This is a genomic window from Psychrobacter sp. R86515 (assembly GCF_042466315.1).
Lineage (GTDB): Bacteria > Pseudomonadota > Gammaproteobacteria > Pseudomonadales > Moraxellaceae > Psychrobacter.
In genome coordinates this window covers 576,715-634,385 of record NZ_JAXHCC010000001.1, presented here as the reverse complement: position 1 = coordinate 634,385, position 57,671 = coordinate 576,715, and the positions used below count along the sequence as shown (strand labels likewise).

At 43.6% G+C, this 57,671-nt stretch carries 47 protein-coding genes (1 of these 47 running past the window's edge); 21 read left to right on the top strand and 26 right to left on the bottom strand.

The genetic code is table 11. From position 1 onward, the window contains the following. Positions 1-129 precede the first annotated feature (129 nt). The 6 genes from lgt to urtA form a co-directional block, all read right to left on the bottom strand. A complete protein-coding gene (gene lgt / locus SJY28_RS02650) occupies positions 130-1,014 on the bottom strand; it encodes a prolipoprotein diacylglyceryl transferase (protein ID WP_379543338.1) in 885 nt (294 codons plus the stop codon). A gap of 305 nt (positions 1,015-1,319) precedes the next feature. Further along, positions 1,320-2,018 (bottom strand): urea ABC transporter ATP-binding subunit UrtE, encoded by a 699-nt coding sequence (gene urtE, locus SJY28_RS02645; RefSeq protein WP_101204888.1) that lies wholly within the window; start codon positions 2,016-2,018, stop codon positions 1,320-1,322. A gap of 78 nt (positions 2,019-2,096) precedes the next feature. Beyond that, positions 2,097-2,906, bottom strand: coding sequence for an urea ABC transporter ATP-binding protein UrtD (gene urtD / locus SJY28_RS02640; RefSeq protein ID WP_379544903.1), 810 nt, complete (start codon positions 2,904-2,906; stop codon positions 2,097-2,099). Positions 2,907-2,950: 44 nt separating this feature from the next. Then, the gene (urtC, locus tag SJY28_RS02635; RefSeq protein WP_379543336.1) at positions 2,951-4,021 is read right to left on the bottom strand and encodes an urea ABC transporter permease subunit UrtC; all 1,071 of its coding nucleotides are present in this window, start codon (positions 4,019-4,021) and stop codon (positions 2,951-2,953) included. Positions 4,022-4,031: 10 nt separating this feature from the next. Continuing rightward, positions 4,032-5,858 (bottom strand): urea ABC transporter permease subunit UrtB, encoded by a 1,827-nt coding sequence (urtB, locus tag SJY28_RS02630; protein WP_379543335.1) that lies wholly within the window; start codon positions 5,856-5,858, stop codon positions 4,032-4,034. A gap of 244 nt (positions 5,859-6,102) precedes the next feature. Beyond that, the gene (gene urtA / locus SJY28_RS02625; RefSeq protein WP_379543334.1) at positions 6,103-7,455 is read right to left on the bottom strand and encodes an urea ABC transporter substrate-binding protein; all 1,353 of its coding nucleotides are present in this window, start codon (positions 7,453-7,455) and stop codon (positions 6,103-6,105) included. A gap of 412 nt (positions 7,456-7,867) precedes the next feature. Here urtA and SJY28_RS02620 point away from each other — a divergent pair, with 412 nt between their 5' ends. Together SJY28_RS02620 and SJY28_RS02615 are read left to right on the top strand one after the other, a co-directional pair. Further along, the gene (locus tag SJY28_RS02620) at positions 7,868-9,520 is read left to right on the top strand and encodes a DUF4139 domain-containing protein (RefSeq protein WP_379543332.1); all 1,653 of its coding nucleotides are present in this window, start codon (positions 7,868-7,870) and stop codon (positions 9,518-9,520) included. A gap of 106 nt (positions 9,521-9,626) precedes the next feature. Beyond that, complete coding sequence (locus SJY28_RS02615) at positions 9,627-10,448, top strand: NRDE family protein (protein ID WP_379543331.1); 822 nt, start codon at positions 9,627-9,629, stop codon at positions 10,446-10,448. Between the two features lie 109 nt (positions 10,449-10,557). On the opposite strand, the gene SJY28_RS02610 is transcribed toward SJY28_RS02615, so the two are convergent. Then, positions 10,558-11,076: an RNA pyrophosphohydrolase gene (locus tag SJY28_RS02610; RefSeq protein WP_057761956.1), complete on the bottom strand. Its 519-nt coding sequence runs from the start codon at positions 11,074-11,076 to the stop codon at positions 10,558-10,560. Between the two features lie 475 nt (positions 11,077-11,551). Here SJY28_RS02610 and SJY28_RS02605 point away from each other — a divergent pair, with 475 nt between their 5' ends. Further along, positions 11,552-11,965: an OsmC family protein gene (locus tag SJY28_RS02605; RefSeq protein ID WP_379543330.1), complete on the top strand. Its 414-nt coding sequence runs from the start codon at positions 11,552-11,554 to the stop codon at positions 11,963-11,965. An 11-nt stretch (positions 11,966-11,976) separates the two neighbouring features. Further along, positions 11,977-12,405, top strand: coding sequence for an MAPEG family protein (locus SJY28_RS02600; RefSeq protein WP_371548080.1), 429 nt, complete (start codon positions 11,977-11,979; stop codon positions 12,403-12,405). A 217-nt stretch (positions 12,406-12,622) separates the two neighbouring features. On the opposite strand, the gene SJY28_RS02595 is transcribed toward SJY28_RS02600, so the two are convergent. The 7 genes from SJY28_RS02595 to SJY28_RS02565 form a co-directional block, all read right to left on the bottom strand. Further along, complete coding sequence (locus SJY28_RS02595; protein ID WP_379543329.1) at positions 12,623-13,657, bottom strand: tRNA dihydrouridine synthase; 1,035 nt, start codon at positions 13,655-13,657, stop codon at positions 12,623-12,625. Between the two features lie 75 nt (positions 13,658-13,732). Further along, positions 13,733-15,232 carry a UvrD-helicase domain-containing protein gene (locus tag SJY28_RS02590; RefSeq protein WP_057761950.1) on the bottom strand — a complete coding sequence of 500 codons (1,500 nt, stop codon included), beginning with the start codon at positions 15,230-15,232 and terminating at the stop codon, positions 13,733-13,735. Between the two features lie 213 nt (positions 15,233-15,445). Beyond that, entirely contained in the window at positions 15,446-16,183 is a 738-nt protein-coding gene (tatC, locus tag SJY28_RS02585; RefSeq protein WP_379544901.1) for a twin-arginine translocase subunit TatC, read from the bottom strand. 194 nt (positions 16,184-16,377) lie between these two features. Then, positions 16,378-17,088 carry a Sec-independent protein translocase protein TatB gene (gene tatB / locus SJY28_RS02580; RefSeq protein WP_379543328.1) on the bottom strand — a complete coding sequence of 237 codons (711 nt, stop codon included), beginning with the start codon at positions 17,086-17,088 and terminating at the stop codon, positions 16,378-16,380. A gap of 26 nt (positions 17,089-17,114) precedes the next feature. Then, positions 17,115-17,354 (bottom strand): Sec-independent protein translocase subunit TatA, encoded by a 240-nt coding sequence (tatA, locus tag SJY28_RS02575; RefSeq protein ID WP_057761945.1) that lies wholly within the window; start codon positions 17,352-17,354, stop codon positions 17,115-17,117. Between the two features lie 205 nt (positions 17,355-17,559). After that, entirely contained in the window at positions 17,560-18,417 is an 858-nt protein-coding gene (hisI, locus tag SJY28_RS02570) for a phosphoribosyl-AMP cyclohydrolase (RefSeq protein ID WP_379543327.1), read from the bottom strand. A 188-nt stretch (positions 18,418-18,605) separates the two neighbouring features. Beyond that, entirely contained in the window at positions 18,606-19,049 is a 444-nt protein-coding gene (locus SJY28_RS02565; RefSeq protein ID WP_102093896.1) for a thioesterase family protein, read from the bottom strand. 435 nt (positions 19,050-19,484) lie between these two features. On the opposite strand from SJY28_RS02565, the gene rpmI reads away from it, so the two are divergent. The 5 genes from rpmI to SJY28_RS02540 all read left to right on the top strand — a co-directional run bounded on the left by rpmI (position 19,485) and on the right by SJY28_RS02540 (position 24,656). Further along, positions 19,485-19,682, top strand: a complete 198-nt coding sequence (gene rpmI, locus SJY28_RS02560; RefSeq protein ID WP_057761939.1) for a 50S ribosomal protein L35 — start codon at positions 19,485-19,487, stop codon at positions 19,680-19,682. A 119-nt stretch (positions 19,683-19,801) separates the two neighbouring features. Further along, entirely contained in the window at positions 19,802-20,158 is a 357-nt protein-coding gene (rplT, locus tag SJY28_RS02555) for a 50S ribosomal protein L20 (RefSeq protein ID WP_011281252.1), read from the top strand. 327 nt (positions 20,159-20,485) lie between these two features. Continuing rightward, positions 20,486-21,541 (top strand): phenylalanine--tRNA ligase subunit alpha, encoded by a 1,056-nt coding sequence (gene pheS / locus SJY28_RS02550; protein WP_379543325.1) that lies wholly within the window; start codon positions 20,486-20,488, stop codon positions 21,539-21,541. A gap of 188 nt (positions 21,542-21,729) precedes the next feature. After that, positions 21,730-24,141 (top strand): phenylalanine--tRNA ligase subunit beta, encoded by a 2,412-nt coding sequence (gene pheT, locus SJY28_RS02545; protein WP_379543324.1) that lies wholly within the window; start codon positions 21,730-21,732, stop codon positions 24,139-24,141. Between the two features lie 215 nt (positions 24,142-24,356). Further along, entirely contained in the window at positions 24,357-24,656 is a 300-nt protein-coding gene (locus tag SJY28_RS02540) for an integration host factor subunit alpha (protein ID WP_057761935.1), read from the top strand. A 246-nt stretch (positions 24,657-24,902) separates the two neighbouring features. Here the strand turns inward: SJY28_RS02540 and SJY28_RS02535 are convergent, their stop codons facing one another. Continuing rightward, entirely contained in the window at positions 24,903-25,259 is a 357-nt protein-coding gene (locus tag SJY28_RS02535; RefSeq protein WP_165598186.1) for a hypothetical protein, read from the bottom strand. A 544-nt stretch (positions 25,260-25,803) separates the two neighbouring features. Between SJY28_RS02535 and SJY28_RS02530 the strand changes: the two genes are divergently transcribed. After that, positions 25,804-26,691, top strand: a complete 888-nt coding sequence (locus SJY28_RS02530) for a neutral zinc metallopeptidase (protein WP_379543323.1) — start codon at positions 25,804-25,806, stop codon at positions 26,689-26,691. 196 nt (positions 26,692-26,887) lie between these two features. Here SJY28_RS02530 and SJY28_RS02525 read toward each other — a convergent pair whose 3' ends face one another. The 3 genes from SJY28_RS02525 to trxA form a co-directional block, all read right to left on the bottom strand. Continuing rightward, entirely contained in the window at positions 26,888-27,115 is a 228-nt protein-coding gene (locus tag SJY28_RS02525; protein WP_057761930.1) for a hypothetical protein, read from the bottom strand. Between the two features lie 317 nt (positions 27,116-27,432). Then, a complete protein-coding gene (rho, locus tag SJY28_RS02520) occupies positions 27,433-28,701 on the bottom strand; it encodes a transcription termination factor Rho (RefSeq protein WP_055125334.1) in 1,269 nt (422 codons plus the stop codon). Positions 28,702-29,226: 525 nt separating this feature from the next. Then, positions 29,227-29,553, bottom strand: a complete 327-nt coding sequence (trxA, locus tag SJY28_RS02515) for a thioredoxin (protein ID WP_057761928.1) — start codon at positions 29,551-29,553, stop codon at positions 29,227-29,229. 494 nt (positions 29,554-30,047) lie between these two features. On the opposite strand from trxA, the gene SJY28_RS02510 reads away from it, so the two are divergent. Beyond that, entirely contained in the window at positions 30,048-30,761 is a 714-nt protein-coding gene (locus tag SJY28_RS02510; RefSeq protein WP_379543322.1) for an RluA family pseudouridine synthase, read from the top strand. A 219-nt stretch (positions 30,762-30,980) separates the two neighbouring features. Continuing rightward, complete coding sequence (locus tag SJY28_RS02505; protein ID WP_379544899.1) at positions 30,981-32,483, top strand: flavin-containing monooxygenase; 1,503 nt, start codon at positions 30,981-30,983, stop codon at positions 32,481-32,483. 11 nt (positions 32,484-32,494) lie between these two features. Here the strand turns inward: SJY28_RS02505 and SJY28_RS02500 are convergent, their stop codons facing one another. The 3 genes from SJY28_RS02500 to SJY28_RS02490 form a co-directional block, all read right to left on the bottom strand. After that, positions 32,495-33,442 (bottom strand): NAD(P)-dependent oxidoreductase, encoded by a 948-nt coding sequence (locus SJY28_RS02500; RefSeq protein ID WP_379543321.1) that lies wholly within the window; start codon positions 33,440-33,442, stop codon positions 32,495-32,497. Between the two features lie 310 nt (positions 33,443-33,752). Further along, entirely contained in the window at positions 33,753-34,709 is a 957-nt protein-coding gene (locus SJY28_RS02495) for a response regulator (protein WP_341610299.1), read from the bottom strand. A 105-nt stretch (positions 34,710-34,814) separates the two neighbouring features. Further along, positions 34,815-37,127 carry an ATP-binding protein gene (locus tag SJY28_RS02490; RefSeq protein WP_379543320.1) on the bottom strand — a complete coding sequence of 771 codons (2,313 nt, stop codon included), beginning with the start codon at positions 37,125-37,127 and terminating at the stop codon, positions 34,815-34,817. A 670-nt stretch (positions 37,128-37,797) separates the two neighbouring features. Between SJY28_RS02490 and rapA the strand changes: the two genes are divergently transcribed. Together rapA and SJY28_RS02480 are read left to right on the top strand one after the other, a co-directional pair. After that, on the top strand, positions 37,798-40,686 hold the full coding sequence (gene rapA, locus SJY28_RS02485; protein WP_379543319.1) for an RNA polymerase-associated protein RapA: 2,889 nt from the start codon (positions 37,798-37,800) through the stop codon (positions 40,684-40,686). 360 nt (positions 40,687-41,046) lie between these two features. Then, positions 41,047-41,949 carry an acyl-CoA thioesterase II gene (locus SJY28_RS02480; protein WP_057761915.1) on the top strand — a complete coding sequence of 301 codons (903 nt, stop codon included), beginning with the start codon at positions 41,047-41,049 and terminating at the stop codon, positions 41,947-41,949. An 87-nt stretch (positions 41,950-42,036) separates the two neighbouring features. Here the strand turns inward: SJY28_RS02480 and mutY are convergent, their stop codons facing one another. Continuing rightward, on the bottom strand, positions 42,037-43,281 hold the full coding sequence (mutY, locus tag SJY28_RS02475) for an A/G-specific adenine glycosylase (RefSeq protein ID WP_379543317.1): 1,245 nt from the start codon (positions 43,279-43,281) through the stop codon (positions 42,037-42,039). 191 nt (positions 43,282-43,472) lie between these two features. On the opposite strand from mutY, the gene SJY28_RS02470 reads away from it, so the two are divergent. Together SJY28_RS02470 and SJY28_RS02465 are read left to right on the top strand one after the other, a co-directional pair. Beyond that, on the top strand, positions 43,473-44,597 hold the full coding sequence (locus SJY28_RS02470; protein WP_379543316.1) for a hypothetical protein: 1,125 nt from the start codon (positions 43,473-43,475) through the stop codon (positions 44,595-44,597). A gap of 6 nt (positions 44,598-44,603) precedes the next feature. Further along, positions 44,604-44,999, top strand: coding sequence for a hypothetical protein (locus SJY28_RS02465; RefSeq protein ID WP_379543315.1), 396 nt, complete (start codon positions 44,604-44,606; stop codon positions 44,997-44,999). A 21-nt stretch (positions 45,000-45,020) separates the two neighbouring features. Here SJY28_RS02465 and ylqF read toward each other — a convergent pair whose 3' ends face one another. From ylqF to SJY28_RS02450, 3 genes are all read right to left on the bottom strand, one after another. Beyond that, positions 45,021-45,977 (bottom strand): ribosome biogenesis GTPase YlqF, encoded by a 957-nt coding sequence (gene ylqF, locus SJY28_RS02460; RefSeq protein WP_057761911.1) that lies wholly within the window; start codon positions 45,975-45,977, stop codon positions 45,021-45,023. Positions 45,978-46,102: 125 nt separating this feature from the next. Continuing rightward, positions 46,103-49,294 carry a DUF2339 domain-containing protein gene (locus SJY28_RS02455; RefSeq protein WP_379543314.1) on the bottom strand — a complete coding sequence of 1,064 codons (3,192 nt, stop codon included), beginning with the start codon at positions 49,292-49,294 and terminating at the stop codon, positions 46,103-46,105. A gap of 172 nt (positions 49,295-49,466) precedes the next feature. Beyond that, on the bottom strand, positions 49,467-50,204 hold the full coding sequence (locus SJY28_RS02450; protein WP_379543313.1) for a dienelactone hydrolase family protein: 738 nt from the start codon (positions 50,202-50,204) through the stop codon (positions 49,467-49,469). Positions 50,205-50,439: 235 nt separating this feature from the next. On the opposite strand from SJY28_RS02450, the gene SJY28_RS02445 reads away from it, so the two are divergent. Further along, the gene (locus SJY28_RS02445; protein WP_379544897.1) at positions 50,440-50,979 is read left to right on the top strand and encodes a YcgN family cysteine cluster protein; all 540 of its coding nucleotides are present in this window, start codon (positions 50,440-50,442) and stop codon (positions 50,977-50,979) included. A 7-nt stretch (positions 50,980-50,986) separates the two neighbouring features. Here SJY28_RS02445 and SJY28_RS02440 read toward each other — a convergent pair whose 3' ends face one another. After that, positions 50,987-52,321: a DUF4105 domain-containing protein gene (locus SJY28_RS02440; protein ID WP_379543312.1), complete on the bottom strand. Its 1,335-nt coding sequence runs from the start codon at positions 52,319-52,321 to the stop codon at positions 50,987-50,989. A 288-nt stretch (positions 52,322-52,609) separates the two neighbouring features. Between SJY28_RS02440 and SJY28_RS02435 the strand changes: the two genes are divergently transcribed. The 4 genes from SJY28_RS02435 to SJY28_RS02420 form a co-directional block, all read left to right on the top strand. Further along, complete coding sequence (locus SJY28_RS02435; protein ID WP_057761902.1) at positions 52,610-53,509, top strand: CBS domain-containing protein; 900 nt, start codon at positions 52,610-52,612, stop codon at positions 53,507-53,509. A 276-nt stretch (positions 53,510-53,785) separates the two neighbouring features. Next, positions 53,786-55,360, top strand: coding sequence for an apolipoprotein N-acyltransferase (gene lnt, locus SJY28_RS02430; protein WP_379543311.1), 1,575 nt, complete (start codon positions 53,786-53,788; stop codon positions 55,358-55,360). A 192-nt stretch (positions 55,361-55,552) separates the two neighbouring features. Then, the gene (locus tag SJY28_RS02425) at positions 55,553-56,017 is read left to right on the top strand and encodes a hypothetical protein (RefSeq protein ID WP_379543310.1); all 465 of its coding nucleotides are present in this window, start codon (positions 55,553-55,555) and stop codon (positions 56,015-56,017) included. 299 nt (positions 56,018-56,316) lie between these two features. Next, a protein-coding gene (locus SJY28_RS02420) for a peptide MFS transporter (RefSeq protein WP_238068590.1) crosses the window boundary here: on the top strand, positions 56,317-57,671 show its 5' portion. 214 nt of this gene lie beyond the right edge of the window; the window shows 1,355 of its 1,569 coding nt (coding positions 1-1,355); the start codon lies at positions 56,317-56,319; its stop codon lies beyond the right edge, outside the window.

Below are 57,671 nucleotides of genomic sequence, written 5' to 3'. Positions count from 1 at the left end.
GCTGACAGTACATACAGGCTAGATGGATAGTCGATATATACACTGTCATTATTGAAAGTATTGCTAGGATAAGCGTTTTGACAGCTTACCCTATTTTAAGTCATCAACCTTTATCACAAAAGGGTAGGCTTAATAAGCAGCTTGCTTACCCCAGTCGTAGATGCCGCGTTTGTAAGCGTAACCGATCAAGAACAGACCGATAATTATCATTGGGGCGCTTAGTATCTGACCTTTGGTCATCCAACCTAGCAAGATGAATCCTTGGTCGATGTCTGGCTGGCGGAAAAACTCAATGATGAAACGGCTAAAGCCATAACCAAGCATAAAGACACCAGTCACTGCCATACGAGGACGGGGCTTTGATGAGTACCACCACAAGAATAGAAACAACAGCAGACCTTCTGCAAGGGCTTCATACAGTTGCGACGGGTGACGAGGCAACAGGTACTGACCATTGACTTCAGTCATAAGGTCTTGCAGCGTAGGATTGGCTTGTAGCTGCTGCATATCAACGCTAGCGGCCTGCGGGAAGTAGGTCAACCAGTTGTAGCCACCGTCAGAGACGCGGCCCCATAGCTCGGCATTGATATAGTTACCAATACGTCCGAACAATAAACCAGTTGGTACACAGGGAACGACAAAATCGAGCACTTGGAAAGGTGTCTTTTTATATTTGCGGGCAAAATACAGCATACCCAACATGACACCAATCAGGCCACCATGGAATGACATACCGCCTTCCCAGACTTTGAACAGATAGGCAGGGTTTTGGAGCAGTTCACCGAACTGATAAAACAATACATAGCCGACACGGCCACCTAATATCACACCAAGTGCGCCAAAGAACACTAGGTCGGAGACCATATCTGTCGTCCAGCCTTCACGCTTGGTACTGCGATACCACGCCAGTCCGTAGGCGGCGGCAAATGCCAACAAATACATCAGCCCATACCAATGGACTTCGACAGGTCCAACTGCTAATGCTACAGGATCGTACTGAGGATGAATCATCATAAGGGCATCATAATATTGATAATAAAATGCTGACTATAATAGCAAATTTCGTTCGCTGAGCATACATAATTGCTCTGGTGCTAATCAGAGTGTATGAGTAATTTGAGTTTTTGAGATGGTACAGAATGTATAGGCTAAGAAGCAAAAAAGATAAGACGTGAGGTGAAAAAAGTGACTTTAATTAAGGAGTGTTTTCGTGATGATATGTAATCTTGGTAGCTAGCAGCTTGGGATAAAAATGCCATTTTTAGCATTATCGAGCGTTCACTACCAATTTGTATTATTACATCTATTATTAAAAGAAATTAGATGGCGACCAGATCTTGTACGTTATTTTCGACCATTGTGTCGCCTGCACCTTGTGAGACTACTTTACCACGTGATAGTACCGTGTAATTGTCAGCTAGCTCTTCGGCAAATTCATAGAATTGCTCAACCAGCACAATGGCCATGTCACCTTTATCTGCTAGGTCTCGAAGGACACGGCCAATATCTTTTATAATAGAGGGTTGGATACCTTCAGTTGGCTCGTCTAAAATCAACACAGTCGGCTCGGAGGCTAAGGCGCGTGCAATGGCAAGCTGCTGCTGCTGACCACCAGACAAATCACCGCCACGACGATGTTTCATCTCATCGAGTACGGGGAAAATATCGTATAAATGCTTAGGTACATGTTTGGCCTTACTGCGTGAAAACTTTGCCATACCAATTAATATGTTCTCTTCTACCGTCAGTGTCGAAAAAATATCGCGGCCTTGTGGTACATAAGCTAAACCTGCTCGGACACGTTGCTCTGGAGACATCTTGCTGATGTCTTTATCATTGAGCAAAATCTCTCCTGATTTAATCGGTAGTATCCCCATCAGGCACTTAAGTAGCGTGGTTTTGCCCACGCCATTACGTCCAAGTACCACGCTGCATGCGCCTACAGGTGCTGTAAACGAGACATCTCGTAAAATATGACTGCCGCCGTAATACTGGTTGATATCGTTCACTTGTAACATGGCTGTCTCCTAAACTCTAAAACTTTTCTAATATTTCAAAGGGAATATTCGTTTGGCTCGTCTAGATGATTCGTTCGTCTATCGACCTAAGTAGGACTCAATCACTGCTTCATTGGCTTGCACTTCAGCTAACGTACCTTCGGCCAAAATCGCCCCTTGTGCCAATACTGTGACTTTTTCACTGATGGCATTGATAAAGGTCATGTCATGTTCGACTACTACTAATGTATGGTTCTTTTTGAGCCGTAGACACAGCTCAGCGGTATGTTCTGTTTCGGCATCGGTCATGCCTGCTACAGGCTCATCAAGCAAAATTAGCTTGGGGCTTTGCATTAACAGCATGCCAATCTCTAACCATTGTTTTTGCCCATGTGAAAGCAAACCAGCAGGTTTGTTAATTTTATCAGTCAAACGAATCTGCTGTAGGGTCGCGTCGAGGGTATCGCGAGTATCGGCATTGAGTTTGTTAAATAAGCTTTTAACCACACGTTTGTCTTTTGGCGCGGCAAGTAACAGATTATCCATTACCGTAAAGTTTTCAAAGACAGTAGGTTTTTGAAACTTACGGCCGATACCCGCTTCGGCGATTTGTTCGGTAGATAAGCTGGCAAGGTTATGAGTCTGACCAAAAAACACGCTGCCTTCGGTAGGGCGGGTTTTACCTGTAATGACATCCATGAGCGTGGTTTTACCAGCGCCATTTGGGCCGATGATACAGCGTAGCTCGCCTTCTTCGATATAGAGCGACAGATTATTAAGTGCGCGAAACGAATCAAACCAAACGCTCACATCTTCTAAATACAGAGCAATACCATGGCTAAAGTCGACGCCTGATTTTTTGGGATGACTGAGACCGTCACGTCCATCAGTATGATCATATTCAGACAGCGCCTTAGTCGATTGTTCGGTCGATGGTGATTTATCATTTAGCATTATTGTTTCTCCTTTTTGAATCGATCGAACAAGCCCATAATTCCATTGGGTAAAAACAACGTCACGACGACGAATAGTCCGCCTAATATCAATAGCCAAAACTCAGGGTAGGCGACCGTAAAGTAGGTTTTCACAGCGTTCACTACACCAGTTCCTAAAATCGCGCCAATTAAGCTTCCTCTACCACCAGTCGCTACCCAGACAGCTATTTCAATTGAGTTAACAGGGTTCATCTCACTGGGATTGATAATTCCGACTTGTGGCACGTATAGTGCACCAGCGATACCAGCGATGACTGCGGACAGCACCCAAGCGGATAACTTGTACCACAGAGTACGGTAGCCCAGATATTGCAGGCGGTTTTCGCTGTCACGAATGGCACCGAGTACTCGCCCATAAGGTTGGTTCATTAAATGACGCAAACCCATATAAGAGACTAACAATGCTACGGCAGTGACAAAGCACAGCATTGAACGAGTAGAGGCAGCGGTAATGTCATAGCCGAGTAAGGTAGTAAAACCAGTAAAGCCATTATTACCACCAAAGCCTGTCTCATTACGGAAGAACAGCAAGGCTGCTGCATAGACCATAGCTTGAGTGATGATAGAAAAATAAACGCCTTTGATTTTGGAGCGGAAAGCAAAGAAACCAAAGATAAATGCAACCAAGCCAGGCACTAATATAACCAGTGCGACTGCCCACCAAAAATGCTGCGTGCCAGCCCAATACCATGGCATCTCAGTCCAGCTCAAAAATCGCATAAAATCAGGAAGCGCGTCCCCTGCTGTCTCACGTGTTAGGTACATGCCAAACGCATAACCACCCAAAGCAAAGTACAAGCCATGTCCCAAGCTCAAAATACCGGCATAGCCCCAGACGAGATCTAGCGCCAAAGCCACCATCGCTAGTGCCATGATCTTGCCAATCAGGGTAATCCAGTAGGCTGAAAGGTGAAAAGCTGAAGTCTCCGGTATAAGATGTAGCCAAGGCAATATCAGTAGTACGGCAAAACATAAGCCAATTAAAACAGCACTACGCGGCGTATCAGACAGTAATTTGGTCAGTATCATAGCAGTCTCCTTATTCGACAAAGCGGCCTTTGAGTGCAAATAAACCTTGTGGCCGTTTCTGAATAAACAGAATCACAAGAACCAACAACACAATCTTAGCCAATACTGCACCGATACCAATCTCAAGTACCGTACCACTCACACCAAGTCCCAAGGCGGCCAATACTGCGCCCCATACTTGTCCGACCCCGCCGACGACGACAACTAAAAACGTATCAATGATATAGGTTTGACCCAGATCAGGACCTACGTTGCCGACTTGGGCAAGGGCGCAGCCAGCCATACCAGCCAGCCCAGAGCCCAGACCAAATGCCATCATATCGATACGTGCAGAAGGAATACCAACAGCACGTGCCATTTGGCGATTTTGGGTGACAGCTCGTATAAACAAGCCAAAGCGGGTTTTGTTGAGTAAGTACACCAAGAGTGCCACGACGATGACGGTAAAGCCAATAATGGCAATACGGTTGTAAGGCAGTACGAGGCTTGATGACACTTGGTACGCGCCGCTTAACCATGCCACGTTACTGACTTCAACGTTCTGCGCACCAAAAATCATCCGTACCAACTGCATCAATATTAAGCTTACGCCAAAGGTCGCTAATAAAGTCTCTAGCTCACGACCATATAATGGGCGAATGACAATGCGCTCAATAATCATACCGATAACAGCGCTGACTAAAAACGCAGCTGGAATAGCAGCAAGCAAATACCAACCTGCCATATCTGGCATATAAGCTTGAAAGAGGTTTTGAACCATATAGGTGGTATACGCGCCGATCATAATTAGCTCACCGTGCGCCATATTAATCACGCCAAGCAGACCAAAGGTAATGGCGAGACCAAGCGCCGCAAGCAGTAAAATACTGGCGGTACTCATACCGGTGAAGATATGACCCGTCCATGTGCTTATTTCAATACGGCGTGACACGCTAGATTCAGCATCGATAAGTGCAGCTTTGAGCGAGGCATCTAAGCCATCAGCTGCGAGGGCAGATTCAATATCGACCAATACTTGTGGGTTATCACTATCTGCGAGTAGATTGACCGCTGCAATCTGAGTGGATAGGTCGCCGTTTTTGAAATCAATACGAGCTTGTAGTGCCGTTAGTGCTTTTTGAACTTTAGCATTGTCCTCATTTGCAGCAGCAGAGGTGATGAGAGTTGTATCTACTTGGTTAATATTATCGGCCAAAATCTCTACAGCTTGTAGGCGCTGTGCTGGTTTGTCAGATTTTAGCTTTACCTTGGCTTGACCAAAGATGAGCGCTGAGCGAAGGGCATTGGTCAGGGTGATTTGTGATAAATCACTTGGCCAATCGTCAGTCTCTTTTTTATCAGGATAAGTAAACAGCTGATCATCTTTATTCAATAAATACGTTTGTCCACCATTACCTTGATATAGCTCATCATTGGCAATGAATTCAACCAAACTATCTAAACTCTCAACGGATCCTGGCCAATCACTTAGCATGGCTTGGCGCTTACTAAAATCGCCGGCCACGAATTGTTGAATGGCATCACCTGAGTTTGTAGTTGCTGTTGAAATATTTGAGGTGCTGGCTTGAGTGGAAGTGGCTACGTTGATAGGTGTGACCAAAGATTGCTCGCTATGAGCGGTATCCGCATCGTGGTCATGTACCTGACCATCATGATCGGCATACGCCGTGGTGGTAAAAGTTGTTATGCATAATGCCATCAATACAAGTAATCGCAGAGGCGCATAAATTGAAAAACGAGCCGCATACTGCATGACTTCACTGGCTGATGCTTGTGGGTTATTACCATTTTTGGACGATGTTTGCCCTGCAAACGGGCGTAAAGTATGGTGCTGCATGTGCGGCTCCCTGTTTTTCACAGACAACAAACCCTTAGCCACTACTACTTAACGGATTAAGCAATAGAAGAGTTGATAAGGTTTGGTGTTATTTAAAAGGTAAGAATAAGTGTTGAAAATAAATGTGAAAAGTAGGCGTTAGGATTGTTATTAGTGTCATTTATCCATCCGCCTACTATTCAGTTACTATCCACGTGCTTTTCAGTACTGACTTATTTAGGGAATAGCCTATTTAGGGAATAGCCTATTTAGGAATGTACTCGCTCCATGGCTGGGCTTGAATGACTTCTGGCGTTTTGAAAATCGTATCAAACTGTCCATCGGCACGAATTTGACCAATCATGACAGGCTTCCATAGATGATGGTTTTCTTCATCCATTTTTAGCGTGTAGCCAGAAGGTGCATCGAACGTTTGTCCCGCCATGCTAATACGTACTTTATCAACATCAGTCGTACCTGCTTTTTCGACAGCTTGCTTCCACATATTGATACCGACATAAGTAGCTTCCATCGGATCATTGGTCACGACTTTTTCAGCATTTGGTAGTTTTTGGTCCAATGCATACTGCTTATAGCGTTTGGTGAATGCACTGTTGGTTGGGTTTTTGATCGACATAAAGTAGTTCCACGCCGCCAAATGCCCTTGTAGCAGACTGGTATCGATACCGCGTAGCTCTTCTTCACCGACTGAGAATGCCATGACAGGAATATCTGACGCTTTGATACCTTGGTTCGCTAGTTCACGATAGAACGGAACGTTTGAGTCGCCATTGATGGTCGAGATAACCGCGGTCTTTTTGCCCGTTGAGAATTTTTTGACGTTAGATACGATGGTTTGATAATTGCTGAAACCGAATGGGGTGTATTCTTCCATGATGTCTGCATCAGCCACGCCTTTTGATTTCAAAAATGCCTTCAAAATCTGGTTGGTGGTGCGGGGATAGACGTAATCAGTACCTAACAATACAAAGCGCTCTGCACCGCCACCTTCTTCACTCATCAAGTACTCTACTGCCGGAATAGCTTGCTGGTTTGGTGCCGCACCAGTGTAAAAAATGTTTTCTGATTGCTCTTGTCCTTCGTACTGTACTGGATAGAACATCAATCCGTTTAACTCTTCAACTACAGGTAATAAGGATTTGCGTGATACCGATGTCCAACCGCCAAAGATAACATCTACTTTGTCTTGAGTGAGTAGCTGACGTGCTTTTTCAGCGAATAATGGCCAATCAGAAGCAGGATCGACGACGACTGGCTCTAGTTGCTTACCAAGCACGCCGCCATTGGCATTGATTTCATCAATCGTCATCAACGCGGTATCTTTTAGAGAGGTTTCAGAGATGGCCATGGTGCCAGACAGCGAATGTAGTATGCCGACTTTGATAGTGTCGCCATCAGCAGCAGGCTCGGTGGTCGTTTCTGTGCTAGTTTCAGCGGTTGTCTCTGTTGAAGCTGCAGTTTCAGCAGGTTTTTGACAACCAATAAGACTTAAACTGCCAACGACGGCTACCGCTAGTAACGAAAAACGTGATTTGATTTTTCCGTGTGATTGAGGGTCTACTACTTGAGTGTTGGCTAAAATTGGTAACGAAAACATGGACATCTCCTAATAAATACAAAAGGTAAAATAATGTTCCTGAACACCTATTAAGAGTTCAAGTTCCGTGCCAAGTTAAAAAAGCCAATAATCGAGTAATAATTGAGCAATAATTAAGTTCTGATTAATATATTCATTAATTTAGTGCAGGATGGTTAATAAATTGCACCATAAAGGGGAGATGAACAAAAAAATGGTGCAATATTAATAACCAAATTGTTAAAACTGAAGAGCTACCATATGAAGAGATTTATCGATAAAGGCGCTGTTTACTAAAAATGCTGTCTGCCAAAAGCATTTATTGCCAAAGACCTGCAAAACGGCTACGGTAATATCTCTAAGATAGTTACTATTTTGCGCGTTGAGCCAATGCGTGGCTGCCATGATGGATTTTACTGCTAAGGAATGATGTATGAACGCACAACTAACGGATTCGCCTGTCTCAACAGGCCATGGCAGCGTATTACTGCCGCTTAATCAAATAACTAAATTTGCTATCCTTCCATTTGTACTTGGTAGTAGTGCCATTTTGGGATTGTCTTCGGCACAAGCGGCCACCAGTAGCGTCGAGCAAGTGACCATTTATCAGGGGCTGGCAAGCGTGACGCGCGCATTGCCTATTACAGGTAGCGGTGAGCAAATGGTGGTGTTTTCGTGCCTGTCACCTTATATGGATAAAGAAAGTCTAAGCGTACAAGCGACGAATAATGTCAACGTTGGGGAAGTCAGTATCGAAGAGCTGACAGGTGAGCAGGCAGCCCAATGCCAGTATCAAGGTGACGCCAAAGTACAGACACAACAAAATACCCTAGCCAATATCAATGCTGAATTAGAAGCGGCACGGTTAGCAAAGGCCTACTTGCAGAATTTGACCAAAGCCACGCAAGTCAATACAGATAGTACGATTGCCAATAATGCCCGCGATATAGAAACTCAAGCGACCAGTATTAACCAAAGAATTTTAGAGATTCAACAGCGACAAGCGCGTGCCCAAGACGCACTGAATCAACTGATGGCAGGCAGCGCGACATCGACCTTTAACAAGGTGACACAGGTGAGTGTACGTACGGCAAGTCGCTCGCCAAGTAGTATTAAGTTGCATTATCAAGTGCAAGGTGCAGGTTGGAAGCCTGCGTATCAAGCTCGTCTAAACACAAATAGTGAGCAGTTAAGTATCATAGCTTCTGCGATTATTGCTCAGCAAACTGGCGAGAACTGGACAAACGTACCACTGACACTCAGCACCGTGAACCCTAATCAAAGTACGACTGGGCAACTGCCGTATGTACAGCGTCTGTCATTGTATGAAGAGAGCGAAGATGCTCGAGTAAGACGCGAGCTACCTATGATGGATTCGTCCCCTGTTATGATGGAAGAGCCTGCTTATAACAAAGGCGCAGGGGCAGCTATGGCACCGCTACCTAATTTTACGGTCAGTAGCCAAAACAAAAATGGCATCATCGAGTATCGTTTACCGCAGTTGGTCAGTATTCCGAGTGACGGGAGACGCGTACGCACAGTGATTGGGGAGCAGGCAGGAAACAGTAAGCTTTGGATGCGCAGTACGCCAAGTGTTGAGACTGCTGCCTACTGGTATGCATCAGCGCCGTTTTTGACGCCGGACTGGGTCGATGGTTCGCTACAGTTGTACCGTGATGACAATTATGTAGGTCAGTCGCGTTATAGTTATCAAGTGCTAAAAGAGCAGGGAATTGGATTTGGTCGTGACTCAAATATGCTCGTAAAAGAGCTGACCAATGAAGATAAGCAAGGTGAAAAAGGTGTGCTAAACCGTACGCAAACACTGACGACTACCAAGGCCTACCAGTTTACCAATCAGCACAATCGTAGCGTACGCTTGCAAGTACTGGGCAGTGAACCTATCAGTCGTGACGATAGTTTAAAAGTTGCGGTGACGCATACGCCGCCTGTAACTGAGCGAGATTGGAATGACAATCAAGGTATGGTGGCGTGGGAATTTAACTTACCAAGTAAGCAATCAAAGGTAATACGTTCAACCTCCCAAATCAGTTATCCTGCCAATAAATTGTTGACTGGCAATTAATAAGTACTGCCTATAAACTCCACTTGATAAGTAAGTAAAACCTTAAACTACACTTTTTTTTGCTAAAAAGTATTGGCATAACGAAAATTATTATAAAAGGAAAGCTATGTGTATTGTCGCTATTGCTTGGCAATTATTTGATGAGTTACCGCTGGTACTACTGTCTAACCGTGATGAGTTTTTGCAGCGCCCAACTGAGCCGCTCCACCAGTGGTCTGACCAACCTATTTATGCTGGACGTGATAAACAAAGCGGTGGTACGTGGTTAGGCATTCATCAGCAAGCATCGCCAGCGCAGAGTCCAGAGTATTATGAACAAAATGGTCGTTGGGCTGCGGTATTGAATTTTCGTGATGGAGTGCAAGCAAGCAGTGATGAGCGCTCACGTGGTGCACTGGTCACTGAATTCTTAACAGGGGCTTTAAGTCCGATGAATTTTGCACGGCAGATTGATTTGCAAGATTATGCGGGCTTTAATCTGATCATTGGTGACGCTGCGCAAGCTGTGATCGTCAATAATCGTGGTCATGCACCTACGCCATTATATGCAGGTCTACATGTTATCTCTAATGGTCAACCAGAGGACAGTTGGTTTAAGACAGAGCGGTTGCGCGGGCGACTACGTCAAGAGGTGCTGCCATTGATTGCGGAGGATAGCTCGCCTGCGTATTGGCAAGAGGCGGCTTTTAACGTTTTGTCAGATAGTATCAAAGCACCAGAAGACACACTGCCTGTGACTGGCGTGGCATTTGAAGTAGAGCAGATGTTATCGTCTGTTTATATTGAACCTGTCGCTTTTGGCGACACTGAAACTAGCAAACCTACTTATGGTACCCGCACTCAAAGCATCTTAACGTTACGCAAAGAGAGAGATACGGGAGCAAACTACACGGCGAATATTATTAGCCGAGAGTTTGACAATCCATAATCATAGTCACTAACAATGACTATTGGTAGATAATAAAAAACACCCACGGTAATTGCTAACATTCTAGCTACTATCGTGGGTGTTTTGCATCGTACTATTGAGTGATTCATTACATCAGCAAATGATTATTTTGCTCAGGAATGATCAGCTCTTGCTTTAGGGGGAGTTCGCGTACCAATTCTTGTAAGGCACGACGATAAACGCCTCGTTTAAAGTGAATCACTTGTCCGAGTGGATACCAGTAGCTGACCCATTGCCAATGGTCAAATTCAGGTTTCCCTTCATCAAAGCGGATATGTTGAGTATTTGGCTCATCTAAGCGTAGCAAAAACCATTTTTGTTTTTGCCCAATACATAAGGGATGCTGACCATGACGTACATAACGTTTTGGCAAACGATAGCGCAACCAGTCTTGCGTGACTGCCAATAAGTCTACATGACGCGGATGTAAGCCGACCTCTTCCCAGAGCTCGCGATACATTGCATCCATCGGCGTCTCCCCGCGGTCGATACCACCCTGCGGAAATTGCCAAGCGTTGTGACCAATACGTTTTGCCCACAGAACCTGCCCTTGTGTATTTGCCAAGATGATGCCGACGTTGGCGCGAAAGCCGTCTGCATCTATCATGACTAAACCTTTTAATTTGTTTAAAAATAGCTTGTTTTGACTTGAAACCGTGACAGCAATCGTAATTATTATAAGGTGATTGTTATCGATATCCGCTCAAAACAAGATTCATTACCGTTATTAAACCAAGAAACAAGCAAAATGTGTAACAGTATTTTGCTATAAAATGTTTCACGAGTTTTACCTTTTAAAATCAACTATTTATAAGCAAACTTTTGTAGGTTTTTTATATGGCATTTTTAGGCAAGTGTTGAAGAGTCGTAATAGGCGTATGGACATACGATTATTTTATACATATCGAACTTCACTATTTCGATATGTATAAAATGATGAAAGCACAGATTTCACTGGTGAGTTAGCAGCAAAACAATGAGCCTATAAAATCTTGCTTTGGCTTATGCTACACTAGCTGGGCAATCTATCATCTACACAATAATAATAGGCAATACGCCATTTAAAATAAGGAACATCTACAATGTCAGAATCAAAAGCAAGCGTCATATGGCAAGAGAACAAAGCCTTTATGGGTGTGTCACCATCAGGACATAATGTACAAATCGATGCTGATAAAGAAAAAGGCTCAAGCCCGATGGAGCTGATTTTGTTAGGACTAGGTGGTTGCGCCAGTTATGATGTCGTAGAGATTTTACAAAAATCACGCCAAGTAGTGACGGATGTACGCTGTGAGCTAACCGCCCAGCGCGCTGAAACCGTACCAGCGGTCTATACTGATATTCATATGCATTTCGTTGTCACTGGTCAAGAGGTCAAAGAAAAACAAGTCGAAAAAGCCATCCAGTTATCAGCAGAAAAATACTGTTCTGCCAGCCGTATGCTAGTAGCAGGTGGGGTCAACATCACCCACGACTTTGAAGTGGTTGCAGGCTAGGGACTTATATAATGATAAGTGCATTCTTTGAGTTGGTAACTGACAAAGTGGCGTCTGCCATTTTGGCCATGGTGGTAGCAAGTCTACTACCATGGGCGGTGTCAATCGTTGCAAAAGTATCTGGTGGCTTTAGAATCAGAAATAATGCACATCCTCGCGAATTTTTTCAAAATGCGACAGGCATGGCAGCACGTGCTAATGCAGCACAACAAAACAGTTATGAAACCTTGCCAGTGTTTTTGGCGGCAGTGATAGTTGCTATGCTGTTCTTTGTACCGCAGTCGATTATTAACGTATTGGCTTGGCTCTATGTGATGATACGAATTGGTTTTTGTGTGGCGTATATTACTAATTTGGCAATGTTCCGCTCTATCCTCTGGGTATTATCAATGGCATGCTGTCTGATGCTATTTTATTTAGCGATACGAGTCAGCGTCTAGGGCATGTCCTCAATTCAAAAGACAGTTATCTAAACGGATTAAAAATGGCTAAGTTTTGCCAAACAGCGTCAAATCGCTTGCTAGTATCTCGATATTATCTACGCTATTTTTCACGTTTGACGGCAATTTATCTCATTTTTGTCTCCATTTTTGAAATGAGGACACACCCTAGTAAAAATACCCGTAACCGCCAAAATGCTCAAATACAAGCAAGTGATTAATCTCGTACGCTTGCTTGTAGGGCGCTAATAATCACCGCTTTATTTTTCTCTCGTTTAATGCCTTCCCACACTGTTTGCGCCTCAACATAGCCTTTGGTAAGCATTCCTAACCATTGCTTATAGCGTCCGACCAATACCACATCGTTCTTTGCCTCACCTTCCAAAAACTTAATCTGATGGGTAATTAAGTCTTGCCATAATAATGTAGCCGTATTCTCTACGCTATCAGTACTGTTTTCAGTATGATTATCAACCTGTGCCACTAAATCAGGACGTGTTACTGCACCGCGACCTAGCATTAAATGCTGTGTACCTGCTTGTGTCATACAGTTCTGCGCATGCTCAAAGTTCCAAATTTCTCCATTGGCAATGACTGGAATATCGAGCGTATTAAAGCTCTGGATTTTGTCCCAATAGGCAGGCGGCTTATAGCCTTGGGTCTTAGTGCGTGCATGAATGGTCAGCCAGTCGGCGCCACTGTCGTTAATTGCGCCTCGGATATCATCCATTCGACTGGTATCGGTATAGCCTAGACGAATCTTAGCTGATACCGGTATATGAGCGGGAACGGCTTGACGTACGGCACTGATAATCTGATACATGGTTTCAGGTTCATCTAATAATACAGAACCCCCGCGATGGCTGTTGACCGTTTTTGCAGGACAGCCAAAGTTGATGTCAATAGCAGGCGCACCAAGCTCACAAGCGTACGCGGCGTTTTCTGCCATAAGCTGCGCTTCGCTACCCAAAATCTGTACATGAATGGGCGTACCAGAAGCCGTTTTGGCATCATGATGTAGTTCAGGCACATATTTATAAAAAACATGCGCAGGCAAGACGTGCTGAGTGATACGGATAAATTCACTGACTGACCAATCATAAGGACGGCCCAAGTCAGACGCAATTTGGGTTAAGATTTGACGCATTAATGGATCGGTTAAGCCCTCCATAGGCGCGAGCAAACGCACGGGAGCTGCAAATAACTGATTGATAGTATTTTGACGCATTTGAAGTTGTTGGCTATTATTCATGCTGGTGATTCACTGCTAAAGGGTCGCTATAAGAGAGATTGAATAAAATTTGAGGCTGACAAAGGTGTAGGACAATTAAGTATTACCAAAAATCACTTTTTTGCCCGTCTGCAATCCGGAGATCAGGTCTTTAATATTATGAATATCCAAATTGCTTTGCGCGCGAGTACAGGCGACATAGAGCAGGCGCAACTCTTCTGGGCTAATCTTGACTGCATTGGTGGTCACATCATAATAAAAGTCATCATCTAACTGCACTTTTCCCCATTCGAGCCCTTTGGCTTTATGAGCGGTAGAGATGACATAGTCAGCATTTTCGATACTGGTGAGACTATTGACCGCTTGGCTCAAGACGTTGGTACCGTGGTCATCGACCAATTTGACCAGTGTTTTGAGATCGCTACCCTCGTTAGTTTCGGCGTACTCTTGTACATCACCCCAGTTATAAAAATACGCCAGCTCAGGTACACCGTAAGCTGATTTACCATTTTTTAAGTTTTCGGCTGCCTGACAGAATTTGAGCATACGGTCGGTATCCGCTTGTAGCGCCACGCGATGTCCGTGCTTTAGCCCTGTCAACAGTTGTGACATGGCAGCAGCATTGGTACGGCACAAAATAGCATCTTTTTTGCTATGTACCATGCCCTTATCGGTAGAAGACTGCTTATTCGGGTTACCTTTTAGCGGTACGTCCTCTTGTAGTGCTTTTAGTAGAGTATTGGCCACTTCTGCAATCGGCTCACCAAAGCGAAAAGATTGCGTCAATAATGTCTGCGGCAATGGCAACTTTTTCATCGCATTGACCGCGCCGCGCCATTCATAAATCTGCTGATGCGCATCGCCCACATAGATGACTTGTCTCGACTGCTGAGTCAAGATACCCATCATCAATGGGTCCGCGTCTTGCGCCTCGTCAAACAAGATAAAGTCCGCTGGAATACTAGGCTTAGATAGTGCCCAGAGCTTGAGATAAATATCATGGCCAATACCAGCAGGGTGACGCGCATCAATCGACTGTAACCAGCGCTGCTCGACAGCAGGGTAGAGCATCTCGCGTAACTGTTCTGCATCTGAGTCATCGAGCCAGCTTGGGAACAGTATGTGCCTTGGTGCAGGATAGCTGGCATGCGTGCTGCAAAAATTACTCACTGCGTCGCTGACGAACCGAGACAATCGTGCGGGTGTCAGCGTAATGTATTTATTAACCCCATCCATTTGTCGACGTACTTGTACAGGCTGTAGTCCTAAATCATCACCGAGACGCTTAGGTGAAAAGCGCGGCAAAGATAGCTTGGCGGTAATATCACGAGCAACATGACGATAAGCTAATGAATGAAAAGTACGGCACTCTACATGCGGCGGAAACTTTGACCGAGCATCATTGGCAATCGCTTTGTTAAAAGCCAGATACAGTCCGCGGCCACGTAAGCGCTCACCGATTAGCTTGAGCGTCGTTGTCTTACCGGCGCCCGCATAAGCAACCACTTTAAACGACTTATGATCCATCGCCATATTCAGCGCGCTCAGCTGCTCGTCAGTGGGATCGCTCATATAAGCTGGCATAGATGCGGACATAATAAAGCTACCTAAATACAAAAATTGATTAAAAACAAAAGGGGCAAAAAAAGCCACTGGGTAAACAATGGCTTATAGATGATGATGCTAAAACGTGATAATAAGCAATCAGCTTACTAATGAGGCAAGAATAAAACGGTGTAATGGTAGTTTAACGCATAGCTATATGTAATCAATAACTTTATTTTAGTCTGGATTAGACTGATAAGTGTTTTATTCTTTGTCTGTCGACACGAGAGTAGGACTGGGCTCTTCTTTGATTAAAATCTTTGCCAAAAACAAACCAAGCTCAAACAACAACCACATCGGAATCGCTAGCATGAGCATCGATACGCCATCGGGCGGCGTGACAACGGCAGCCACAGCAAAACAGCCCACAATGATATAACGACGTTTTTCTTCTAAGCTCTGAATGGAGACAATACCTGCCAATATCAATAGCAAAGTAACGACTGGAATCTCAAACGTTAGACCAAATACCATAAATAATTTTAAGGCAAAACTGAGATAGCTGTCGATATCCGTCATGGGTAGTACGTTTTGCGGGGCAAACATAATGAAGAACTTTAATACCCCTTTGAGCACAATAAAATAGGAAAAAGCCACACCAGCATAAAACAGAAATATAGAAGATAGCAGCACTGGAATAGCGATTTTCTTTTCTTTTTTATACAGACCGGGCGCGACAAATGACCAAATTTGATAAAGGATGTAGGGCATCGCCAAAAATGCGGCTACAAATACGGTCAGACGTATCGGCGCCATAAAGTTTGACGTGATATCGGTGGCAATCATGGTTGAGTTGGCGGGTAACTGTGCAACTAATGGGTCAGACAACAAGTTATATAGCTCGCGCGAATAGCCGACCAAACCTAAAAATATTATCAGTACCGCCACACATATTTTGATCAAATGCCGACGTAACTCAATCAAATGCTCGGTAATAGGCATATCAGCCAAAGGGCTTAAGACGTCATCTGATTTTTTATCTTGAGTGGTATTGGTCGTTGCTGCAGCACCTCGATTAAGAGTGTCTTTATTAAAGGCATCTTGGTCGATAGCGTCTTGATCAATGACACTTGGGTCAGTAATGGCTGAAACAGCGATTTTCTCTTGACGGCTTTTTTTGCGCTTGAATAACGGCATCAATCAGTCTCCTGCTTATGGTCAGAAGTCTGCATGGTGGCAGGACTGTTGAGTAGGGCGTCCGCTTTATAGTTTGGCACATATGGCGGCATTGGGAGCCGGCGTGCTTTGTCATAAGCGCCAAGTCGAAACCACATATTTTCCCACGGTCGGGTAGTGATGGTCTGAACAACTGGCGCTGCCTTGGCATTATTACCTATATTTGCATTATTTACATTTGCGTCATCTATATTGTCACCGCTGTGACCGCGCTTCGATAATTGACCGTTTTCTAATGTATCTGGCTGCTCGTCAGTGGTATAAGCATAGTCGAACGCTTTTGGCGTGGCTGACGGCTGTTTTTGTATGTGGCTATTTTTATGAGCTTCGTCACCCTTGCTGTTTTCAGCATTCGTAGATGCTTCAGAAGCTATCGAAGCAGGACTATGTGAGCTTTCAAAAGCTTTCATATTGCCGCGCATTTCAGCCATCTCACGCCTCATTTCCGCTTCGGTCTGGCGAATTTTGGCGAGCTCTTTTTGCATTTGCTGACGCGTCTCAGCTAAGTCAAGCTCAGCCTCTATTTCAGACTGCAATGTTGAGACTGTGCGGCGAATTTTGGCGTACCATTGCCCAGCTGTGCGCGCTGCCTGCGGCAGTTTTTCTGGGCCCAGTACGATTAGGGCGATAACGCCAAAGAGGAGTAGTTCAGAAAACCCGATATCAAACATAATGGCCCGATGTCACTGTTTAGATGCTATACGTTATGCTTATCATCAACCTTGGTGGTTGAGCGCTCTTCAGTGTGTGCCGTTGCATCGTGGTCAAGAACCGCGTGTTTTTTGGCATGCTCTGTATTTTCATCTTTAACAGCTTCTTTAAAGCCTTTGACAGCACCGCCCAAATCTTTACCAGCATTTCTGAGTTTTGAGGTGCCAAACACGACAACGACAACGACCAATAGTATCAGCCAATGTGTAATAGAAAAACTACCCATAATGGTATCCTTGTGACTTGGTTTTGTGACTTGGTTTTCAGTCTTTATATGCCTGCTTTTAGTTTGCAAAAAGGTCTATCTAGCAAACAAAAAGCATCGACATATAATGCGAGATAAAACAGAGCTATATTATAACCTGCACTTATTACAAATAGGTGAAAGCAACAATAATCCAATAAAATAGACGTTTATTTTTTATTTAGGCTTATCTAGCGGCTTTTTCATCGATACCTGATAACCCAAAACGTCTGCCTAGCTCGTTTAATACGGCGTCCGACTCTATATCAAACCAGGCCAGTCCGACTAAGGTATGGAACCAAACATCGGCGACTTCATAGATTAGCTCATGACGAGCTTCATCGTAGCTGGCTTTGTCTGTACTCTCATCGCAGTTAGCAAAATCTTTGGCAGCGATGATACTTTCTGTACTCTCTTCACCGACTTTTTCTAATATTTTATTTAATCCTTTAGCATATAGACTGGCCACATAAGAGCTGTTGGCATCGGCTTGTTTGCGCTCTGCTAATACGCTATCGAGCTGCTGCAATACAGAGGCTTTATCGACTTGTGCTTGAGCAGTATCAGCTTGTGCTTGGATAGTATCAGAGTCAGTATTCGAACCAGTGTTTTCAATTTCAAGAGTTTCGCTAGTAGAGTCATGAGAATGATAAATATCTGCAGGGTCTTTTAATACTTTATCGACAGTTTGCCATTCAGGCGTTTGACCTGATAAATCCAAACGCTGATAAAAGCAAGATTCACGTCCCGTATGGCAAGCAATGCCGCCAGCCTGAGTGACACTAAGCACAATCACATCTGCATCACAGTCTAGACGAATATCATGCACAGTTTGCGTATGACCTGATGACTCACCTTTATGCCACAGCTTGGCACGTGAGCGTGAAAAATAAACCGCTGTTTGGGTTTGCGCGGTTAGCTGCAATGCTTCTGCATTCATCCACGCCATCATCAAAATACGACCTGTCTGATGATCTTGAGCAATTGCAGGAATCAAACCATCATCATTAAAAGTTACGGCAGTCAGCCAAGCAGGTAAAGTCATAATGTATTTTTCGTCTTATAGGTAGAAAGTGAAAAAGAGTGATAAGCAATTATACTACTTATGATTAAAGCGGGGAGATTATCTGAAATGCTCTGCAATATGCTGACAGCTAGCAACATCATGTCAACTAAATGCGCCATAGAGTGCAATTATGCTAAATGACAGCATACTATTTATAACAAGCGATTCTACAGTCTAAATAAATGCGGATACAGCGCTTCTTTGATCGTGTTATCAAGCTTAGTCACTTTATTGAGGTTAAAGTCGTAACCTCTAAAATGCTGGCGCGCTTTTGCTACTATTTCGCCCGTGTGCATCCGCGTGACTTTTAGGATTATATTACCGCCATTATCATATATTGGCTCAACACCCACTTCAAATAACAGCTCTTCTCGTACGCGGATACGGCTTACAATATCTAGCTGCAATTTATCGATAATTAAGCCTTGATGGTCTGCGTTGATTTCTTTGACACCTTTAGCGTATAGAAACCTTAGCCGTGCTTCGGACAATAGCGCTGTCAGAGATTCGACTGTCATATGCTGTCCTGCGTCGGCTTCCGTATGACGTACACGCATCACTGTCTCAAAAACAAACAAGTCGTCGTCGAATACTAACTCTTGTTTTGACACACTATCTCCTAGAGTGAGGGCCAAAGATTATTCTATTTATCATGCTGTAGGTTAGTAGCACTGTTATCGTTGTAGCTATACATTGCAGCCTAAGTATTCATGGTGAATAAGTGGGTTTTAATAGTGTTTATATGAAGATATAGCTTAGTCTCTACTTAAGCACAGCTTAGGCTGACATTCAATCTATTTGGATAAAAATCAGCCGTTTTATTAAGGCTTTTAAGAGAGCTGCTATCGCTTATTTGATGCTGATTACTTGTCTATACTGTCTACTAAAACCTCGCCAAAACTTTACTTGGCAAAACAAGGCACTATCTGCTAAAATAGCGCCTCCCACCTCGAGGCAAATAGAGGTTTAGTGGTTATTTATATAACGATTATTCAGCATGACTATTTGACGACCAGGTTCTAAAACAGAAAAAGAGGCAAATCATCATGAAAGTTAAGATGAAAACCAGAAGCGGCGCAGCTAAACGCTTCAAAAAAACAGCGAATGGCTTCAAGCGTAAGCAAGCATTCAAAAGCCATATTTTGACCAAGAAATCAGCTAAGCGTATTCGCCAATTGCGTGGTCTTAAGTTGGTGCACAAGTCTGACGAAGCAGCAGTTCGTCGTATGTGCCCATACATTTAATAGCCTACCGTCATCTATCTTTGATTGAAAATATTTGACTTTGCAATCTGACAATGATGTTTGTTATTTAACGGCATCATCACTCGCTTAACAGTGATTAAAAAATCTTGGAGTAAATTATGGCCCGTGTAAAACGTGGTGTACAGGCAAATCGCCGTCACAAAAAAATCTTAAAGCGCGCAAAAGGCTACTACGGTGCCCGTTCACGTGTTTACCGCGTAGCGGTACAGGCAGTGACCAAAGCTGGTCAATATGCTTATCGTGACCGTCGCAACAAGAAACGTACTTTCCGTCGTCTTTGGATCGCACGTATCAATGCTGGTGCACGCTTAAACGGCTTAAGCTATAGCCGCTTCATCAATGGCATGAAAAAAGCAAACATCGCAATCGATCGTCGCGTTCTAGCAGACATCGCTATGCATGATGCAGCGACTTTCACAGCATTGGTCGAAAAAGCAAAAGCGGAATTGGCCTAAATATTAACCATCCTTTAGGTATGATGCTTTTAAATAATTATTTATAAGCAATTGTCTAAATGGATAGGACTAATATTGATTAATAGTATGATATTAATAAAAGCTACCGCTGGTCGGTGGCTTTTTTTATATTAAATTATTTTAAGCGTGCTCTATATTGAACTTTGTCGAGCAGAAATATGCTTGTCATCGTCTAAATATTCAAGCCATTCTTATAACCAGCCTTTATATTAATCTTTTATATAAACATAACTGGATAAATGGTTTGCAATATTTGGTCAAATCCCTACAATTAATAGTCCGTTCAAATCAGGAATAATGCGTCTTATGACTAACCCTGCCGCCACCAACGACTTGTCGGCGCTACCGACCTTGTCTTCAGAGCTTAATGAGCTTAACGAAGCTCAGCTTACCGAATTTGCAAATGCTGCTGAAGCTCTAATCCTACAAGTAACTGATGCGCGTACACTGCAAGATTTGCGTGTGCAATTGACTGGTAAAAAGAGTTCGTTAACGGGCTGGTCAAAGCAGATGGGCAAGCTCGATGCTGATGATAAAAAAACTTATGGCGGCTGGTTGCATCAAGTGCGTAGTCGCATTCAGCAAGCACTGACAGACCAACAGCAACAACTAGAAGTCGCCGCGCTCAATGCCAAGCTAGAAAGCGAGAGCATTGACATTACTTTGCCTGCTCGCGGAGGTCAAAAAGGTCATCTGCATCCAGTAACTATGATTACTCAGCGTATGCAGCAGTACTTTATTCAAGCGGGTTTCAATGTTGCAACTGGTCCTGAAGTTGAGAGCGACTACTATAATTTTGAAGCGTTGAATATCCCGTCGCACCATCCTGCGCGCGCGATGCATGATACCTTTTATTTTGATGCGCATTATCTATTGCGTACGCATACCAGTCCTGTTCAGATTCGTACCATGGAAAAAAATGAGCCGCCGATTCGCATCATTTGCCCAGGTCGTGTTTATCGTAACGACTCAGACCAAACTCATTCGCCGATGTTCCATCAGCTAGAAGGCCTTATGGTCACCGAGTTGAGCACTTTTGCTGAGCTAAAAGGTTTAATCAGTGAATTTCTAGAAGCGTTTTTTGCCAAAGAGCTGACCGTACGTTTCCGTCCGTCGTTTTTCCCATTCACTGAGCCGTCTGCAGAAGTGGATATCTTAGATGACAATGGTAAGTGGCTTGAAGTGATGGGCTGCGGCATGGTGCATCCACAAGTATTAACCAATTGCGGTATCGATAGCGACAAATACACTGGCTTTGCTTTTGGTATGGGTATCGAGCGCTTTGCGATGCTGTATTACGGTATTGATGACTTGCGCTTGTTTTTCCAAAATGACGTGCGCTTCTTAAAGCAATTTGGCTAGAGTTTTCTTTACACCTATATAGTTAGTTCAAGATAATTTAGTTCCAAGGAACGTGAGTGAAAGTGCTACCAATCGTAGACTGAGCGAGCCTGACACTGTATCTAATTTATATAGGATTGATTATAGCAAGTGAATTCGCCAAGCTTTACTCCAACATCTTTATTATAAAATTCTGATCCGAGATATTTATGAAAATTAGCGAACAGTGGCTACGTCAGTGGGTAAACCCTACAAATACTAGCGAACAGTTAGCCGAACAGTTGACTATGGCAGGTCTTGAGATTGATGATCGCTATGCGGTTGCCCGTGCTTTTAGCGGTGTGGTTGTCGGTGAAGTCATCAGCGTTGAGCAGCATCCTGATGCAGATAAATTACGTGTCACTCAAGTAAATATCGGTGATGCTGAGCCGCTACAAATTGTCTGCGGCGCGCCTAATGTGACCGTCGGTATGAAAGCACCGGTTGCTACCGTTGGTGCGGTATTGCCAAGCGATAACGCCAGTGATGGTAAAGCGGGCTTTAAGATTAAGAAGAGCAAACTACGCGGTGTGGCCTCAAATGGCATGCTATGCGGCGCTTCTGAAATTGATTTAGTCGATGATATGGATGGCTTGCTTGAGCTGCCTGAAGATGCACCAGTTGGTACAGATATCCGTGAATATCTAGGTCTAGATATTCAAATATTGGATATCTCAATCACCCCAAACCGTGGTGATTGCTTTAGCGTACGTGGTATCGCTCGTGAAATATCAGTTATCAACGACTTACCTGTACAAATGCCAGAAATCTCGGCCAATACAGCTGGCACTGCTGCAACGCCAGCTGTGACAGTCGATGCAAAGGAAGCGTGTCCTCGCTATCTGTTGCAATCGATTCGCAATATTGATCGTAGCATTGATACTCCGAAATGGATGCAAGATGCGCTGGTACAGTCAGGACTACGTTCACACAACTTCTTGGTCGATGTGACCAACTATGTATTGATGGAATTGGGTCAACCGTTACATGCGTTTGACGCAGACACGATCGAAGGTGATATCGTTGTACGTTTGGCACAGCCTGATGAAACCATTACTTTGCTGAATGAGCAAACCGTTACCTTGACGGGTGATGAGCTTGTGATTGCTGATGATAAAGGTGCCTTGGCACTGGCTGGTATTATGGGTGGTCAGCGTAGCAGTGTCACTGATAGCACTACCAATATCGTTGTAGAAAGTGCTTTCTTTAATCAGCTCGCTATCGCTGCGCGCGCACGCCGTTTTGGGCTACATACGGACGCATCACAGCGTTTTGAGCGCGGCGTCGACTTTGAATTGCCAACATTGGCGTTGGCACGAGCTTGTGATTTAATCACCAGTATTACTGGCGGGGAAGCAGGTCAAATAGTCACGGCCGAAAACCTTGAGCATTTGCCAGCACGCGCACCGATTACATTGCCAATCGCGAAAGTTCGTGATGTCATTGGGATTGATATTGAGCCATCTGAGATGGTACGTATCTTGACCCAACTGGGTTTTGACGTAGAGCAGCAGAGCGATTCACTGATTTGTAAGCCACCATCTTATCGTTTTGATATGAGTATCAAAGAAGACTTAATCGAAGAGATTGCTCGTATCTATGGCTACGACAATATTCCAAGCGTCCTGCCACATTTGCAAGTCAGTATGGATTATGATGATACTGCAGATTTGACGCATGAGATGAAGCTATCATTAGTCGACAACGGCTATATGGAAGCGATTAGCTTTAGCTTTAGTGATGCAAAACTAGAAGCATTGCTTGACGACGAAGCGCTAGGGGAGGTGTTGGCACTGGCAAACCCTATCTCTAGTGATTTAGCCGTTATGCGTCGTACCTTGCTATCGAGCCTACTGCCTTGCGTGCAATATAACTTGAATCGTCAGCAGCCGCGCGTACGTTTTTTTGAAACGGGTCTTAGCTTTGTTGGACAAAGTATTAGTGACTTAGTGCAAACGCCAAGTATTGCTTTAGTCGCAGTTGGTGATATATGGAGCGAGCAAGCTTATCAAAACCGCGCCTTAGATTTTTATGACCTAAAGCATGATATTGAGCAGCTATTACCAGCTCAAATCGATAGCGCACGTATCCGCTACGAGCGTAGTACGCTAAGCTTCCTGCATCCAGGACAAAGCGCTGAGTTATATATCGATGATATATATGTTGGTTGGTTGGGTCAGTTGCATCCAAATACTGCTAAGCAATTAGACCTGCCTACTACATGGGTCGCTCAATTGTCACTAGCACCGCTATTGATTATTGCACGTGAGCAGCATGCTATCACGACACCAAGCAAGTTCCCGCAAGTACGCCGCGATATTGCTATCTTGGTAGACAGTGACATCAGTTTGCAGACGCTAGAGACAACCGTGCGAGCTGCGGCAGGTAATCTATTGACTGATCTTTGGTTATTTGATGTTTATCAAGGTGACAAAGTACCAGCAGGTCAGCGCTCACTAGCGTTTGCACTGATATGGCAAGATAGTACGCAAACGTTGTCTGACGAAGCCGTCAAAACTGCTACAGATAAAGTGGTACAAGCGCTAACTGACCAGCATTCTGTACAGCTGCGTGACAGCTAACATTTAGTAAGTATTATACCCAATGCTCTGTAGTCTTTTTACCATGAGGCTACGGAGCATTGCTATTCATAGAATAAGTTAAGTGGTTATTAATAAAGGATTTTAATAAAGACTTTGTTAAAAAACGGTCAAAAAACCTTTATAATAGCTAGCCTTAACCCTCATACCGCTAAACCATGATATTCGACATCACGACATAGCATAGGAGTCGTACTGTGAGCACCTTAACCAAATCTGACATGATTGAGCATTTGATGAGTCACTTAAACCTAACACGCCAAGAAGGTCGTTGTCTGGTGGAGAACTTTTTTGATGAGCTGTCAGAGAGTTTGATTGATGGCAAAGAGGTCAAGCTTTCAGGCTTTGGCAACTTTGAGCTTAAAGATAAAAACAGCCGTCCAGGCCGTAACCCGAAAACAGGGGAGCCTGTTGCAGTATCCGCGCGCCGTGTGGTTACTTTCAAAACAGGGCAAAAATTTCGTCAGAAGGTTGACGAGCGTTTGTTTGATAGCTAGTACCTAGTTTGGCACTGCGCTGAACGATAGTGTGTCTGTTTTATCGTGAAATTATAAGAATGCTAGTGCGTATTTGCACTTAGTTATTTTTGCGTACATCTATGTATTTCGATATTGCAGCACGCATCGCATATTAGGGTTATCTATAAAGTAGAAACCTACTAAAATCATAAATAATAGACATAAAAAAAGAGAGCATAGGCTCTCTTTTTTTTACTACAGTTTATCTATTGTATGAACAATAAATTACTGAGCTTCTTCAACTACTACTTCGTCAGAAGCTTCAACAGCAGCAGTATCAGTTTCGCTAGCTACGTCTACGCTAGTGGTGTCGCCGTCTACAGGAACTTCAGCGTCCATTTCGTCAGTAGCAGTTGCTTCTTGAGCATCAGCGATGTCAGCTTCAGCGCCAGCAACAGCAGCGTCAGCATCAGCAGTCATTTCGCCTTCAGCAGCAGCTTCGTTTAGCTCTTCAGAAGCGTCTTGCACTTCTTCTTGCGCGTCAGATAAATCTTCAGCAGCGTTTTCTTTGCTGCTATCACAGGCAGTAAGGCCCATAGTTGCAGTCATGATACCAGCTAGAGCAAGTAATTTAAGTTTCATATGGTTTTCTCCGGAAAAATGAAATGAGCAGTAGCAGCAACAAAGGTCGAAATCCGAGATTTCTCAGAATTCAACTAGTCTTAGTCACAGCTACTCAGCTTCCACGCATTCTATAGGTTTTCTAAGTAAATAGAAATAGTCTGTACAATTAAGTAACAATAAAATTTAAAATAATATTTTACTTTGTCTATCCGATATACTTTTTAATACAAGAAGCCAAATTAATCGACGTATAATCAATGACATCAGAGGGATTGAGCGCTTTTTTGGTTCTCATTTTTTGTCTTGAATTGTTGATATTAACCCCGTTTTCATAGTTAAAAATGAATTTAAATGGTGAGATGGCCATCCTGTATTACATAAATCCTAGTTAAGTTAGCAATTTTATAGGTTTCTACTTGCTTTTAGGATAGTAGACTAGGTCATAGCGTGAATTAGCTGGCCAAATAATATATAACATAAGTAATAATTAATAAAAGTAGTGGCTAGTAGAGATAGTAGTTAATAGAAATAGTGAATCAATCTATATTTGAGGAATAGAATTATGAAATGGCAAGGTAGACGAGGCAGTTCGAATGTGCGTTCTAGCACAGGTGGCGGTAAGATGATTGGCGGTGGTATTGGCGGTATTATTATCGCTGGTATTTTGTGGTTGGTATTTGGGGTAAACCCAATGACCGCATTACAGACAGGCCAAGCGGTCACAGGCGGTGGTAGTGAATCATCTACTGAGGTTGCAACTAGCACAGACCGAGACACGCAGTTTGTGAAAGTTGTATTAGCAGATACAGAAGAAGTCTGGCATCAAATCTTTAATGAAGCTGGTAGCACTTATCAAGAGCCGTCATTGATTCTGTTTAATGGTCAGGTCAGCTCAGCATGTGGTAGTGCTAGCTCTGCCACAGGTCCATTTTATTGTCCAGGGGATCAGACTGTTTATTTGGATACGTCATTCTTTGTAGAGATGCGTCAGAATCTTGGTATTTCAGGAGATCAGCAAGGCTCTGGTGGTGAAGAGAACCAAGGCAAAGCTGGCGATTTCGCACAGGCCTACGTGATAGCACATGAGGTAGGTCATCATGTACAGACGCTACTGGGCATTAGCCAACAGGTTAATGAAGCTCGTCAGCAAGTGACGCAAGCAGAGTCCAATAAGCTATCAGTATTACAAGAGTTACAGGCGGACTGTTTTGCCGGTGTATGGGCACAGCGCAATCAAGAACGTGTACAGTTTTTAGAGGCTGGTGATCTTGATGAAGCGGTGAATGCAGCTAGTCAAATCGGTGATGATCGTCTGGCAAAAGCGAGTGGTGGTGCAGTAGTGCCCGATAACTTTACTCATGGTACCAGTCAACAACGTGTCGAATGGTTCACCCGTGGTCTAGAAAGCGGTAACGTACAATCTTGCGATACGTTCAGCGGTGCACTTTAATGGCCATACATATTAGTAGTCATGTATTTTACTAATGATGTATTTCTAATACTGATATTTTTTATTATAAGTCTAGCGCATGGACTTATAGTAAAAATTAAGACATAAAAAAGCCTGCAACGAATTGCAGGCTTTTTTATCATCTTTTATCTGATATCACTTAACCAATTGTCAAATAACATCAGTGTAGAGAGATTTAGTTGTTGTCAAGAACATAACCACCAGCACCGCCAATCGCTGCACCAGCCAATGCGCCACGAGCGATATCTTTGCTGTCGCCTTTACTTTTAATAAGAGCACCAGCTGCTGCGCCAGCAGTAGCACCTTTAGCTGTGTTGCTCATACCGCTATAAGAGTTACAACCAGTCATGATTAGTGCTGAGCTAGTAATTGCAGTCATTGCGATCGTTTTAGCAAATTTCATATTATCACCTATTAAGTCATCAAGTTTAAAATACAATACCTTCAAAATACTGTGTCCATGATATTTTCAAGTATATTCCTACTGTCTGTCATAATAGTCGGTTACTAATAATATAGTCGTAGTAAAAACGCTAAACTTTGCAAACGAGATGTAAGCGATGTTGCCGTACTGTATCATCGGCAATAGCTGTGAACGACAGAGCAGCATAGTTTAATTGGCTTAACTATTAATATTTTGATGCTGCCATAAAAAAGACTACCTATAGGTAGTCTTAATATTGAATCAAAGCTGAATATGTCTAGCAAACTAACTAAGAATTAGTTCTGTGATTTACGCTTCATTTGCTCAAAGAATTCATCATTGGTTTTCGCTTCTTTTAGACGATCCAACAAGAACTCAGTGGCTTGTACGCCATCCATCGGTTGAAGTAGTTTGCGTAAAATCCATACTTTACGCAGCTTGTCTTCGTCCAATAGACGCTCTTCGCGGCGTGTACCAGATTTTTTGATATTAATCGCAGGGAATACACGTTTTTCAGCCAAGTCACGCTCAAGCGTAATCTCTTGGTTACCAGTTCCCTTAAATTCTTCAAAAATAACGCTATCCATCTTACTACCAGTATCAATCAATGCACTGGCAATAATGGTCAAACTACCACCTTCTTCAACGTTACGCGCAGCACCAAAGAAGCGTTTTGGACGTTCTAGAGCATTGGCATCCAGACCACCCGTCAATACTTTGCCTGATGATGGGATGACCGTGTTATAAGCACGTGCTAGACGCGTAATCGAATCAAGTAAAATCACCACGTCTTGCTTATGCTCGACCAAACGTTTGGCCTTTTCGATGACCATTTCCGCAACTTGCACGTGACGCTGTGGTGGCTCATCAAAAGTAGAAGCAACCACTTCACCGCGTACGGTACGTACCATCTCGGTGACTTCTTCTGGCCGCTCATCAATCAATAGTACGATCAAATAGCATTCAGGATTATTACGAGTGATTGATTGCGCGATGGTCTGTAGCAACATCGTTTTACCCGCTTTTGGCGGTGCGACGATGATAGAACGCTGACCTTTACCAATCGGAGCGATTAGATCGATGATACGACCAGTCAAATCTTCAGTGGTTCCGTTACCAAGCTCAAGTTTTAAATGCTCAGTTGGGAATAGGGGTGTCAGGTTCTCAAAGATAAGCTTATGACGTGAGCGATCTGGCGTATCAAAGTTGATTTCGCCAACTTTTAATAATGCAAAATAACGCTCAGAATCTTTTGGTGGACGAATCGTACCAGCGATACTGTCACCAGTTTTTAGACTGAAACGGCGAATTTGGCTAGGGCTGACATAAATATCATCAGGGCCGGCTAAATATGAGCCTTCTGATGAGCGCAAAAATCCAAAACCATCAGGAAGAACCTCAAGTACGCCGTCACCATAAATGGCTTCACCGTTACGCGCATGGGTTTTTAGAATAGCAAAGATAATGTCCTGTTTACGGCTACGAGCCATATTATCAAGACCCATTTCTTTGGCGATAGCCAATAGCTCAGCGATTGATTTTTTCTTTAATTCAGTAAGATTCATAGATAGGTCATTAGCAATTGATCAGATGAGAGATGCCATTAGCAGCACAAGTCACGACAGTGATTAAAATAACGGTAATATGATGATATGGGTGTGTGCACAGCGCTGTAGTTTATGTAGTTTTGGTTTTATATGTCTGCTTATGTACGCATTGCCATCATTGGATGCAAGGTAATAAGAAATAAGGATAAAAAAGGCTACATAAGAGTCTGCGTCAAAAACTCAATATCAGTAATTGCGTTTAGTCATTTTGTTCAGCAATGGTGTTTATAATGACGATTGTGTTTTTGTTGATAAACACGAGGAGAATAGCGACAAGATACTTAGGAAAACAGTTGGTTTTCTCTTGTCAGCAGACTATACGGTCTTCACAATAGCGTTGTCAATAAATTTTGCCAAAAAAGTCACATTATCGAGTTTTTTGCACAAAAAACAAGCAAAAAAGCCACTATCTTGGTTAGATAATGGCTTTCTCGGTTATTCTATTTTACCCGCTCAAGGTAACCTAGAGCGAGCAAATTTAACTTATAAATGCTTGTCTAATACTTTAGCCAATTCAGCTTTTGGCTGTAGGCCCATTACTGAGTCAACTTTTTCGCCATCTTTGAATACAAATAGCGTTGGGATGTTACGAATACCGAAACGGCTAGCCGCTTGCGGGTTGTTGTCCACGTCCACTTTGACGATTTTAACTTTACCTTGGTACTCAGTCGCTAGATCTTCTAAAATAGGAGCAATGGCTTTACAAGGACCACACCATGGTGCCCAGAAGTCTACTAGTACAGGTACGTCTGATTGTAGAACGTCTTGATCAAAGTCTGTGTCGGTAGTATGTACAATAAGGTCTGACATAATTTTATCTCTCTTGTTTTATTACTTCTATCACCACTCATCAACCTATATATTGGTTTAATAATAAATCAGTTGGTGGTCAAAGAATTGTTTAGAAGGGGTGAAAATGTGCCATTATATTAACATGTTTGCCCTAATTTGACAGATACAGGCTGGTTAAATTGTTTAACAACTAGTATTAGCACAATAAATCGAAACGGTGCAGCACAAGAGTGTCTCATCTGTTATTTAATACGATTATCCTTATCAAAGTATGTATCTCAGTGCGATAGAAGTTTTATGTTTACCTCGTTTATATAGTAGTTATTGATTAGTAGCTAGTGATTGGCAGCTAGCGGTATTAATAACGTTAAAAATCAGCCAAATTTTTGCCCTTTTATCCAAATAACCATTGTTCTTAAAATGGCTATCGTGCCAAATATAGCTATCATGTCCAAAAGATTAACCATCAAAAATCCTTATCTTAAAACCAATTTACATAAGTAGTTAAATTTATGCCTTTTACCGATGAAGAAGTTAATGCACTCAATGCCCAAGAAAGCGCTTATCCGCTTGAATTTTTTAAAAATTTTGCGCAAGACATTACGGTTTACGAAGACGATGATATTTGGGTAGTTGATAAACCTGCAGGCCTATTAAGCGTCGATGGTAAAACACTCAAAGTCAGTCTGCTTGCTCGTCTTGAGCGTGCCAATCCAGCCGTAAAATTGATTCACCGCTTAGATATGGACACGTTGGGACTGATTATTTTTGCAAAAAATGCAGCAGCGCAAACCAATATCAGTAAGCAATTCATTGAGCGTCTACCGCAAAAGAAATACCAAGCGCGTGTCTTTGGTGAGTGGAAGCAGGTCGGAGCAACTGGTGAGATATCCGTGCCAGTGCGTTATGAGCCAAGTACCAAACCGCGCCATATCGTCGATCACGACTGGTCAAAGCATGCGCTAACGCTATACGAAGTTGTGGCTCATGAAACCTGTAATGGCGAGGCAGTCACTCGGGTTATGCTAAAGCCAGTCACGGGCCGCAGCCATCAGCTACGCGTACATATGGTCCATGTCGATCATGTGATGATTGGCGATCCGATTTATGCTGAAGGTGCCGCACTAGAGATAGCACCAAGGCTCAACTTACATGCACAGCAATTGCGTTTAAAGCATCCAGTACTGGGTGCTTGGATGGACTGGGAAAGTCCCTGCCCATTTTAAGAGTTAGATTTTACCGCTTGCGGTTAATATATGCGATAAACAACTGCTCTAAAGCCAGCTATAAAATGCCAGTCATGCAAATACAAGGATGGAAGTATGCTTGATATCACCACTACCAAACAGGCCATTAAAAACCTTTTTAAAGGTAAAAAGTCAAAGACGGATAAAGTAGCCGACTATGAAGTATTGATCATCGGTGCGGGTATCGCAGGTATTGGTATGGCTTGCCGTTTACAGCAACAGCAGCATAAAGGCCTATTCGGTCATAAAGCTTCCAAAAAGCAAAAGCAGGCAAAACAGACTAATAAGCAAAAACTTCCACAGCGCTTTGCTATCTTAGAAAAGCGTGCTGATTTGGGTGGTACATGGGATTTATTTACCTATCCAGGGATTCGCTCTGACTCTGACGCCTTGACCTTTGGCTATAACTTTAGGCCGTGGCTTGATTATAGAATGCTTGCAGCAGGCGATGATATCAAACGCTATATCGCTGATACGGCAAACGAGTTTGGGGTGACCGAACATACCCACTATCAGCATGAAGTTCAGCAGATATCATGGTCTAGTGAGGATCAACAGTGGTCAGCAACTATCAAAAACCATGCAAGCGGTGAGAGGTTTGTTAAGACTGCCAAGTTTATCGTAGGTGCCACTGGTTATTATGATTATGAGCAAGGCTATCGTCCTCATTTTGAAGGAGAGGAGGGTTTTCACGGTCAAATCGTCCATCCACAGCACTGGAATAATCTAGACTATAATGATAAAAAAGTCGTCGTTATTGGTAGTGGTGCCACGGCGATGACATTGCTACCTGCGCTAGTAGATAAGGATAGTGAACAGTGTGCGCGCCATGTCACGATGCTGCAGCGTACGCCGACCTATGTGGCAAGCGTGCCGGGTGATGACCATGCTATTGACTGGCTATCAGGCAAGTTTTCACCATTATCAAAAGAGCAGGCCTATACGGTATTACGCGCGCGCAACGTGTTACGGCAACAAGGCCTGTACAAAGTTGCGACTCACGCACCCAAGGTGATGAAGGCAGTCTTAAAAAATGGGGTGAAAAAAGAGTTAAGAGGTAGCGGCGTTGATAGTAAACACTTCATGCCTGACTATAATCCATGGGATCAACGAGTATGCGCGGTACCTGACGGTGATTTATTCAAAGCCTTGCAGGACAAACGTGCAACAGTAGTGACCGATCAAATCAGCCACTTTACTGAAACAGGGATTATGCTGCAATCTGGTCAGCATCTCGACGCTGATATCATCGTTACCGCGACTGGCTTAAAGCTACAGATGTTGGGCGGGGCAGCGGTATATATCGACGGTCAAGCTGTCGATATCGGCACGCGTATGACCTATAAGGCAGTCATGATAGAAGGCATACCTAATCTGGCTGCACTGTTTGGCTATACCAATGCCTCGTGGACACTAAAAATCGATTTGGCTTGTCAGTATGTAGTGAGGCTACTGGGGTATATGCATAAACAACGCTATCAAGTCGCATTACCACAAGCACAGACTGCCGATATGACAGCCTGTGCTCAAGCAGATACCGTGATGGGTTCGCTGTCGTCTGGTTATGTCAGCCGTGGCAAAGAAGAGCTACCTAAGCAAGGCGATCGCTATCCTTGGTTTGTGACCAACAACTATCTAAGCGATCGAGTCATGCTTAAGTATCGCAAAATAAAAGACGACTGGTTACGATTTAGTCGTTAGCATCTTGGTAATTATTGATGATGGTTGTCGATGAAGTCAGCAACTTGCTTGCTTAACATCTGCCATAAGGTCTCTTGGGCGCTTTTGCTGCCCCATGCATTATGCGGACTAAAGATAACACGCGGATGGTCGCTGATACTGAGCAAAGGATCATTATCAGCGATAGGTTCTTGTTCAAACACATCACTCGCATAGCCGATGATCTGCTCACTATTGATTGCATCAGTTAATGCTTGGCTATCAACGATGGCGCCACGTGCGACGTTGACGATGAGCGGCTGTTTAACCATTTTCGCCAGAGTATCTTTATTAATAAGATGCTCAGTTTGTTCATTCAATGGACAGTGCAGACTGATCACATCCGCACGTGCTAGTACTTCATCAAACGCGGTATAGTCGTCGCTGCGTGGTTCACGTCCTTGGTGCTCTGCCCACAGTACGGTCATACCAAAGGCACGAGCAATCTCGGTCACGCGTTTGCCGATAGTGCCAATACCGATAATACCTAGCGTCTTATCTTCCAAATCAATCAGCGGAATATCTAGCAGGCAAAAATTGCCGTTTGCCAGCCACGTGCCATCAGCGACTTTCTGATGATAATGAATACCAGCACGCATCGCTGTCAGCATCAACATAAAGGTATGCTCGGGCACGCTTTTGACCGCATAACCAGCAACATTGAACAGCGCAACACCGTGCTTATCGCAAGCCTCTTGATCAACGTTATTCATGCCAGTGGCAGTCAGTTGGATAAGCTTGAGTTTCGGCAATTGCTCTATCACTTCAGCACCGATTTGCACTTTATTAGTGATAATAATATCGGCGTCTTTGCAACGCTCAATGATGACAGCCGTGTCTTTTGGCGTGTCGTTATAAGTGATGTAATCGCTCACACCCATTGGTGCTGGCAGGTCAATACCTTCAGAAAACGTACCTTTATCTAAGAAAACGGCTTGCATGGCTAGTCCTTACTTATTGTTGTCTTATAGATAATCAGCGAATAAATGGCTATCGCATGAATCCTTATCGGCTTAATGTAGCACGTTGGTATTTTTAGTCAAAAAGAAGTAAGCAGCAAAAAGGAATTTACACTCTGTTTTTAGCGTGAAAGCAGTATCTATAAAATGGATGTTATTTTAAACAAAGAAAAGACCTCTATTTCAATATTGAAATAGAGGTCTTTTAGCTAGACAAAGCACTTTTTCGTTGACACAGCTTGTATTACAAACGCTATCAAGCCAACTTTGCAAACACTGCTAATAACAAATGCTAAAAAGAAAAACGCTTGCGCAATTTGCCAATGAAACTGCGTACGCGATTACTCAAATCAATACGCACATCATTGTCAGGGTCGTGTTCGACTTCATAACGTTTTACTAAGTCAGGACTCGCTTTGAGTTTAGTATGATGTTGGAAAGCACGATTAACACTAATCTCTAGCAAGCTCGCGCGCATCGGCTTCGGCAAGCATCGATAGACCTGACCCTTGTTAATTAAATCAATCAACAAACCTGCATCTTGAAACTCAGTTTGCACCAAAACTACTAAATGCGGTGCATCTTGCTTTAAAGTGAAGATTATTGGTGCGATGTTTTCGCCACTAACATTGATGTCAGTAATACACACACCAATGTCGTAGTTTGCCAGATAGTCATAAGCTTCCTCTAAACCTTCAGCATGCAGAACCTTATAATTATTGGAAAACTGCTTGCGGATTTGTTCGATTAGCTCATTTGTTTCATCGATAACCAACAGGGTTTGCTTATTGTCTGAGCTATCAATCTGATCGGCATCTTCATCTGGATTGTAAGTCAACGCGATTTCAGTGGCACGCCCAACCACAGCGATGAGTTCCTCAGACTTGCAAGGCTTGGTTAAATAACGATAAATCTCTCCATCGTTGATAGAACCAATAATGGCATTCAAATCGGCATAGCCCGTTAATAAAATACGCATGGTAGACGGTGATATGTCTTTTACTTCACGTAAGATATCGACACCGACACGCTCAGGCATGCGTTGGTCACTGACTGCTACGTATACATGGTTGTTTTTAATATAGTCAATATACTCAGTGGGATCGGTCGTGATAAAAACGTCATGAGTTTTACGAAAGAGGAGTTTCATAGAACGTAAAATGCGTTGTTCATCGTCAATAAACGCAATTTTCGGTTTAGGTCCAGTACTTAGAGCAGAGGGTTGTATGTTGTCTTTAACTTCATTCATGATCGTATCCTTACGATGAATAATAGAGGCTAGATTGTAAGTGTTATGTCTGTTGTCAGCACAGCGCACAACTGAGCTGCGCCGACAATATAATAAGCGTGTTGCTTATGCCGACATACTTTGTTCCGTTAAATTATTGTTGATGGGTAGGGTTAAGGTAAACACCGTGCCAACACCTTCAGTAGATGTAGCGGTAATCGTACCATTGTGTTGTTCCATGATTTGCTGACTGATTGCCATGCCGAGGCCAGTGCCTTCACCTGCCGCTTTTGTAGTAAAGAAGGGCTCAAATATCTGATCCAATACTGCTTGGCTCATGCCTTTACCATTATCAGTTACTTCAATGTAGACGTTGGTTTCATCAGCGTAGGTGCGCACCTCAATCTTGTCATCAGGATTGCCCTCCATTGCTTGCGAAGCATTGTTTAATAGGTTGACTAATACCTGATTGATTTGCGATGGTGAGCATTTGATTTCAGGCGTTGGGCCAAAATTGGTGACAATATCTTGATGTCTGATAGAGTTCCCAGCGATTTTGAGAGAAGATTCTATACATTCGCGTACATCAATGGTCTTCACTTTTGACTCATCAAGGCGTGCAAAGTTACGTAAGTTGAGTACCATCTCGGTAATCTGTTCCACCCCAAACAAAGAGTCTTTTATTAGCTCTTTTAGCTCAGACGATAAGTCATCTTCTTCGATTTCATCCGAAGCACGGACAATATCTGCTAACAGTTTATCTATTTTGTCATCAGCAGCCGGTTCAGATTGAACGCCTTTTAACCCTTGTACCAACTCAATCAGCTCTTCGTATTGCTCAGTCAATTGACCGATGATTTCGAGGTTGTTTTGTACATAAGATAATGGTGTATTTACTTCATGAGCAACGCCTGCAACCATCTGACCAAGTGTGGCCATTTTTTCAGAACGGATCAGCTGTAGCTGAGAGTTTTTTAGCTCTTTTAGTGTGTCTTGTAGTTCAGCGGTGCGCTCTTCGACTTTAACCTCTAGCTGTTGATTAATATTGGCAAGCTTACCTTCATTAGATTGGATACGATGGAGTAGTTCACTAATAGAGTGGTTTACTAGGCCAATTTCATTACGTCCACCTGAAAATTTAACGTCACTAAGCTTATTATATTGCTTATCATCGATTAGTTTTTCTGCGAGAGAGATTTTGTCTGTGGTCTTTTTCAATGGTTTAAATGCTAAGAACGTCAGCATGAAATAGATCAGTGCAGCGGTTATAAATAGCGCTAGCATAATTAAATTGATTAGGTTTTTGCTCAAGTTATCTGCGATAGCATTAACGGCAGCATCTGGTTGAACTACGATTAGTTTCCAGTAGGTCTCAGGAATCTGGAAAACATATGCCTGACTACCATTATAGTAGCTGTCATTGGTTAGATCGAAACTTTGTAGCAAGCGACTGTCCATCGTGCTTGTATTGCTTTCATTAGCATTCAAATAAGCGGCGTAGTTGATAAGCTCAGAATTACTAACAGCAGTGGCTTCATTTTTATCAAGTGTTGCAATAACTTGTTGTACTTCAGGAGGCATTTTTGCGGCAATTTGTTCGATAATCTCACTATGCTGAGCATCTAAAAAATCTAAGATAGGTTGCCACGCAGGGTCTGAATCAATGACTTGTTTGATATCCAGTGGGACACCAGTCTCTTCGTCAATATAGTTTAAGCGCTCAGGGTTAGATGAGGCGATAACCTTATTACTGTTATCAATCAATAAAATATAACCTGAGCCAGAGCTTTCACTTAGCTTAACGATGTTTTCTTGTAGCTGGTTGAGCGTAAAGTTAACGGTACTTGCACCCCAAAACTGATTGTCACGTTCAATAGCGACACCGCAGCTCATTGCCAATTCACCTTTGGTTTGAGTGGGGCTTACATCAGCCCATATACAGCCATTAGGTCTGAGTACTTTTACTTTGTTAAACCAGTTTTCATTGTAATAAGGATTAGCAGGGTTTGGATCTGTTAATATTGCTCGGTAATCGCCATCTTGGCGCACCATCAAAAAGGGATGAGTCGCCGTACTGTCTCCGAGCGCCCCATTATCAGGCCAAATACCACCACTACCTAATAAGCTATAATCCCGCTTATCAAAAGCGTTAGCCGTGCTGGTCTGCAAAATATTTTCTTCGATTGGCAGTGTTTGAGCGCTTTGCTGTAGTTGCAACGCGCTACGCATGACGCGATTGACATCTGCCGAGATGCTGTTGACGGCGGTATTCCCTCGTTGAGCCACTAGTTTTCCTGACTCAAGTCTGATTTTTTCATAGCCTTCTTTTTCGACAATGTAAACCACAACGGCAACAACAACGGCAAAAGCAAGAAACAAAATAATGGTAACTTGGGTACTGACTTGATTAAATAAGCCAACTTTTTTGGAGGCACTCATAAATGTATTCATCCTTGAATTATATAAAGTACAAAAATACGATTAGCAGTATTTTTAGTATAAAAAGAGCTGCGATTATTAATGCTGAAGAATTTGATGTCTAAATGTCTAAATGTCTGAATAAATGGCACAACGATGTGAAGCCATTACTTCTAAGGAAGGGCGCAATCCATAAACCCATATGTTTATCTACAAACTAAGTCCCTATAACAAGTAGTAAATCCGTCTACTTGTGAACATTGATAACGATCGATAAGTAGAAAGAAGGTGCTAAATACTATTTTTTAATCATTAATATGAACAATTGACGTAACGAAAAACACATCTGTTTTCATAAAGTAACAGTATAGAAACAATATTATGATGTAAATGTTTTTTCTATACTTGCGAGTCGTTATCTTATTGTTTTATATGACCAACTTATGCTTAGCATTCGCGTCATCTTGTATGAATCTGCTCTTGAAAAGTCAACTTAACGCACTCATCTACCCGCTAACGTTATATAATGGTTGGGCTGAACGATTGGCTTGATTGGTGTTGTGGCATTTCTTCTATGTCTTTTTGACATTTTATGGTGTGAACAACCTTATTTAGCTATTGTTAGCCGCCATTGCTGTTTTCTAAGCTATCTATCTAAATTTCATTATCTGAGTACAAAAGACATCGCCCTATGACTATCTCTATTGCTTCATTGCACAGTACTGAATTCGCCGTTGGTCAACGTTATTTATCTGATACGGAGTCTGAGCTTGGCTTAGGTGTGGTCATCGATGTTGACGACCGATGTGTGCATATTTTATTTCCGCAAAGTGAAGAGACACGCGTCTACGCAAAAAACTCTGCGCCATTATCGCGCGTGGTATTTAAAGTAGGCGATAGCATCTACGATCAAGATGGCAAAAGCTATACGGTCAATGCTGTTAATGAAGTGATGGGTGTACTTAAATATGGCGTCGATGAGCACGAGCGCGGCATCATGGAAACCCGCCTTGCTGCCAATATCACGTTGGCCAAGCCGCTTGAGCGTTTGCTTGCTGGCCGTATTGAACGTGGTGACTGGTATGAGCTGCGTCAAGATATCTTGCGCATGCAATCAGCGCTGGCAGGTCATCCATTAAAAGGTCTAATGGGTGCACGTGTCGATATCATCGAGCATCAGCTATATATCGCACATGAAGTCGGTAAGCGTATCGCACCGCGTGTACTACTGGCTGATGAAGTTGGCCTTGGTAAAACCATCGAAGCGGGCATGATTATTCATCAGCAGTTGCTAACAGGCAAAGCTGAGCGTGTGTTGATTTTGGTACCAGATAGCTTGCAGTATCAATGGATGATTGAGCTGCGTCGTCGCTTTAACCTAAACTTTGCCTTGTTTGATCTAGTGCGTACTGCGGCTATTAAAGAACACGACCCCGAACAAAACGTCTTTGCCACTGAGCAATGTATCATTGGTGGTATGGATCTGTTACTTGATCACCCAGACTTATACGACCAAGCGATGGATGCAGGGTTTGATTTATTGGTTGTTGATGAGGCGCATCATCTGCATTGGGATGAAGCACAGGGCGGCAATGATAAGTATGACTTGATTGCGGATTTCGCAGAAGAAACGCCAGGCGTGATGCTATTGACAGCAACGCCGGAGCAGCTTGGTGCGCAAAGTCACTTTGCCCGTCTGCGTTTGCTTGATCCAGATCGTTTTGATGATTTGGATGAATTTATCGATGGTCAAGAAGCTTTTGCAGAGACAGCAGCAGTTGCTGGTGTCTTGATAGAAGAAAAGCCATTAAATGAAGGCCAAATCGCTGCTTTAAGTAGCTTACTAGACATTAGTATTGAAGAGTTGTCTTCAATCAATGAAGATGAAAAACTGCGTACACATGCGCTAAACGAGTTATTAGATCGTCATGGTACAGGTCGTATCTTGTTCCGTAATACTCGTGAGAGTGTCAAAGGTTTCTATGGCCGTAGCAGCCAACCATATCCACTGCCATTACCTGAAGCATGGAAAGACAGCTATCAAACCAATGGTAAGTTGCGTGAGCAGCTATGGGGCGAAGAAAACCAACCAGACGGTGGATGGCTAGAAGATGATCCACGCGTTTCTTGGTTGATTGATATCTTACGCGGTGAGCTTAAGCATCAAAAAGTGCTATTAATCGCTCGTAGTGGTGCGACGGTAGAGAGTTTAGAAGCGGTATTGCGTCTGCATGCAGGTATCAAAACAGCTATCTTTACTGAGCAGATGACTTTGCTTGAGCGTGACCAAGCGGCCGCATTCTTTGCAGATAGCGAAGGTGCGCAGATACTACTGTGTTCAGAAATTGGTTCAGAAGGTCGTAACTTCCAGTTTGCAAGCCAATTAATACTATGGGATCTACCTGCTAACCCAGATACGTTAGAGCAGCGTATCGGCCGTCTAGATCGTATCGGTCAGACGCAGCAAATCATGCTACATGTACCTTATGTACAGGGTACAGCGCAAGAGCGTCTGTATCAGTGGTATAACGATGCGCTGAACATGTTCAATCAGATATCGCCAACCGCACAAAGTGTACAAGAGCAATATATCCAAGAGCTTAAGCCAATGCTTGAGGGTGCTGATACCGCTGAAAATAATGTCATCTTGCAAGACATCATTGACGAGGCGCTACAGACACGTTTGGGACTAGAAGCACAGCTACAAGCTGGTCGTGACCGTCTGTTAGAGTACAACTCATGCCGTCCGCGTGTCGCAGGTCGTATCGCCGATGCTATGCGTGACTTTGATGGTAATAATTTGCTGCCGCACTTTATTGAGCGTTTCTTTGCATCTGCCAATATCGATCATAATATCCAACGTGATGGCTCGTGGGTGATCGCACCGATCGATAGCACCGAGATCAGTGATTATATTGATGGTTTGCCACTTGGTGATGAAGACGGTATGACGTTGACCTTTGAGCGTGAGCAAGCGCTTCAGCGTGAAGATATTGAATTCATCACTCACGAGCATCCATTGATGCGTGCAATTTATGAGCTAGCGAGCACCAGTACCTTTGGTAATACGACAGTTGCTATGCTAAAAAGTGCCGCCGTTCCGCAAGGTATGGTACTGCTAGAGGTGAACTTCCGTGTTGAAGCAATCGCGCCAAAAGTGCTCAATCTACCAGCGACTTTGTCCACGCAAAATATCCGTGTCTTTATCAGTGAGCAGGGCAGTGATTTATCGGCTCGTATCAGTGCTGAGATGATTATGCCGCACGTTGAGCGTTTGGATAAAAACCGTGCCCGCCAAGTCATTAAAGTACGCGGCGATGTGATTGAGCAGCGTTATTACGAAGCTGAAGACATTGCTCGTCAGCAGATCGCTGAAATTGGTGAGCAAGCAAGTACACGCTTTAGCCAGCAGTGGTCACGCGAAATCAAACGTTTAAAACATCTACAGACGATCAATCCAAACGTACGTCCTGAAGAGATTGAGCGTTTAGAGCAGCTCAAAGCTCAAGGTGAGCAAGCGCTTGGTAATTTATCATTAGTACCGGATTCTATTCGCGTACTCGTAGCGGTTAAGCCATAAACATCGGCGTATTTGTCAAAAACGAGGTGTTATTATACATCTCGTTTTTTTATGGTTGAGATTACTTGTTTTGCTCTTTAGTTGCGATTTTTCTGGCAAAAACAGACAGGCAATACTTATGAGTAAGCCGACAGTAACTAGTCAAAGCCACCAATATTGGGTAAGATGTTTACCTTTTCTATAGAAAATAAATATTCGGTGATAACATCGCTAACGATGTCTGTATGTTTATTTTAAGGTCTCCTTCGACAGATCTTAACCAGTGATCTCGCATTATTTTACATTCAAATATGATGGCTATATGGCATCAATATCATCAGATGCTGAGCGTTTTTGATAAAAATAAGGAAACATATCGTCATGTCCGACAATCTACAACTGATTGATGAGCTGCTGGCTACTATCGCGCTTATTGAAGTTACCCCTGATGTGTTTGAGGGTAAAAGCCATGACTATGTGGGCAGTCGTATATTTGGTGGGCAAGTGCTCGCTCAAGCGATTATGGCAGCGGCGCATACATTAGATAAAGACAAACCTTGTCACTCACTGCATGGATATTTTTTGCGTGGTGGCGATATCAACCAACCGGTGATATACCAAGTTCGTCGATTACGTGATGGTCGTAGCTTGTCTGCACGTGAAGTCACGGCTATTCAGTATAAAGAAGTACGTGGTAAGCCACCTGTTGAGCAAGTGATATTTTCAATGATTGCCTCGTTCTCACCGATGGAAGATGGGCTTGAGTATCAAGAAGATATGCCTGTCTATCCACCGCCAGAAGACCTACTGACAGAGCAAGATTTAAAAGAAGAGAATGTCGGAAAAGTACCAGAAGCGCTAAAAGCAAGATTTATGCGGCGCCGTCATGTCGAGATTAAGCCAGTGAAACCGCGTAATCCGATTAGCCCAGAACCTATGAAGCCTAAACAAGCAAACTGGCTACGCATTCGTGAATTGGGCAATCAGCCAGTGGCTATTCAGCAGGCACTATTGGCATTCTCATCGGACTTTTATTTGGTTGGCACAGGGCTGATGTCACATGGTGTTAGCTTTATGACCAGTGGCCTGCAAGCTGCCAGTATTGATCACTCGATGCATTTCCATCGTGATTTTGACCTAAACAAATGGATGCTTTATGACATGTGGAGTGATACCACGTCTAATGCGAAAGGCTTGAACCATGGCCAGTTTTGGCAAGATGGCAAACTGGTCGCTACCGTGCAACAAGAAGGCCTCATGCGTTTACGTGTGCCAAAGTCCTAGGGTGCTGTAGGCTCAGCTGCCTTTAGATTATCATCATAAAAAAGCGACTCATTATTAATAGTGAGTCGCTTTTTTTATTCCAATTTCTTACTCTAAGATTTTAGCCATCGCGCGAGGTAGCCCTAGGCTGTCTTGCGCTTTTTGTTCGGTTAACCACTTAAAGTCGACTTCGGCCGCTGCTAATTTCTGATTTAACTCAGTTACCTGCGTCGCGTCAATCGTCAGTTTACGCGGGGTCAAATACCAGTGAAAGTGCGTCAGCGAATGCTTAATAGGGGCGTCATCGAGTAAAGTATTGCTGACTGATTTTGCGACCAGTTCATTCTTTATGAGCCATTCATTTATGATTTGCTCAGCAGTGGTAAACTCTGCTTCGTATACTTTTTCATTACTACGGACATCATTTGCTACGTTTGATGGCTTATCATCACTAGCTAGCGTCTTCTTAACGGTAGCCTTAGTGTTTGCTTTACCGTCAATTTTTTCCACGAACTGTAATGGCAAACTCCACAATCCACCCCAGATACCATTGTCAGGGCGCTGTAGCCACAATATCTCACTGTCTGCACTTTCGATTAGCAGTGCATCACTGAATTTACTAGGTTTGGGCTGCTTTTTGGCTTTGACGGGATAATCAGTCTCGCGCCCTTGCGCATGCGCTAGGCAGTCTTCTTTCAATGGACATAATAGACAGGCAGGCTTGCTACGGGTACATAATGTCGCACCCATATCCATTATGGCTTGCGCAAACAATCCTGAGTTTTCTGTAGGTGTCAGTCGCTCTGCCAATGCCCATAAACCTTTGGTGGTGGCAGATTTAGTAATATCACCATCAATCGCTGCCCAACGCGTGATGACTCGTTTGACATTGCCATCACAGATGACACCATAGTGGTGCAAGCCCATCGCCATAATCGCGCCAGCAGTCGATGGCCCAACGCCCGAAATCGCCTCCCATCCTGCTAGCGTCTGCGGAAACTCGCCCATCTCATCAATCACTGCAACCAACTGCTTAGCACCTTTATGCAAATTACGCGCACGCGCATAATAGCCAAGTCCTGCCCAATGCTCCGCTACGGTATCCCATTCTGCTGCGGCCAAATCCTGCACGGTCGGAAACGATGCCATAAAGCGTGCAAAGTAGGGCAGTACAGTGGTCACTTGCGTTTGCTGAAGCATCACTTCGGATAACCAAACGATATAAGGATTTGGCGTATCGGTTTGGTGCTGTTGCCAAGGTAAGTCATGGCGACCGTTTTCGGCAAACCAATCTAGTAGGCGTGGGGCAAAGGAGTTTAGAGATAACTCAGGTTGAGAGAATAAAGTAGGCAAGAATAATCCTTGTCAATTAATAAAAAATATTAGACCATAAAAGGTTAACTGATTTATGGGGTGGGCTGACTCGCTATGCAATGGTTTGTTATTTTTAAGGAAAAGTATTAGTTAGTTATTATGTGTTTTGCACTTTCGGTTTGATAATAAGTAGAACCAGTGTTTCCATTAATGGTTTAGGAGATAGTATCTTGTCAACACAAACCTTTTTTGTCTGGGATACCCAGCAAGTTACTTGTATACCAAGTAAAGACAGCTCATGGGAGCAAGCAACCCATGACTTTAAAGCTTTGAGCCAGCAGCCAGTGGATGATATTAGTCCAAACATTATTGAGTTGGCAGATCGTCTCGTGGACGAAGCCAGCACCTTGGATTATTCAGAAGTTTTTTATGAAACCTACGCAAATACAAATTTAGAGATGAAAACGCATCCTAAGACCGCTTGCGTAGCCATACCCACACCTGAAGCACTGCACGGTGAAGCGTTAGATGTTATCGCCCCTTTATGTGAAGAATTAGGGCTAGTTTTTTATGACACTCGGGGTATGGTCGCCTATCCAGATGGTACGATCTATCCGCCTAACATCGCAAGAGGTATGGCACTGCTAAAAGAAAAGCGGGCGCTGGCAAAACAGTCTGCTGATATTTATAAGCCAGAGGCACAGGTTCCTAGAGATAGAGAGGACTTTGAAAAAATACTGCACCCATTCATGCATGATTGTTTAGAACGTTATGGTTATCAGTGTAGTCAAGTAACAAGCGCTAACGTTAATGACTCTCTTGAAGTCGATGGTTGTACCAAGGCCATGCCTTATGGTCATGTGCGTCTAACCGGAGGAGCGGAAGGTAAGAACGGCTATTTTAGATTAAAAATTCATGCGTATTTTGTATCACCAGCGTTTGAAGAGATTTATGACAAAGTATCGCCGCCAACTGAACTTAGACAGCAGTTTCCTTATTTAAAGCTACATTACATTAATGTATGCGATAGAAGCTTTACAGATAAGCAAAAACAGATTCCTGAATTTATCAATACTGAGTTTGCCAGTAAACTGGATGAAGCAGATAAAATAGACAGCTATAATCAACTTTTTTTGTTACTGCATGATAGGATTGCAAGAGGGCACAGCTATGGTGAGAGTGTGGATAAACACCTTATTTTAGCCAAACTTGCGGGTCGAGAGGACTTTGATGAATTGGTTACCCAGTATCGTGATCTGATAGATAACTCACCAAACGAGTATGCTAAGAATAGAATGAATGAGCGCTGGGATAGACTTTTAGAGATTTTATCTACCGTAGAGCCATTGGAGTAACCAGTTATGAATGAATATACTTTGTTTTATGTTTGGGATGCAAGTTTGGGTGATGGCGATGAGTATCTGCCTATCTCTTACGATAGTGCAGGTGTATTACTACCGCAGCTGCTAGAGATAGAAGTCAGTGCTCATAGTGAAAACATATTAAAATTCGCCACTGAGCTACAGCAATTTGCCCATGAAGGTGATTTATCATTTGAGCTTTCATTAGCATTTGGGGCGACGGTCGCTCATGTACAGCTACAGAATACATTTGCTGTCTCTCTGCCGCTGCCAGATAATAACATGCAAGAAGCTGCTAGAGTAATTGCACCATTGGCAAAGAAACATGGGTTGGTATTTTATTATTTGCTAGGGTTGGTTTCTTTGCCTGATGGGAAAATTTTCACTTCTACATGATTGGTCTTACGTTTATTAAACCTACTTCCGATTCTTCCGTGTCTTTAGACGACGTAAGCGCTTTTCTTCCTCTTTCGCCTTTTTCTTCTCTTCAGCAGCGAGTCGTTGTTCAGCGACGACGATTTCTTCCGCTTCAGTCATTGCTGGTGTCTCTAGCGTAATGCGACCAATCTTCGCACTACGCAATTCGTTAATCAGAATCTCAGACATACGGTACGTATCGACTTGATTGCCAGCGCGTACACAGCCGCGATTACGTCCAGCGACTTCAAAGAACTCCCAATCAGTCTTTGGCAGCTCTTCAATTTTATAGCGAGTTTTTAGCAGCTCAGGATAGGCTTGCATCAAGTACTCAGCGGTATAGCTGGCTACATCAGCGAAGTCAAAAGCAGTATCACGAATACCGCCTGTCGCTGCTAAACGATAACCAGAGTTTTCGTTTTCAACTTTTGGCCAGAGCATACCGGGCGTGTCATAGAGCATGATGTCATCGTCGAGCTTAATTAGCTGCTGCGATTTGGTCACGGCTGGCTCATCGCCTGTCTTCGCCACAGCGCGTCCTGCTAGCGTATTGATCAGCGTTGATTTACCAACGTTTGGAATACCCATAATCATCGCTTTGATTTGGCGACCAGTCCCGACTTTATTGGGTACGAGATGCTTACAGATAGCGATAATACGTTTTACATCATTGGCTTTTTCAGTATCGCACGCAATGGCTTTGACCCCATCTTGCTGTTCGAGATAATCCATCCATGCTTGAGTCAACTCAGGATCGGCAAGGTCAGCTTTGTTCAGGATTTTGATAACAGGTTTTTCGCCGCGCAGTGCTGCGACCATTGGGTTTTCACTACTATATGGAATACGCGCATCGATGACCTCGATGACCAAATCCATCTGCGGCATGACTTCTTTGATTTCGTTACGGGCTTTGTTCATATGCCCAGGGAACCACTGAATACTTGCTCTCTTATCCATCTGCTTTCATAACCTTTTATAAAAAATACTAAAAGTAAAACAATCAACGTTTACTTTCTAATGGTGTCCAGTTTACTACAGAACCACCTTGCTCACGGCACAATTTCACTTAACCAGCTTTGTCATTACGCTTGATTTTGGTTTTCTGTTTCCTCGTGCGCTGGTGGTAATGGGGCGAGATAGCCAATGAGCAGAATCAAACTACCTGCGCCAAGGAAGGATATCACTCGCCAAATCGCCTCAGTCTGTGATAAATCTACCAAGACAAGCTTGAGTACGACAATACCTAATAATCCAATACCCATAAACCAAAGCGCGCGTTGCCAGTAGCGACTCGCAAGGATGGTGGCGACCAATGCCAAGAGCGTCCATAAAATCGTCAGTCCTGTTTGTACTTGCTCGCTCTGCCATGCGCCGCCTTGATAGTCATTCCAAAGTGGTGTGCCAATAAAGGCGTGTAGCGTTCTGACCAACATGCTAGAGATTAACCAAAAACTGATCAGACCCAATATAATTAGCAAATTCTCAGTGGTGAATACGCGCTTAGATTTGGCAGCTGCACTCGGCTCGGTAATGGTTTCATTGTGGCGGCGTTGGCTGATGTAATACAGACTAAAACCAACCGATAGCGTCAGCCACGATGTGATGTCATATAGGTTGAACAATGGAAAATAAGACAGTCCCCAAATCACACCGTCATAAGACCAATTGGTAAGAACAACCCACAGTAAAGCAATGGGAGCAAAAATGGCAGCGCATCCTAATAGTGCCTGTTGCCAATCAAACCAATACAGTAGACCTTGTTCTGAAACTTTATTAGTTGATGTGTTTTCTGCATTTTGACTGAGATAACGACGATTGAACCATAGTCCAAATAATATAAATGCCGCTGAAAACAAGAAAGCCATTACGTCATCAGAGTCTGGTAGGCCATAATGCGCAGCGGCAGCAATAAGTAAGATACCCGTACCTAGCCAACTTGCATCATTATAGCGTGAGGTATCGCTGTTATCAGACCATGTCTTTAGCCATAGCTGCCCCATGACTAACCAACCAATTATTAAGCCTACAAACACCAACCATTCCGCTGTTGCCCATGTTAAATTTCGCTCAAACTTTTGTGGCAGTTGCAGTATTAGCATGAAGTAGAACAGGGCTAGCAATCCATGACTAAGCTGTCTGATTTCCGCCCATGGACGATAGCGATTGATGACCCAATAAGCGATCAAGTTGATGAGTGCTGCCAGTGCAATTACCGTCGTGCTTGATTGCCAGATATCAAACCAATGATGCAAATCCAGCATAAGTACTTGTAGCATCCAAGCCATCGCGGTCAATGTCAAAAATTTGATGAATCTAGGACTATGCCAAACGAATTTAAATACGCGGCTTTGACTATTGATTGAGGTCAGCCATTGCTGCGCAGCTTGCGTACTGACACCCAGCGTACGGGCATAGCTGGTCAATAGATCTGATGTGCTGTCCAATGTTTGTGATTGTATTACTGAGGATGTTGTAGCGCTTTTATTGTTAAGGTTATTACTACCGTCTAACGTATTAATCAGCGCAGCAGGGGAATTGCTAGCGCGTAATATAAAGACGGTCGCTAGATAACTGAGCGCTGAAATACTAAAGGCCAAAACGGGATAGTCTTCGATAGAGACTATCGCTGTCGTCACTAGCATACCAATGCTGATGAGCTGCAATAGTAAGCCGAATAACACCGACCACGATCGCAGCGAGCGTCGTCCAAACCATACTAGCGCCAATCCTTGTACTGACCAGCCAAAAGCAATCCATTCAGCATCTAGCGCCAGCGGAATAACGAGCGCAAAAAATCCTAATCCTAATGCCAGCATCCCTTCGGTGATTAAAGCATAGCGTCTACTGCGTTGGATGAACAACCAGCCCATCCCAAGATAAACCGCAGCCAAAATGGCACTGGTAATCGTGAGGGCATTAGAGATGTCGTTTAGTAACGCGGAAAATAAGCCAAAAGCCAGTAACGGTACTGAAAACAGTAAACCCGTATCAATGGGGAATACATAGGAGCTGCCTACATGGGCTTTGTCCAAGTGTTTTGTATCATCTACATTATCAGCATGACTGAGGTCTTTTTCGTTTAGCGCATTGTAGGTAATGATTTGCTGCGCATAACGAATGACGACAAATAAGTAAAGCAGCCAGTGTAAGGTTGCTAAAGCTACCAATGACCAGCGCTGCGTTTCAATGACGGCGCTCAGGTTTTCGCTGATACCCCAATAGTATGCCAAGCCAAATGTCACAGTCACACCGAATAGATTCAGTATTTTCCACGGTCGATAGTGAGCAATGACGGCAATGGTGACGTTTAGCAGTAGATAATAGCTAAATAAGGTGACCAAGCTGCCAGTATCGTCACTGGTCAAAATCGGTGCAAAAAATCCACCCGATAATGCCAGTAATGCTAATGGAAAGGCGTTTTGACGTACGGCGAGAGCAATAGTAATGGCAGACAATAACCCAAGCCCGATAAAGCTTGGGATACTAGGAATGATTGCATAAACACTGTAAGCAAAAAAGGTGCTTAGATAAGCAATTGCTAAGCCTGCGCCTTGTAGCGTAATCCCATATGAAAAGCGTTTTGCCGTTAGCTTTAATCCAAGCGCTGCCAATGCTAACCCTGTAACGCCGACTGCTATCAACTTCGTGGCAATCGAAATCTCGATATATTCGCTTAATAAGCGAAGCAGGAGCACCACACCTATCAATAGCACCAATACGCCGACTCGCACGACTAAATTGCCACCGAAAAACCAGTTTTTGATTGAATGAATCAGTGATGTCACAATAGGCAATGAGCGTTCATCAGGTTCAATCGGTGCCGTAGGCGCTGTGTTTTCAGTATTGATAAGGGCATTATTGTCTATAGATTTATCGTCATAGATATTTGATGCTGTATGTATGGTCGAGTTTGAAGCAACGGTAGGAAGCGGTGGTGGTGATACAGGCGGTCGATTATCTGGAGAAGATGGTTGTGAGTCAAAAGCTATTTTTTTAGGAGCATGGTCTTTAGTGTCACTTTCTTTAGGAACATTGTCTTTAAGATCAGGATCGTCAGTAGCAGTGTTGCGTGCATAATCATTTTTATCGATTAAAGGTGCAGACGGAGGCGTCATACTACGATGTCTTTGCTGCTCCAGCTCAGCTTGCAGTTTCGTCACATCGCGGCGTAGATGCTCGATTTTTCGAGCTATCCTAGTATATAACGCGACCACTACGATCAATAAAATCGTAAAAGCCAGCCAGCCCAACTGGGTCACCATTAGATATAACATCTTCGTCGCTCAATCCAGTTTATAGTAAAGTGATAATGACGTGATTTGATAATAAGCACAAGACTACTCTGATTACTGGGCTAAAAGACAAATGCTAGAATGACACTCAAAATAAAAGGGTAGCTTAATAATTAAGCTACCCTTTTTAATGGTCTTTATACCAAATCGTTTTTTATGCTAAATTGGCTTTCATAAATTCAAGCATGTTTTCCCAGCTTTGTTTAGCAGCGGCTTCGTTGTAGCCAAGATCCACTTCATTTTTGGCCGCACGCTCATCAGCATGCGGATTGGTAAAGCCATGTTTGGCATTGTCATAGACGTCGATAGTGTAGTCAACATCGGCTGCGTCTAGCTCTGATTTTAGACCTTCGATGGCATCCATTGATACCATTGAGTCATCACGACCATGAGCGACCAACACTTTTGCTGCAAAGTTTTTGTCTGCTGGCTGTTTTGGGGTTGGGTTACCATGGAACGTGGCAACCGCTTTTAGTGGCATGCCTTCGCGAGCCATATCTAGTACAACTTTACCACCGAAGCAGTAACCGATGGCGCCTAGGTTATCACCATCGACTGATAACTGATCGCTAAAATCATTCAAAATTAAGCGGCAGCGTGTCATTAGCATGTCTTGATCGGCCAGTACTTGCTCCATCCACATGTTTGCCTGCGCTGCATCAGTGGTTAGTTTGCCTTCACCGTAAACGTCCATAGCGACTGCTGCATAACCTGCCTCTGCTAAGCGCTCAACCACTGATTTTGGATGATCGACCACGCCCCACCATTCTGGTGCAACCAAAATACCTGCTGCTGGATTTTCATCTGAAGCGTTTTCTGGAAGTGCTACATAACTGATAAGTTCTACACCATTCTCGGTAGTACTGATTAATTCGAAAGTCTTAATTGACATATTATTGTCCTTTTTTATGTTGTGAGTTTTAATTATTCGTCATTGTGATGGTTCGTTTTTCTAACTCGTACTACCTTAACGCCCATGTCTAGCAAAAACAGCTATAATACTGTAACGCTCTTTATCAAAATGCTACTGCGACTTTATGACTATAAATTTGTTAAACAAAAATAATGACCAATCAGACTTGAACTTAGGTCTCGATGCAGCGGCCAAGCCTGAGCAATCGGTGGGTTTGTTCCCTGATAGTGCCGATGTCGATTCTAATGTTGATTCTGACTCTAAGTATGAGCCTGAGCCACTACGTCCGCAGTTTTGGTCGCGATTTGCGTTAACAGAACTAAACCATAGCGAGTGGGAAGCGTTGTGCGATGGTTGCGGCAGTTGCTGCTTGATTAAGTACATCGATGAAGATGAAAGTGGCAATGTGGATGAGGAGCTGGTCGAATATACCGATGTCACCTGCCAGTTGATGGACTGTGCGACAGGATATTGCAGTCACTATGCAACGCGTCAGGAGCACGTGCCAGACTGTATTCAGCTGACTATGGACAACTTGCCCAAGATGATGTGGCTACCATCGCACTGCGCTTATAAGCGTTTATATAAAGGACAGGGCTTACCAAGTTGGCATTTATTATTGACTGGGGATGCTGTGGTAACACAACAACAAATGCGAGCGGCCAACGTGGGCGTCGCCGGTCGCTGTGTCACGGAAATCGGTATGTCTGATGAAGAGATGGAAACGCGGGTGGTTAACTGGGTTAACCCTTAGTCTACAGTTAGTTAGATGCCTGAGCAGTAGATTTGGCCTTTGCTTCAGCACTGGCTTGCGAGTTAGCCAATGCTGGTATCGGAATATCTTGACGAATCTGCTGTGAGAATTTACGGCTGTTTTTATCTCTATCGATATCAGACTGTGAGTTGACTTGATTATCAAAGCCTTTTGCTTTTGGGTTGATATGGGTACGCTCATACCACGTGTTCATTGACCAAGGCTGGTTGTCCTTTTCTGGAGCCGCATCCAACATGCCCACATCATATAGATAGTTCGGTAACCAACCAGAGACCCAAATTCGATAATCCCATGGCAAACGATCGCCACTGACGATACGCGCCATATAAAAGATAATATTGGTACAGTTGCTAATCAGTGTATTGTACCAAGCAGGTTTAGCGTTCAAATCATCAGCCGCAGTCAGATAAGATTCAAACAGCGACCTCACCTCATGCTGTTGCAAATTGCTAATAGGAAACAGATAAACCTGCTCGCCGCGCGCATTGCTACGGGTATAGATGATGTCGCGCTCTTCTGCAGCAATCAGGCTCAGCTCATAACGTCGAAAAAACCCAGCAAGCGCTGAAAAAGACTCGCCATCTTCTTTACGTATCTCAAATGAGAATGCAAGTGGTCTATCATCTTCAAATCGAAAGCTAACTAAGGTATGAGCGATTAGCGGCCCCATCCAATAAGAGTTGGTCACATCGACGCCAGAGAGTTTAGACAGATCAATTGTACGGGTATCCCAGTGCTCGGTGGCGTCTTCTTCAGTTTGCCAATCAAAGTTACGAACATTGGTTAAGGTAATCAAATCAGGGTTAGTCGCATCGCGCTCATAGGAGACTCGCTGACTGACTTCAGCCATCCATTCTCGATCTTGTTTAGGTTCGATAGAAAAAAACCAACCTAGACCCACAAGCCAAACAGCGCCATATATGCCGATAAGTAGCTTGGTTGCTGTGCCTTTGCTAATTGATTTTTTATTAGACAATGAGTCGCTGTGCAATACTCTTGTGACGGCATCCCAATAACGCGTACTTAGCAGCGCAGCTAATATACCTACAATCGCTATTGTCGCAAGCCACGTCAATACTGAGCTGACGCCGTATTGATACCAAATCGCGAGTAATAACCATAGCGCTGATAACAATAATGTAACGGCAATTAAAAAAGTCACAAGACGCTGGCGCCATGTAGGCTTTGGCTGTTTGCTATCTGATGAGCTGTTTTTTGATATTTCGCGTTTTAAGTCAAGACTCTCTAAGCCACGGCTGTCTGACAGTCGACTGCGTGAACGCGACGAGAGTAAGCGAGAAAAAACGGAACGTAACGACATAGGGTTTGCTTTGATAAATAAAGGCTTTGACCATAGCAAAGTTTATAACACGCTGACAATACAATTTGAGTGAATTTGTCGTTGAATGTCGGTGAGCCTTGCGATAAAGTGAAGCTAATTTGTACTAGCAAATTTGTTATTCATCCATTAATTAATAACAAACCAGCTGTTTTATTTGCTACTTTTATCCCCATCTAGGCTCTACTTGTTTTTTTATTGAGTATTGTTCATTTTTATATTGAATACTATTCTGATTTTTATTAACTAAAGAGGTTAAATCACACCACCATGTCTGACGACACTCCCAGCCCGAGTAGTTGGTCGATGCGCGGCTTAAAACGCTGGCTATCGACCGCCCCCGAAACCCGTGATGAATTGATTCGTCTGGTACAAGACTCGCGCCAGTTTTTAGAGCCTGATACGGTCGATATGTTAGAAGGCGTGCTAGATTTGCCTGCGACACAAGTCCGCGAAATCATGACGCCGCGTCCGCAAGTAATTGGTCTGCACGAGAGTACCAGTCTTGCTGAAGTGATGGACATCATTCTTGAGACCACCCATTCGCGCTATCCTGTTTTTGACAGTCAAGATGATGATGCTGTCATCGGTATCTTATTGGCAAAAGACTTGATTCCAATTTTGGTACATATGGTTCGCAATCAAGAAGACAAAATTGACAGTAAGCGTCTCAGAGACTTGGTGCGCCAGCCGTTATATATCAGTGAAACGGCTCGTTCTGATACATTGCTACGCTCATTACAGCGTACCCAAGTACATATGGCGATTGTCGTGGATGAGTTTGGTAACTTCGGTGGTGTGGTCACCATGGAAGATTTGTTGGAAGAAATCGTTGGCGATATTGTCGATGAGCATGATGACTTTGATGAAGACAGCGATATCAATAACATCGTCCCTGATCCAGAAAAACCAAACACATGGCGTGTCCAAGCGTCTACGGTGATTGAAGACTGTAATGATGAGCTGGGTAGTCGTTTTGACGATACCGATGTCGATACGATGGGCGGTCTGGTCATGCAAGCACTTGGCTTCGTTGGTGATTTAGAAGGCGAGAGCGTCGTGATAGATGATTGGAAAATTACCATTACCGATGTCGAAGGGCGATTTATCCAAAATCTAGAGCTGACCAAAACCAATGCCGAGCAACAGATATTGATAGGCAGCCATTAGCTTGCTTATAGTGTCACGATAGTTGGTCAATGAATAAAACTTGTTAGAAAATTCCATAAAAAACACGATGAAAAATCGTGTTTTTTGCTTTCTGCCTTTTGGTCTTTAGAATGAGGTTTTAGCTACGCAAATTTACCCACTTGTAGGTTTTGACTGGTATCATGGGTGGGTTTTATTTGTGGCCCTGCATAAAGCATTATGCAGTCAGGTTTTGCGTGAGTGTTATCTCATCGCTTAGCTGAGAAATTTTAGAAAATATGGTTTTGGATAACTGCTATGCGTCTGTCTACTGTTGATTTACAAAAACGTCTGAACCCCGATAAGCCAAAAGGTTTACACATGGGACTGACGGTACTAATAGCTTGGCTGGCAGGGGCCGCTTTTATACTCGCGCTCGCGCCTTATGGTATTTGGCCAGTTGCCTTGGTATCACCTGCTATTTTGTACGCGTTATTAGTACCAGCGATGACAGGTCGCCGCGCCTTTCTAATTGGTCAAGCGTACGGTACAGGGCTGTGGTGTGTTGGCGCTTTTTGGCTATACACCTCGATACACGTTTATGGTGATACGCCCGCATGGCTTGCTTTGATTATGATTGCGCTCATGGGTCTAGGCATGGGACTATTCCATGGCTTTTTGGCGCTCATCTTTAATCGTGTGGTCGGCAAGCAGCCGTTATCTTTTGCTGCCCTGTGGATACTCCAAGAGTGGATGAAAACTTGGTTGTTTACTGGTTTTCCTTGGCTATTCGTTGGTTACGCGTTTACTGAGCAGTATTGGCTGTCTTCGCTCGCGCCTGTGGCTGGCGTCTTTGCGGTTTCTTTTGTAGCGGTATTATTGGCTGCCAGTATCGTTGAGCTATTGCGTCGCCGCGGTGGCTACATGATTCCATCGATAGCATTACTAATCATTAGTAGCGCGCTATGGTTGATCAATCCGCAGTGGACCAAGCCAAAAGGCACTCCTGATCTATCGGTATCTTTGATTCAGGGTAATATCCCGCAAGACCTAAAATGGCTCACCGAGTATCAGATTGAAACGTTAAAAATCTATGCAACGTTGACCCGTGACGAGTGGGGACGTGACATCGTGCTGTGGCCTGAATCGTCGATTCCTATGTTTCAGACAGAAGCTGTTGGTTTTATCAGTGAAATGGTCGCGATGGCCAAAGAGACTGACACAACATGGGTGACGGGTATTCCTTATAAGGATGAAGCAGCGTTTGATGCCAGTACAGATAAATATCCGCCGTTCTACAATAGTGTGGTTGCGCTAGGGGCACAGGCAGAGGGGCTGTATAAAAAGCAACGTCTGGTGCCATTTGGTGAATATATTCCATTCCAAGGAGTGCTTGATATTCTGCCTAACCTGGCAGGTAGCCAAGACATTATGAGCTATAGTCGCGGCAGTGATCAGCAGTCACCGCTACGTGTGCGAGGGCATAATTTAGGCGCAGCCATCTGTTACGAAGTGGCTTATCCAGATACCACGCGCAAAAATGCCATTGGCACGGACTTCTTATTGACCATCTCAAACGATGCTTGGTTTGGTACGTCAGCAGGTCCACTACAGCATCTACAGATGGTACAGATGCGCGCGTTAGAGAACGGTCGCTGGTTTATGCGTGCAACTAACACAGGTGTGACAGCTATCATTGACCATAAAGGTCGTATCGTAGAGCGTGCACCGCAGTTTGAACGTACTGTATTACGCGGTGATATTCAGGCACGAGTTGGTAATACGCCATTTATGCGCTTTGGTCAATATCCTATTTTGTTTATCATGACACTGCTGCTGATACTTAGCTATTTGGGTAAACGTACTAAGTCTCCAGTACGTCTGGTTAAGTAGTATTATTAAGTAAGATGTGACGATAGCGAATAATAGATAACTGATTAAGTAGTTAGCTGTCATAAGTGCCAAAAATGGATATTTAAATTGTGAATAATAAACCCTTTAAATACTTAAGGGTTTTCACAAATCAGTATAAATTGCGATATAATAGGTCAATATTTCAAATATTTTGTGCAAGGTGGATAAGGTATGTCAGAAGGTATCGTTAATAACAATCCAAAAAAAGAGCTGTTATTCGCTTTAGGTGGCATTGCCATGTTCTTAGGTATTGTCTTACTTATTGGTGTTTCTGCATTTTTGCGTCCAGCAGGCGAGCATATCACTGCTGAGACAACTGAAGCATCAGCTGCGGCAGATGAAGCGGAAGCTACTGCTACTGAAGAAGAAGCGGCTCCAGCCGATGCAGAAGCTGCAACAACAGAAGAAGCGTCAGATGCTACAGCGCCTGATACTGCAGCAGATGCAACCGTAACACCAGCGGCAGATGCAGATGCAGATAGTGCAGTTGTCACCGCAGAAGCTGGTACAGCAACGGCCTCTGGTACTGTAAGTCAAGCCGCTGTTGCCGATGCTGATTTGACAGCTGAGCAAGCGGATGGTGATGTAGATGCTGGGAATGCTGGCGACGCTACTGATGAGACCGCAGCACAGTAAGCTGTAGTATGACTATGTAACTGATCTAAAATAGTGCCACTCGATTGTTAAATGAGCTGCATTATGAAGTCTGTATCAACAGTGCTATAAGCATAATATTACTGTCTTAGATACCTATAAAAAGAGTCCGTTCTCAACTATTGAGAGCGGGCTTTTTTTATAGGTATTTGTGTAATTTTTGACCAATTTTTTCTTTACTTGATTATAGCCAAGTGAAACAATGTTCCGCCTATATGACCGTCCATCTGGATAATCAGGGGTTTGGTCATTACAAATATGATCTTTAAAGGAATAAAGTTATGGGCACAGAAACAAATTCGGGGGCTAGTGCAGCAGAGCTAGAAGCACTAGACAATGGCTTTATGGGACATCCTGCGCCCTTACGCTCATTGTTTTTTACCGAAATGTGGGAGCGATTCTCCTATTATAGTATTCGTCCACTATTAGTTTTATTTATGGTGGCAACAGTGAGCAGTGGCGGTTTTGGCTTCGATGAAGTCACCGCTTCTGCTATTTATGGTATTTTTGCGGGTTCGTTATACTTAGCAGCAGTACCAGGTGGCTGGTTGGCAGATAACTGGCTAGGTCAAGAGCGGGCGTTGTGGTGGGGTAGTATTATTATTGCCCTTGGACACTTGTGTATCGCGCTCTCAGCGATGTTTGGTATGACGCTGTTCTTCGTTGGTTTAATCTGTATTGTCTTGGGCTCAGGACTATTTAAGACCTGTATCTCAGTGATGGTTGGCGCCTTGTACCCCAAAGGCGACTCTCGCCGTGATGGCGGTTTTACCTTGTTTTATATGGGTATTAACATCGGTGCGTTATTGGCAGCACTTATCGTCGGCGTATTCAAAGAAAAAGGCATGTGGCATGTCGGCTTCGGCGTTGGTGGTTTGGGTATGCTGGTTTCATTATTGATCTATCGTTTTTTCGCGCAAAAGAACTTAACACGTTATGCACGTGCCAAAGGTATTTCTGCTGAGTGGGAAAAATCTAACGACCATTACAAAAACATCGGTCGCTGGGTTGGTGGTTTTGTCGCCTTGCTAGTAGCCGCAGTGCTATTAGTATCTACTGGCATGATATCGTTCAATCCTGAGATGGTTGCAGAGTATATGACGTATATCATTGCTGCGGTGGTCATCTTGTATTTTGCGATTATGTTTATCTCACCACGATTGGATAAGACAGACAAACTACGCTTGTTAATTTGTTTTGTTTTAATCATTGGCTCGACGCTGTTTTGGTCAAGCTTTGAGCAGCAACCAACGTCTTTTAACTTGTTTGCCGATCGTTATACCGATCTGAATGTTTTAGGATTTGAGATACCAAGTATCTGGTTCCAGTCATTGAACCCGCTATTTATTTTAATATTGGCACCTATCGTTAGTATTATCTGGGTCAAGCTTGGTAACCGAGGTCTTGAGCCTAGCAGTATGGCTAAGTTTGCACTCGGTATGCTGCTCGCAGCCGCAGGTTTCGCCTTGATGATTTTTGCTTCAAAAAGCATTTTAGCGCCTGGTGCTGGCTTGGCATCACCACTATGGTTGGTTGGTAGTTTATTATTATTGACGCTAGGTGAGTTAGCATTAAGCCCAGTTGGTTTGTCTGCTATGACTAAATTGGCGCCAGAAGGTATGCAAGGCCAAATGAT

Coding starts and splice junctions, on each gene's coding strand:
- rho (WP_055125334.1), bottom strand. CDS start 28,701: ATGAATCTTACTGAATTAAAGAAAAAATCAATCGCTGAGCTATTGGCT.
- urtA (WP_379543334.1), bottom strand. CDS start 7,455: ATGTTTTCGTTACCAATTTTAGCCAACACTCAAGTAGTAGACCCTCAA.
- SJY28_RS02455 (WP_379543314.1), bottom strand. CDS start 49,294: ATGTTATATCTAATGGTGACCCAGTTGGGCTGGCTGGCTTTTACGATT.
- SJY28_RS02465 (WP_379543315.1), top strand. CDS start 44,604: ATGAATGAATATACTTTGTTTTATGTTTGGGATGCAAGTTTGGGTGAT.
- pheS (WP_379543325.1), top strand. CDS start 20,486: ATGACTAACCCTGCCGCCACCAACGACTTGTCGGCGCTACCGACCTTG.
- tatA (WP_057761945.1), bottom strand. CDS start 17,354: ATGGGTAGTTTTTCTATTACACATTGGCTGATACTATTGGTCGTTGTC.
- SJY28_RS02425 (WP_379543310.1), top strand. CDS start 55,553: ATGTCAGAAGGTATCGTTAATAACAATCCAAAAAAAGAGCTGTTATTC.
- SJY28_RS02620 (WP_379543332.1), top strand. CDS start 7,868: ATGAACGCACAACTAACGGATTCGCCTGTCTCAACAGGCCATGGCAGC.
- urtC (WP_379543336.1), bottom strand. CDS start 4,021: ATGATACTGACCAAATTACTGTCTGATACGCCGCGTAGTGCTGTTTTA.
- SJY28_RS02500 (WP_379543321.1), bottom strand. CDS start 33,442: ATGCAAGCCGTTTTCTTAGATAAAGGTACGTTTTCTGAAGGTATTGAC.
- rapA (WP_379543319.1), top strand. CDS start 37,798: ATGACTATCTCTATTGCTTCATTGCACAGTACTGAATTCGCCGTTGGT.
- trxA (WP_057761928.1), bottom strand. CDS start 29,553: ATGTCAGACCTTATTGTACATACTACCGACACAGACTTTGATCAAGAC.
- rpmI (WP_057761939.1), top strand. CDS start 19,485: ATGAAAGTTAAGATGAAAACCAGAAGCGGCGCAGCTAAACGCTTCAAA.
- SJY28_RS02495 (WP_341610299.1), bottom strand. CDS start 34,709: ATGAATGAAGTTAAAGACAACATACAACCCTCTGCTCTAAGTACTGGA.
- SJY28_RS02525 (WP_057761930.1), bottom strand. CDS start 27,115: ATGAAATTTGCTAAAACGATCGCAATGACTGCAATTACTAGCTCAGCA.
- SJY28_RS02605 (WP_379543330.1), top strand. CDS start 11,552: ATGTCAGAATCAAAAGCAAGCGTCATATGGCAAGAGAACAAAGCCTTT.
- SJY28_RS02590 (WP_057761950.1), bottom strand. CDS start 15,232: ATGTCCGCATCTATGCCAGCTTATATGAGCGATCCCACTGACGAGCAG.
- SJY28_RS02595 (WP_379543329.1), bottom strand. CDS start 13,657: ATGAATAATAGCCAACAACTTCAAATGCGTCAAAATACTATCAATCAG.
- SJY28_RS02535 (WP_165598186.1), bottom strand. CDS start 25,259: ATGAAACTTAAATTACTTGCTCTAGCTGGTATCATGACTGCAACTATG.
- lnt (WP_379543311.1), top strand. CDS start 53,786: ATGCGTCTGTCTACTGTTGATTTACAAAAACGTCTGAACCCCGATAAG.
- hisI (WP_379543327.1), bottom strand. CDS start 18,417: ATGACTTTACCTGCTTGGCTGACTGCCGTAACTTTTAATGATGATGGT.
- SJY28_RS02480 (WP_057761915.1), top strand. CDS start 41,047: ATGTCCGACAATCTACAACTGATTGATGAGCTGCTGGCTACTATCGCG.
- urtB (WP_379543335.1), bottom strand. CDS start 5,858: ATGCAGCACCATACTTTACGCCCGTTTGCAGGGCAAACATCGTCCAAA.
- SJY28_RS02435 (WP_057761902.1), top strand. CDS start 52,610: ATGTCTGACGACACTCCCAGCCCGAGTAGTTGGTCGATGCGCGGCTTA.
- SJY28_RS02610 (WP_057761956.1), bottom strand. CDS start 11,076: ATGATAGATGCAGACGGCTTTCGCGCCAACGTCGGCATCATCTTGGCA.
- SJY28_RS02615 (WP_379543331.1), top strand. CDS start 9,627: ATGTGTATTGTCGCTATTGCTTGGCAATTATTTGATGAGTTACCGCTG.
- SJY28_RS02600 (WP_371548080.1), top strand. CDS start 11,977: ATGATAAGTGCATTCTTTGAGTTGGTAACTGACAAAGTGGCGTCTGCC.
- SJY28_RS02530 (WP_379543323.1), top strand. CDS start 25,804: ATGAAATGGCAAGGTAGACGAGGCAGTTCGAATGTGCGTTCTAGCACA.
- SJY28_RS02440 (WP_379543312.1), bottom strand. CDS start 52,321: ATGTCGTTACGTTCCGTTTTTTCTCGCTTACTCTCGTCGCGTTCACGC.
- ylqF (WP_057761911.1), bottom strand. CDS start 45,977: ATGGATAAGAGAGCAAGTATTCAGTGGTTCCCTGGGCATATGAACAAA.
- tatB (WP_379543328.1), bottom strand. CDS start 17,088: ATGTTTGATATCGGGTTTTCTGAACTACTCCTCTTTGGCGTTATCGCC.
- lgt (WP_379543338.1), bottom strand. CDS start 1,014: ATGATGATTCATCCTCAGTACGATCCTGTAGCATTAGCAGTTGGACCT.
- SJY28_RS02505 (WP_379544899.1), top strand. CDS start 30,981: ATGGCTTGCCGTTTACAGCAACAGCAGCATAAAGGCCTATTCGGTCAT.
- urtE (WP_101204888.1), bottom strand. CDS start 2,018: ATGTTACAAGTGAACGATATCAACCAGTATTACGGCGGCAGTCATATT.
- SJY28_RS02450 (WP_379543313.1), bottom strand. CDS start 50,204: ATGTCAATTAAGACTTTCGAATTAATCAGTACTACCGAGAATGGTGTA.
- tatC (WP_379544901.1), bottom strand. CDS start 16,183: ATGCCTATTACCGAGCATTTGATTGAGTTACGTCGGCATTTGATCAAA.
- SJY28_RS02490 (WP_379543320.1), bottom strand. CDS start 37,127: ATGAGTGCCTCCAAAAAAGTTGGCTTATTTAATCAAGTCAGTACCCAA.
- pheT (WP_379543324.1), top strand. CDS start 21,730: ATGAAAATTAGCGAACAGTGGCTACGTCAGTGGGTAAACCCTACAAAT.
- SJY28_RS02510 (WP_379543322.1), top strand. CDS start 30,048: ATGCCTTTTACCGATGAAGAAGTTAATGCACTCAATGCCCAAGAAAGC.
- rplT (WP_011281252.1), top strand. CDS start 19,802: ATGGCCCGTGTAAAACGTGGTGTACAGGCAAATCGCCGTCACAAAAAA.